This is a genomic window from Paenibacillus sp. FSL R7-0652 (genome assembly GCF_038595045.1).
In the GTDB taxonomy this organism is placed as follows: Bacteria; Bacillota; Bacilli; order Paenibacillales; family Paenibacillaceae; genus Paenibacillus.
This window is the reverse complement of the sequence record NZ_CP152001.1, coordinates 5,719,057-5,776,727: the sequence shown is the minus strand read 5'-3', so window position 1 is coordinate 5,776,727 and position 57,671 is coordinate 5,719,057. Positions and strand designations below refer to the sequence as shown.

Below are 57,671 nucleotides of genomic sequence, written 5' to 3'. Positions count from 1 at the left end.
TTGGACACACACGTTGGGCTACCCATGGTAAACCATCGGACGAGAATTCACATCCACATACGGATGGAAGCCAGAAGTTCTCCGTTGTGCATAACGGGATTATTGAGAACTATTTGGAGCTGAAGGATGAGCTGATCTCCCAAGGTCACACGTTTACTTCCGAGACAGATACCGAAGTCATTTCTCACCTGGTTGCACGTGAATACAATGGTGACATTGTTAAAACTGTGCAAAAAGTGATCACGCTGCTGCGCGGCGCATTCGCGCTGGGTGTATTGACAGAGCATGAGCCTGAGAAACTCGTTGCTGTGCGTCAAGCGAGCCCATTGATTATTGGTGTTGGTGAAGGTGAGAACTTCATTGGTTCTGATATCCCGGCAATTCTGGAACATACACGTAATGTGTACATTCTGAATGATGGTGAAATGGCTGTATTGACACATGATGCTGTCGAATTGATGACGATTGAGGGCAATTTTATTTCTCGGGAAATGATTCGTGTCGATTGGGATGCAGTAACCGCGGAAAAAGGCGGATTTGAGCACTTTATGCTGAAAGAGATTCATGAGCAGCCAAAAGCATATCGTGATACAATGCTGGGTCGTATCGACAATGAAGGCAAAAAAGTACAGCTTCCTGAGCTCAAAATGACGGAAGAGCAAATTAAAAATATTCGTAACATTCAGATTATTGCATGTGGTACGGCATACCATGCAGGTCTGGTTGGACGTACAGTGATTGAGCAATTGGTGCGTATTCCGGTAGAAACAGATGTGGCTTCCGAGTATCGATACCGCTCGCCAATCGTAAATAAGGATACACTTGTAATTGTAGTGAGCCAATCCGGTGAAACCGCAGATACACTGGCAGCGCTGCGTGAAGCTCAATCTAACGGTGCACATGTACTGGCGATTACAAATGTTGTGGGCAGCTCGATTGCTCGTGATGCAGACGATGTGATTGCTACATTGGCTGGTCCTGAGATCGCCGTGGCTTCCACTAAGGCATACACTTCCCAGTTGATCGCGTTCAACCTGCTTGGTCTGTACCTTGCACAAGTACGTGGTACGCAAACTCAGGAAGAGATTGCACACACATTGGCAGCGATGCAAGCCCTGCCTGAGCAGGTGGAATCGATGCTGAAGCAAGCAGATGCGATCAAAGGATATGCAGAGCAAATCTCTAAACATCAACATCTTTTCTTCATTGGTCGTGGTCTGGATTACGCGGTAGCCCAAGAAGGATCGTTAAAACTGAAAGAGATCTCTTATATTCACTCGGAGGCTTATGCTGCAGGTGAATTGAAACACGGTACACTAGCGTTGATCGAAGACGGTATTCCTGTTATTGCTCTGGCGACTCAGGAGAACGTTCTGGAGAAAACGGTAAGCAATATCAAAGAAGTGAAAGCTCGCGGCGCAGACGTACTGGCGATTACGTACGAAGAGCACGTAGCACCTTTGTTGAAGTCTGTAGACCAAGCGTTTGCTATTCCTAAGACGCTGCCGCTTCTGAGCCCAGCTCTATCTGTTGTTGCTTTGCAATTGCTGGCATATTACGCTTCCCTGGCTCTGGGTCATGATGTAGATAAACCACGTAACCTGGCGAAAAGTGTAACGGTTGAGTAAAGGCAGTTTAACGTTCTAGTAAACGTTTTGTGGAAACAGAATGGTGATCTCGGTATGAAAAAGCCGTAAAGCAGTCAATAAATATTGTAAACTTAATATAAGTGAATGATGATCAGCATCTAAAAAGGAGCCCGAGGGATTGACTCGCGGCTCCTTTTTGGTGAGGATACCATCATGTTGAGGACGCAGCCAGGCAAGAAAGTGGGGCGTCCTTTTTGTTGATTTAATGGGCTGATTCGCTTATAGATTGTACAGAAGCGTAAGATCAATATTATATGGGGTTTATTGTTAATTTTTTGTAAAGCGCAAGGATTTACAGCATGAACAGAGAATGTAAGTAAATAAATACCATATATGACAAAGGGAATTCTTATCTTCAACACCTCCGAATCCTTCGATTGTGACAAACCTTTCCCAATATAACTTCTCCTTTCGTTATAATAAGGCGAATTATTAACACTTTATGTTGAGTTGACCTAATTTAACCAAAAATTTACTATACATTCTTTGGAAATTTGATATAATTCTACCTAGGTCGACCTTCCAAATATGCTAAAAAATAGTATTGGTGGGTTTTTATACATACCCAAGCTGTGTGCGAGAGACCAGTCCACTGGCTGTCCAGCAAGCTGGCATGCAAGGACCGACAATGGTGAAAAATGACAGCTGAGAAGTTACTGCTCGATGACGTTAGAAGGTTAAGTAATTGAAGCTAACCTTATTCCAATTTCGATGGAGGATGAAGCGCGTGAGCATTTTTGAAAAGCTGGAATCCAACGTAAGATCTTACTGCAGAAGCTTTCCGGTAGTATTCGACCGGGCCAAGGAAGACCTGTTATTTTCTGAAGATGGAAGAGGATATATTGATTTTTTTGCAGGCGCAGGAGCGCTGAATTACGGTCACAACAACGATTATATCAAGGATCAGATTCTTGATTACTTAACTTCAGATCGGATTATGCATGGTCTGGACATGTATACAATGGCCAAGCGGGAATTCATCCAAAGCTTCTCGGAGCGGATCCTGGAGCCGCGAAAGCTGAATTACAAAATCCAATTCTGTGGTCCAACGGGAACGAACGCGGTTGAAGCAGCCCTAAAACTTGCACGCAAGGCGAAGAAGAGATCTGGGATATTCGCATTCATGGGTGGGTTCCACGGCATGTCACTAGGCAGCCTGTCAGCGACAAGCTCCAAGTCTATGAGGGAAGGGGCCGGACTGCCTCTGAATGGAGTTACGTTTATGCCGCATCCGAGTGGTGCTTTTGCAGAAATGGATACACTGGGTTATATCGAAAATATCCTGACTGATTCGCACTCGGGAATCGACAAACCGGCTGCCATTCTGCTTGAAACCATACAAGCGGAGGGCGGAATTCATGTCGCCGACGTGCAGTGGCTGCGCGGACTACAGCAGCTGTGCCGCGATCACGATATCCTGCTCATTACCGACGAGATTCAAGTTGGATGCGGCCGGGCTGGTGAATTCTTCTCCTTTGAACGTGCGGGGATCGAACCTGATCTCGTTACCCTGTCAAAGTCAATCAGCGGTTACGGTCTGCCGATGTCCATCCTGCTGCTGAAGCCGGAATTGGATCTCTGGACACCAGGGGAGCACAATGGTACCTTCCGTGGCAATCAGCTTGCCTTTGTTGCTGCCAAAGCTGCACTTGAGTTCAGAGACAAAGTCTCCCTGGAAACTCAGGTGAAGCAGAAAGAAGAATTTGTGCGTTCGTTTCTTGAAAAAGAAATTAAAACTCTGCATCCATCCATTGCGATCCGCGGAATTGGCCTGATCTGGGGGATCGACGTCTCTGGCTTCATAGATGAAGCTGGGGCGAAACGTATGTCTGAGATTTGCTTTGAGAATGGGCTCATTATTGAGAGAGCCGGCAGAGGAGACCTCGTTCTGAAGATCATGCCTCCTCTGACTGTCACGATGGAGCATCTGACCGCTGGCTGCAGTATTATCAAGTCCAGTATGCAGCAGGTAATCTCTGAGGAGGATCAAAGATTGCTGGTAACAACCTAAACCTGTTTAAAGCGGGGGCTGACCGTCCCGAAAATACACCTATGTACCTTCTGGGTGCCGTGCGGCTCCGTTGTTGAGATAACGCTTTCATATTGTAGTTTTTTCTATGCTGCTGTTTATCCGTCAAGCAGCAAGAAATTCAGCGCAAGTCCAAGGGCTGTCCCGTTCATACCATACGGAGCATTCTTTGAGCCTCATGCTTTATCATTGTCACATCTAAACGTCAGTAGAGCTCATACCCCGCAGCTGGTCTCTTACTTAATCACATCAAGGCTGCGGGGAAATACGAAAAATCGTACATAGAGTGATTAATGCCCCTGTAACTTTGGCTTTGAACCAAGGCAGCTTCGGTGCCGAATCCGGAGGTGTGGTCTAATTCCTGATGGATTACCGGAACTCTGCAGCAAGTCCTGCATCGATAGGAGGAACATGCCTTGTCCACCCCCATAATCCAATTCCAAACCAAATGTTGAATCCAAAGCTGTCTTTGTGAAGACCGTCTGCAGTAGAGCTTACTGAAAGAAGAAGAGCCGGAAGCTGCTGTATCTCTTGCTTGAAATGATATCTTTGTTTTGTTCTATGTATGAGAGCTGAAGGGGAAAGCCGTCAGGCAAAGTTATTGCTGTATATATTTAACCGGGTAAACACAGCGGTTAACTCGTAAAATCTACTGACACTGTTGTCCCATGTTTAGAAAGAGGCGAGCTTTGCTGCGGCATAATGCTCCGCCGGATGGATTTTACCGATGAAGAGAGGGGAACGATCCAGGTGGCTTTTAAAAAAGAAACGTTGTTTTGGAACGATAAATTTGATGGCGAAGAGTATACCTTGACACGGATGCCTTACAGCAAAACTCCAAATTCTTTGGCGCCCGTTATGACAACCGTCAGCGGTTCGCTTTCGGAGGAAGTGGCCCAGCGTATCTATCAAATGAGCAGGGGGACTCCGCTGGCTGCTTTCATGATTTTGCTTGCTGGTGTTCAAGTGCTTCTACATAAATATACGGGTGCTTCTGAAATTCTGGTCGGCATGCCTATTGTGCGGAAACAGGCGGAGACACGGCGCTCCGTTAATCATACAGTTATTTTGAAAAACTCGCTTTTGGAAGGTACGACATTTAAAACAGTTCTAAGCAAGCTGAGAACTTCTTTACCAGAAGCGATCCAGCATCAGCATATTCCATTCTTGAAAATGACGGAAAAGCTGGACCTGCAGTATGCAGATGGGATACCTGTTGTGCATACGCTGGTTTCCCTTAGGGAGCTGCATCTGGATGAGACCTTGCAAAATGTTGTCGCGGATTGTTCCTTTCAATTCAGCTTAGTGGAAGGGAAGATACAGCTATTCCTTTCATATAACGAGCTTTTATATGATTCCGAGTTGATGACTCGAGTTGTAGGCCATCTGAATCGTCTGCTGGCCGTGGGGCTTCGAGAGCTGGAGATGGACATCCTGCGGGTGGACATGCTGTCGGAGGACGAGAAATTTCAACTGCTGCAGAGATTTAACGATACAAAGAAGGACTATCCTCGTGATCAGACGATTCATCAACTAGTGGAGGAGCAGGCAGGACGGGTGCCCGAAGCGACGGCGGTTGTATTTGAGGGACAGCGGCTTTCGTACGCGGAGTTGAATGAAAGGGCAAACCGACTGGCACGCACGCTGCGATTCCTCGGTGTGCAGTCCAATCAACTGGTAGGTTTAATGGTCAGGAGATCGCTGGAAACCGTCGTCGGCATGCTGGCAGTACTGAAAGCCGGTGGTGCCTATGTGCCTATTGATCCGGAATACCCGGAAGAACGCATCCGCTATATTCTGGAGAACTCCAACGCGCAGCTGCTGCTGACTCAAAAAGAGCTGAAGCAGCGGGTGCCTTTTGAAGGAACGGTATTGGCGCTGGATGATGAGCAGGCGTACAGCGATGATGGGACTAATCTGGAGCCAGCCAGTGGTCCAAATGATTTGGCATACGTCATCTATACGTCAGGTACGACAGGCAATCCCAAAGGGGTCATGCTGGAGCATCGGGGTTTGGTCAGCTTGAAGCTGATGTTTGCGGAGAAGCTGGGCATCACGGAACATGATCGCATCGTTCAATTTGCCAGTTTATCGTTTGATGCGTCCTGCTGGGAAGTGTTCAAAGCTCTTTATTTTGGTGCAGCACTATATATCCCGACGGCAGAGACGATTCTAGACAACCGCCTGTTCGAGAATTATATGAACGAACATGCAATTACGGCAGCTATTTTGCCTCCGACGTACAGTGCTTATTTGAATCCGGACAGCCTCCCCAGCTTAACGAAGCTCATAACGGGCGGATCGGCAGTATCGGCCGAATTCGTACAGCAGTGGAAATCGAAGGTCCACTATTTTAATGCTTACGGACCCACCGAAGCTTCTATCGTCACAACGCTTTGGGATGCTGATGAGGAGCAGCCAGAGCGCAGGATCATTCCGATCGGCCGCCCGCTGGCCAATCACCAGATTTTTATTCTAGATACTCACCTCCAGCTTGTCCCTCGGGGAGTGGAAGGCGAGCTGTGTGTGGCAGGTGTTGGCCTTGCGAGAGGTTACCTGAACCTTCCGGAGCTGACAGCGGAAAAGTTCGTGGAACATCCGTTTGAGCCGGGAGAACGTCTTTACCGGACAGGAGACCTCGCACGCTGGCTGCCGGACGGAAATATTGAGTACATGGGCCGAATCGACCATCAAGTGAAAATCCGTGGATTTCGGATCGAAATTGGCGAGATTGAGGAGCAGCTTCTAAAGATTGACTCCGTGCAGGAAACAATCGTCATTGCGAGGGATGGTAAAAGCGGGCAAGAACTGTGCGCATACCTGGTCGCGGGCGACGCGCTTACGCTTGACGAGTTGAGAAGAACGTTGGCAAAAAAAATGCCGAATTATATGATTCCGGCACATTTTGTTCAGCTTCCGCAGATGCCGCTTACACCAAACGATAAAATTGATCGCAAGGCATTGCCCGATCCCGAAGGCATCGCGCTTACCGGCGGTGAGTACGCAGCTCCGCGCAATGAAGCTGAGCAGACGCTTGCTGATGTCTGGCAGGCGGTATTGAACACCGATCGTGTTGGAATAACGGATCATTTTTTCGAGCTGGGTGGAGACTCGATCAAGTCCATTCAGGTTTCCTCACGGCTTCATCAAGCCGGTTACAAGCTGGAAATCCGGGATTTGTTTAAATATCCGACGATCTCGCAGCTCAGCCTGCATGTGAAGCCGGTTGGGCGTACGATTGATCAAGGGGAAATAACGGGTGAAACGGTGCTGACGCCTATTCAGCATTGGTTTTTCGAGAGCGCCTTCGCGGATCAGCATCATTTCAACCAATCAGTGATGCTGTACCGGAAGGAAGGCTTCAGCGAAGAGACTGTGTGCCAAGTGCTGCAGAAGCTGGCCGAGCATCATGATGCCTTGCGGATGGTGTTCTGCAAGACCGAACAGGGATTTATCGTGCGGAACCGCGCAGTTCAGGAAGGCGAGCTGTTCACGCTGGACGTATTTGACTTACAGGATGCGGACAACACTTCGCAGGCTGTGGAAGAGAAAGCAGCAAATATTCAAGCTGGTATCGATTTAGAGAACGGCCCCCTCGTTAAGGCGGGATTGTTCCGATGCATGGACGGCGATCACTTGCTGCTTGCGGTTCATCATGCTGTGGTGGACGGCGTGTCCTGGCGTATTTTAATGGAGGATTTCGCTCTGGGTTACGAGCAGGCTGGGCAAAGTAAGGAAATTCGTTTCCCGGCGAAAACGGATGCATACCGTACGTGGTCCGAGCAGCTGGCGGCTTATGCAAACAGCCCGGAGATGACAAAGGAACGAACCTATTGGCAGGCCGTGGAACAAATTGAAGTTCCGACCGTGCCGAAGGATATGGAAGTGCACGTTACGACGCAGCAGGACAGCGAATCGCTGTTTGTGCATTTGACCCCAGAAGAAACTGAACTGCTGCTGAAGCGGGTTCACCGAGCCTATAACACCGAAATGAATGATATTTTGGTAACGGCGCTCGGCATCGCCATTCGAAAGTGGTCGGGACACGAACGGGTGCGAATTAATCTCGAGGGGCACGGACGTGAATCAATCGGAACAGATATCGACATCACACGCACCGTTGGCTGGTTTACAACGAAGTTTCCAGTCGTCCTGGAGACTGAACCCGACCGAGATACCGCCTATCAGATCAAACAGGTCAAGGAAAGCCTGCGCCGTATTCCGAATAAAGGGCTTGGATATGGTGTCTGCCGCTATCTCTCCAAATCGGAGGATCATTTTGTCTGGGGGGCAGAGCCGGAAATCAATTTTAACTATCTCGGCCAGTTCGACGATGATGTCAATCAGGACGAGATCAGCATATCTCCTTATTCCAGCGGCAGCCCGACCAGTGACCGTCAGGCCCGCAGCTTTGTGCTGGATATTAACGGTATGGTGCTGGACGGCGTTTTATCTCTCGATCTCAGCTACAGCCTGAAGCAGTATCGTAAAGAGACAATAGAGACTTTTGCTCAGTACTTTGAGCAGAGTCTTCGAGAGCTCATAGCCCACTGTGCAGGAAAAGAAAAGACCGAATTGACGCCAAGTGACTTGCAGTTCAAAGGTCTGACTATTGCAGAGCTGGAGCAGCTCACCCTGCATTCAGGACATCGAGGTGAAATAGAAAATATTTATTCACTTACGCCGATGCAGAAAGGCATGTGGTTCCACAGCTCGCTTGATCGGCAAAACGCCGCTTACTTCGAGCAGACTCGGTTCACGATGCGCGGGGCACTTGATGTCCAGCTTTTCGAGAGAAGTTGGATGGAGCTGGCAAAACGACATCGGGTACTGCGGGCGAATTTTGTCAAAGGACCAGCGGGAGAGCCGCTGCAAGTGATATACCGGAACAAGCCGGTCGGATTTCAATATGAAGAGCTTCTTGATCTGCGGCTGGATGAGAAACAAGCGTATTTGAATAAAAAAGCCGAGGATGACAAGCTCCGCGGGTTCGACATGGAACATGATCCACTTGTTCGCTTTACAATCCTGCGTACCGAAGATGAAAGTTATCATGTGCTGTGGAGCTTCCAGCATATTCTGATGGACGGCTGGTGTCTGGCACAGCTGACGCAGGAGCTTTTTGAGACGTACTCGAATCTAGCATCCGGCAAACCGTTAGCGGAAGATAACGGGGCGGATTATGACGCCTATATCGAATGGCTGGAGAAGCAGGACGAACAGGCCGCAGCCGCTTATTGGACGGAATTCCTGACAGGTTATGAAGGACAAACCGTACTGCCAGGACAAAAGGAAGCTGTGCTCAATGACAAATTTACGGCTGATCATGTTACGGCCGAGCTGGGCAGGGAGCTTAGCCGGCGGATGGATCGGGTGGCGAGAGGGCACCAGATTACGGTCAATACGCTGCTGCAGGCAGCATGGGGTGTACTGCTGCAAAAATATAACGGAACAAACGATGCCGTATTCGGCAGCGTGGTGGCAGGAAGACCGGCTGAAATTCCGGGTGTCGAGTCCATGATCGGTCTGTTCATCAATACAGTACCTGTCCGTGTCTCGAGCGAAGCGGACACCTTGTTCGCCGATTTGATGACGAAAATGCAAGAGCGAGCGCTGGAGTCCGGACGTTATGAGTATTACCCGCTGTACGAAATTCAAGCTCGCAGCGTGCAGAAACAGAATTTGATCAATCATATCATTGCCTTTGAGAACTATCCGGTGGACGAGCAGATGGAGAAGGCGGGAGACCAGCAACACGGCGACCTGACAATTGCTGACGTTCAGATGGAGGAGCAGACAAACTATAACTTCAATGTGACCGTGGCGCCGGGAGACGAGATCGAAATTCGGTTTGACTTTAATGCCGAAGTGTTTGATAAAGACAGCATTGAGCGGCTTAAGGGGCATCTCGTGCATCTGCTGGAGCAGGTGACGGCTAACCCGGAGATTACTGTGGGTGAGCTTGAACTTGTGACAGAGGCAGAAAAAGTTGATCTGCTTGAACGCTTTAACGACACAATGACGGAATTTCCGCGAGGAAAGACGCTCATTCAATTGTTCGAAGAACAGGCGGGGCGTATCCCGGATGCAGCGGCCATTTCCTTGAATGGGCAGGAGCTGACTTACCACGAGCTGAACGAACGAGTCAATCGTCTTGCCCGTACTCTGCGCTGCAGCGGAATATCCAAAGGCAGTCTTGTCGCTATTATGGCTGAACGTTCTATTGAAATGGTGGTAGGCATGCTGGCAGCACACAAAGCCGGAGCAGCATACGTACCGATTGACCCGGATTATCCTGAGGAGCGAATTCGTTTCTTGCTCGAGGATTCGGGGGCACAAGTTCTGCTGATTCAAAGCCGCCTGTGTAAGCGGCTGGCTGGCTCGGAGTCTGTGATTTTACTGGATGATGAGTCCTTCTATCACGAGGACGGCACAAATCTGATTCCGGGCACCGCAGCGACAGATCTGGCCTGCATCATCTATACGTCAGGTACGACAGGCAGGCCGAAAGGAAACCTGGTTTCACACCGCAGCATTGTGCGGATCGTGCGAAATACAAATTATATCGAAATCACGGAGCGGGATCATGTCCTCCAGCTGTCAAGCTACTCGTTTGACGGAGCAATTTTCGATATTTTCGGTGCTTTGACCAACGGGGCTCGGCTGGTACTGGTTCCCCGCGAGACTGTGCTGGAAATCGGGCAGCTGGCTGATCTCATCCAACACGAACAAATCTCGGTCATGCTGATTACGACAGCTTTTTTCAATGTTCTTGTCGATGTGAATGTCGACTGTCTGCGGGACGTCCGGGCCATTTTATTCGGAGGGGAACGTGTGTCGGTCGGTCATGTGCGTAAAGCACTCGCCCATATCGGACCAGGCAGGCTTAACCATTTATATGGACCATCGGAAAGCACCGTTTATACCACGTATCTTCCGGTTGACTTCGTGGATGAGTCAGCGGTTACGGTACCGATCGGACGGCCAATCAGTAATACAACGGTCTATATCGTCGACAGCCGGAATAAGCTTCTTCCGGTCGGCGTGGCTGGGGAGCTGTGCATCGGCGGGGAAGGTCTGGTACAGGGCTACAATAACCGACCGGAGCTGACGGCGGAGAAGTTTGTGGACAATCCGTTTGTATCTGGTGAGCGCATGTACCGGACGGGAGATTTGGCTAAATGGCTGTCTGATGGCACGATCGAATACGTAGGACGGACAGATGACCAAGTGAAAATCCGCGGTTTCCGGATTGAGCTGGGCGAGATCGAAGCGCAGCTTCAGAAAGTGGAGGGGATCCGGAAGGCGACAGTATTGGCGAGGGAAAACAACTCCGGTGAGAAGCAGCTCTGTGCTTATTACGAGGCAGACTTTGAGATTTCGACGTCCGAGTTGAAAAACATACTTTCCCAGGAACTTCCTGCCTATATGATCCCGGGATACTTGATCCAGTTGGAACGTCTGCCTCTCACAACGAACGGCAAGGTCGACCGCAGCTCCCTTCCGCTGCCGGAAGAGAGCCTGCAGCCGGGCGAAGAACATACGCCGCCCCGGACTCCGCTGGAAGCCAGCTTGGCAGGGATTTGGAAAAGTGTGCTTGGACTAGAACATATCGGTGTTTATGACGACTTTTTCGACCTAGGCGGACATTCCCTGCGAGCAACAACACTGGTGAGCAGGGTGCATCAGGAACTGAACGTTGAGCTGCCTCTGCGTGATGTATTCCGCTACTCGAGACTGGAAGAGATGGCCCTGGCTATCTCCCGAATTGAAGAGCGGGTGTTCTCATCTATTCCACTCGCAGAATCTAGAGCATATTATCCGCTTTCCTCAGCGCAGAAGCGGCTGTTTATCCTAAATCAGCTCGAAGGAGCCGATCAAAGCTACAACATGCCGGGGGTGCTGCTGCTGGAGGGATCAATGGACCGGAGTCTGCTGGAGAAAGCTTTCCGTGAATTGATCGCACGGCATGAAACGCTGCGAACCGGTTTTGAGGTCTTGCAGGGCGAAACCATACAGCGTATTTACGAAAATGTCGAATTTAATGTCCAGTACCGTCATGTGAGTGAGGAAAAAGCGCCAGAAATCATACAGGATTTCATCCGGCCTTTCGATTTGGCGAAGCCGCCACTGCTGCGGGCAGAGCTCGTAGAGCTGGCAGCCGAACGTTATTTGCTGATGTTTGACATGCATCATATCATCTCTGACGGGGTTTCGATGGACGTATTCGTCGGTGAACTCGTTCGTCTGTATGAAGGCGAGTCATTGGAGCCATTGCGCATTCAATACAAGGACTATGCGGTATGGCAGCAATCGGATGCGCAAAAAGTACAGTTGAAACGCGAAGAAGCATACTGGCTTGACCGTTACCAGGGAGAGCTGCCGGTTTTAGAAATGCCTACGGATTACCCGCGTCCTGCTGTGCAGAGCTTTGAAGGGCAAACATTGACGTCTTTTGTGGACGAGGAAACGAACGAAGGCTTGAAGCGGTTAGCCGCTCAAAGCGGAACGACGCTGTATATGGTGCTGCTTGCGGCCTATACCGTGCTTTTGCATAAATACACAGGTCAGGACGATCTGATTGTCGGAACATCGATTGCGGGCAGAACACATGGAGACACGCAGCCGTTAATAGGAATGTTCGTCAACACACTGGCGCTTCGCAATTATCCGGCTTCGGAGAAAACGTTCCTGTCCTATCTGGAAGAAGTGAAGGAAACAACCTTGGGTGCTTACGAGCACCAAAATTATCCGTTCGAAGAACTCGTCGATAAAGTGCAGGTCAGCCGGGATCTGAGCCGTAATCCGCTTTTTGACACGATGTTCTCGCTGCAGAACCTTGAGGATAAAGAAGTAGAGCTGGAAGGGCTGAAATTGTCGCCGTACCCTAGTGAATACGGCTCGGCCAAGTTCGATCTGAGTGTGGATGTTGCGGAAGAAAACGGCGGTTTGGAGTGCAGCTTTGAATTCGCAACGGCTCTCTATAAAGAGAGCACGATTCGGCGATTGTCGACGCACTTTGGACAATTACTTACGGCGGTTGTAAGCCGTCCAGATGCAAAGATTGCTGACATGGATTGGTTAACGAATGAGGAAAAGGACCAAATTCTGTGCACATTCAATCCCGCACAGCCGGAAGCGGCTCCTGCGGCTGCATTCCATCGGCTGTTCGAGGAACAGGCGAAGCGCACACCGGAAGCGACGGCTGTTGTGTATGAGAATGACCGAATGACCTATGCAGCGCTGAACGAGCGGGCAAACCGTTTGGCGAGTACGCTGCGTGCAGGCGGCATTGGCCGGGAGTCCATCGTTGGCATTCTTGCCGAGCGTTCGGTGGACCTGCTGGTGGCTGTGCTGGGGGTGTGGAAGGCAGGCGGGGCCTATGTGCCGCTTGACCCGGATTATCCGGCAGACCGCGTGCGGTTCATGCTCGAAGACAGCGGAGCGAAAGTGCTGCTGACACAAACGGCACTGCGAGAGCGTGCCGAAGCGTGGCTGGGCGAAGAGGAACTGGCCTTGGCAGCGGTGCTGTATCTCGACGACGAAGCATCGTACAGCGATGAACGGGCAGATGCACCGACCGACGTTGTCCAAGGTTCGAGCATGGGTTCCAGCTTGGACTCCGCTGTAGTCTCTGGCAAGCTGACGGGGGTTGTAAACGACGGTGAGGATAGGCATCATGCTGCAAATGCTGTTGACATAGGTGATTTCCATGAAGCCCGTCCCGAAGATCTGGCGTATGTGATCTACACGTCGGGAACGACGGGCAGGCCGAAAGGGGTCATGATCGAGCACCGCAGCCTGGTCAACACCGCGGCAGGCTACCGGCGGGAATACCGATTAGATCAATTCCCGGTGCGGCTGCTGCAGCTGGCCAGCTTCTCGTTTGACGTGTTCGTAGGCGATATCGCGCGCACGCTGTACAACGGAGGCACGATGGTGATTGTGCCGAAGGACGACCGCATCGATCCGTCTCGGCTGCATGGCTGGATCGAGCGGGAGAACATCACTATCTTTGAATCCACACCGGCGCTGATCGTACCGTTTATGGAATACGTGTACGAGCAGGGGCTGGATATCAGCGGAATGGAGCTGCTGATTACGAGCTCGGACAGCTGCAGTGTGGCGGATTACCGGACGCTGCAGGAACGCTTCGGCTCATCGCTTCGCATCATCAACGCCTACGGTGTGACGGAAGCGGCCATTGATTCGAGCTTCTACGATGAGCCGCTGACGAAGCTGCCGCAGACAGGCAGCGTTCCGATTGGCAGGGCGTGGCTGAACGCGAAGTTTTACATTGTGGATGCCCATCTGAATCCGGTGCCGGTCGGGGTGCTGGGCGAGTTAGTCATCGGCGGAGTTGGGGTCTCGCGTGGGTACTTGAATCGTCCGGAGCTGACGGAAGAGAAGTTTGTGGACAGCCCGTTTGTCCCGGGTGAACGGTTGTACCGCACGGGAGATTTGGCGCGGTGGATGGAAGACGGAAATGTGGACTTCATCGGCCGGATCGACAACCAGGCCAAAATCCGGGGGCACCGGATTGAAACGGGTGAGGTTGAATCGCAGCTGCTGCAGGTGAAGGGCGTACGCGAAGCGGTGGTGCTGGTTCGAAATGACGCGAACGGGCAGAAGGCGCTGTGTGCGTATTATGCACCGGATACCGGCGCAGCGCTGGCGGTGAATGAGCTGCGCAGCACGCTGGCACAGGAGCTGCCGGGCTATATGATTCCGTCCTACTTCGTGGAACTGGCGCAGCTGCCTTTGACACCGAACGGAAAGGTTGACCGGAAGGTGCTGCCAGCGCCGGAAGGAGAAGCGGGGAGCGGGACAGAGTACGCCGCACCGCGCAATGAACTGGAAACGAAGCTGGTGGTCATTTGGCAGGAGGTACTGGGGCTTACAAGGCCGATCGGCGTTCACGATAATTTCTTCGACATCGGCGGGCATTCTTTACGGGCGACAACGCTGGTTAGCAAAATTCATAAAGAGCTGAACGTCGATCTGCCGCTGCGCGATGTGTTCCGCTATTCCATGATCGAGAGCATGGCAGCTGCCATTTCCCGGTTGGATGAACAGACATTCACTGCGATTCCGGCTGCAGATGAGCGAGAGGTGTACCCGCAATCTTATGCTCAAAAGCGTCTCTTTATCCTTAATCAATTGGAAGGTACGGAACTTACCTACAACATGCCGGAAGCGATGGTGCTGGAGGGTGCTTTGGACCGGGCGAGGTTTGAAGAAGCTTTCCGCAAGCTCGTGGCAAGGCATGAAGTGCTGCGCACCGGATTCGAAATGGTGGATGGGGAAGCATCACAGCGGTTATATCAGGACGTTAATTTTGCCGTGGAGCTGTACCAAGCGAAAGAGCAGGATGCCGAAGAGGTGGTTCGACGTTTCGTCCGTCCGTTTGACTTGGCAAAGCCTCCGCTGCTGAGAGTCGGCCTTGTGGAACTTGCTCCGGAACGCCACATTCTAATGTACGATATGCATCACATTATTTCCGACGGCGTCTCGATGGAAATCTTTGTTGAAGAATTTATCCGCTTGTACGGCGGTGAGCAGTTGGAGCCACTGCGTATTCAGTACAAAGACTATGCGGTTTGGCAGCAGTCACAGGCACAGAAGGAGAAGCTGCAGCGTCAGGAGCTGTATTGGCTGGACATGTTCCAAGGGGAGCTTCCGGTGCTGGAAATGCCAACCGACTATCCACGTCCGGCCGTGCAGTGTTACGAAGGCCAAACGCTGGAATTTTTCCTCGACGCTCCAGAAACTGAGCGCCTGAAGCGGTTGGCCTCGGAAACGGGGACAACATTATTTATGGTGCTGCTTGCGGCGTATAACGTGCTTTTGCACAAATATTCGGGTCAGGAAGACGTGATCGTCGGTACACCGATTGCGGGAAGGAACCATGGCGATGTACAGCCGTTAATCGGTATTTTCTTAAATACACTGGCGATCCGCAGTTATCCGGCTGCGGACAAGACATTCCTGTCTTACCTTCAGGAAGTGAAAGAAACGACACTCCAAGCCTTCGAACATCAAAACTATCCGTTTGAAGCGTTGGTAGAGAGAGTGCAGGTTACCCGTGATTTGAGCCGCAATCCGCTCTTTGACACCCTGTTTACGATGCAGAATACGGAAAATGAGGAATTTGAGTTGGAAGGCCTGCGCCTGATTCCTTATCCGAGTCAGTTGGATACCGCGAAGTTTGATATCAGCCTGGATGTAGGGGAAGAGAACGGCGGCTTGGATTACAGCTTCGAATATGCGACAGCTCTCTACAAAAGGGAAACGGTCGAAAGGCTGGCTAAACATTACGAGCAGCTGCTCATAACAGTCGCAAGCCAACCTGATACAAAGATTGCCGAGCTGGATTGGTTAACGAATGAGGAAAAGGACCAAATTCTGGGCGGGTTTAACCCGTCCCAGCCGGAAGCGGCTCCTGCGGCTGCATTCCATCGGCTGTTCGAGGAACAGGCGAAGCGCACGCCGGAAGCGACGGCTGTTGTGTATGAGAATGACCGAATGACCTATGCAGCGCTGAACGAGCGGGCAAATCGTTTGGCGAGTACGCTGCGTGCAGGCGGCATTGGCCGGGAGTCCATCGTTGGCATTCTTGCCGAGCGTTCGGTGGACCTGCTGGTGGCTGTACTGGGGGTGTGGAAGGCAGGCGGGGCCTATGTGCCGCTTGACCCGGATTATCCGGCAGACCGCGTGCGGTTCATGCTCGAAGACAGCGGAGCGAAGCTGCTCCTGACACAAACGGCACTGCGAGAGCGTGCCGAAGCGTGGCTGGACGAAGAGGAACTGGCCTTGGCAGCGGTGCTGTATCTCGACGACGAAGCATCATACAGCGATGAACGAGCAAATGCACCGATCAGTGGTGTCCTAGGTTCGAGCATGGGTTCCAGCTTGGACTCGGCTGTGGTCTCTGGCAAGCTGACGTGGAGTGTAAACGACGGTGAGAATAGACGTCATCCGAATGCTGCTGACCCGGGTGATTTCCATGAAGCCCGTCCCGAGGATCTGGCGTATGTGATCTACACGTCAGGAACGACGGGCAGGCCGAAAGGGGTCATGATCGAGCACCGCAGTCTGGTCAACACCGCGGCAGGCTACCGGCGGGAATACCGGTTAGATCAATTCCCGGTGCGGCTGCTGCAGCTGGCGAGCTTCTCGTTTGACGTGTTCGTGGGCGATATCGCGCGCACGCTGTACAACGGAGGCACGATGGTGATTGTGCCGAAAGACGACCGCATCGATCCGTCTCGGCTGCATGACTGGATGGAGCGGGAGAGAATCACTATCTTTGAATCCACACCGGCGCTGATCGTACCGTTTATGGAATACGTGTACGAGCAGGGGCTGGATATCAGCGAAATGGAGCTGCTGATTACGAGCTCGGACAGCTGCAGTGTGGCGGATTACCGGACGCTGCAGGAACGCTTCGGCTCATCGCTTCGCATCATTAATGCCTACGGTGTGACGGAAGCCGCCATTGATTCGAGCTTCTACGATGAGCCGCTGACGAAGCTGCCGCAGACAGGCAGCGTTCCGATTGGCAGAGCGTGGCTGAACGCGAAGTTCTACATTGTGGATGCCCATCTGAATCCGGTGCCGGTCGGGGTGCTGGGCGAGTTAGTCATCGGCGGAGTTGGGGTCTCGCGCGGGTACTTGAATCGTCCGGAGCTGACGGAAGAGAAGTTTGTGGACAGCCCGTTTGTCCCGGGTGAACGGCTGTACCGCACGGGAGACTTGGCGCGGTGGATGGAAGACGGAAATGTGGACTTCATCGGCCGGATCGACAACCAGGCCAAAATCCGGGGGTACCGGATTGAAACGGGTGAGGTTGAATCGCAGCTGCTGCAGGTGGAGGGCGTACGCGAAGCGGTGGTACTGGTTCGAAATGATGCGAACGGGCAGAAGGCACTGTGTGCGTATTATGCACCGGATACCGGCGCAGCGCTGGCGGTGAATGAGCTGCGCAGCACGCTGGCACAGGAGCTGCCGGGCTATATGATTCCGTCTTACTTCGTGGAGCTGGCGCAGCTGCCTCTGACGCCAAACGGAAAGGTTGACCGGAAGGCGCTGCCAGCGCCGGAAGGAGAAGCGGGGAGCGGGACAGAGTACGCCGCACCGCGCAATGAACTGGAAACGAAGCTGGCGGTCATTTGGCAGGAGGTACTGGGGCTTACAAGGCCGATCGGCATTCACGATAATTTCTTCGACATCGGCGGGCATTCTTTGAGGGCGACGACGCTGGCAGGCAAGATATTTAAAAAGTTAAACATCAACTTGGCGCTGCGCGACGTATTCCGTCACTCCACAATCGCAGCAATGGCTGAGGCGATCGGCAGGATGGAACGGCAGGAGCATGAAACGATTCCTCCAGCGGAAGAAATGGAGTACTATCCTCTGTCCTCTGCGCAGAAAAGGCTGTTCATTCAGCATACGCTGGATGGAGCGGATCAGCTTTACAACATGCCGGAACTGGTGCAGCTGGAAGGCAAGCTTGATCTGGATCGGGTAGAAGCTGCCCTGCAGAAATTGATAGTACGGCATGAATCGCTGCGCACCGGTTTTGAACTCGTGAAGGGTGAGGCCGTTCAGCGGATTTACTCCCAGGTCGATTTTGCTGTTGAGCATCATCAAGCGAATAAAGATGATGCAGCTCAAATCGAGCAGATTGTTCGTACCTTCATCCGTCCGTTTGAACTAGGCAAGCCGCCTCTGCTGCGCGCCGGGGTCATCGAACTGGAGCAAGACCTGCATATTCTCCTTTTCGACATGCACCATATGGTGTCCGACGGCATGTCCATGGCCATTGTGATGGATGAGTTCTCACGTTTTTACGCCGGGGAAGAACTGCTGCCACTGCGCATTCAATACAAGGATTATGCAGTTTGGCAGCAGTCGAAGGCTCAACGGGAACGGATTGCGAAGCAGGAAGCCTACTGGCTGCAGACCTTCGAAGGCGAACTTCCGACGGGTGAACTGCCAATGGACTACGAACGGTCTGCGGTTCGCAGCTACGAAGGTGCGCATCTGGATTTCGATGTTGAAGCTTCACTCTCTGCGCGGCTGCGTGATTTGGCATCCGAACATGAATGCACGCTGTTTATGGTACTGCTTGCGGCTTATACGGTGCTGCTGTCCAAATACAGCGGGCAGGAAGATTTGATCGTGGGCACCCCGGTGGCAGGAAGAACAAACGCAGATTTGGAACCGATTGTTGGGATGTTTGTCAATACACTGGCCATTCGTAATTATCCGTCTGGTGAAAAAACGTTCTTGTCCTACCTGAAAGAAGTGAAAGAAATGGCTTTGGGGGCTTTCGAGAATCAGGATTACCCTTTCGAAGAGCTCGTGGAGCGTTTGAATGTGAAACGGGAGCCAGGCCGTTTTCCGCTGTTTGATGCCCTTTTCGATTTACAAAATATCGAAGAACGAGATGCAGAATTGGAAGGGGTCAGTCTGAAGAATTACGAGCTTGACCAAATAGAAGAGGCGAAGTTTGATCTCGCGCTGTTTATGTATGAAAACAACGGAGCGCTGAGTGGAGGTTTCTTCTACGCTGCCAAGCTGTTCAAAGAAGCGAGGGTCCGTGCCCTGAGCGAGGATTATTTGCGAGTACTGTCTCAAATTGCGGAGAATCCACAACTCGCGCTGAGCCGGATCGAATGTCATAAACCGTCAGCAGGCACAAAGAATGCCGTCGATAAGATTGAATTCGCATTCTAATTTTACAAGCGTACTGCTGCTGCCAACGTAAACGGTGCACATCGGAACGAAGACAATGAACACTATGCAGGCCCCTAGACGCGCAGGCCGAAAGTTATTTCGGACCTGTGCCGGGGCATGCGATCATTTCATTTTTAGAGGAGGTACGAATGAAATCATTGTTTGAAAAGGAAGAACAGTACTGGAGCTGCAAGTTTGATCCCGCTGACAGTTTGAGTTTTCTTCCCTACAGCCAATCCTCCAAGTTATCTGCCGATGGAGAAGCCGCGGCCGAGCCAGGTTCGCTTCGACGTACCCTGCCAAGCGAACTCTCAGAGAGACTTATTCGACTTGCCAACGGTTCGAATTTGGCTTTGTACATGATTGTTTTGGCAGGTGTAAAAAGCCTGCTGTTCAAATATACCGCGCAGGAACAAGTACTGGTGGGCATGCCCTCCTACAGCGCAGACCCGGGTGAGATTCCTCCGCCGCATGACGTCTTGGTGATCAAGACGTCTGTAAACTGCCAGACTACGTTGAAAATGCTGCTGACGGGCATCAAGACCTCTATCGGTGAGGCGCTGGAGCATCAGCATCTGCCTTTCCGGAAAATGGTAGAGCCGCTGCATCTGGCCTATACGCGAGACGGTCTCCCGGTCATTAACACCGCTGTATCCTTTGCCCCGATTCATTCGGAAGTGCTGGCTAAGCAGATAGCTTCCGATACGATTTTTCAGTTCGACTGCCGAGACAACTCCATCGAACTGGAGCTAAGTTTTAACAGGCATCGATACAATCCGGCATTTATGGAACAGGCTGCAGACCACTTTGTAAGCCTGCTATCCATACTTCTATTACAACCGGATTTGGAGCTTGGGCAGATCGATGTGCTCTCCTCGGAAGAGAGAGAAACGCTGCTGAAGCGTTTTAATGATACTGAAGCAGCGTTCGATCGTGAAAAAACGATTCACGGTTTGTTCGAAGAACAGGCAGAGCGTTACCCGGACAATGTGGCTGCGGTTATGAACGATCATCAGCTGACCTATCGCGAGTTGAACGTGCGCTCCAACCGCCTTGCCCGGAAACTGCGGGAGACGGGAGTAGAAGCAGACCAATTGGTGGCTATTTTGGCCGATCGTTCGCTTGATATGGTCGTTGGTATTCTGGCAATTCTTAAAGCGGGCGGAGCCTACGTGCCTGTCGATCCCGATTATCCGGAGGAGCGCATCCGCTTCATGATCGAAGATTCAGGCGCGGCATTACTGCTGGTTCAAAAGCAGCTGCACGAGAAGACGGATTATGCTGGAACTCGCCTCGAATTAGACGATTACGTATGGGTAGACGAAGGGACGCAGTCAGCCGATTCGCAGGATGGTTCAAACTTGGAGCCCATTTCCGGGCCGGACAGCCTGGCCTATGTCATCTACACCTCGGGAACGACCGGGAAACCGAAAGGAACGTTGATTGAGCATAAAAATGTTGTGCGCCTTCTGTTTAACGACAGAAATCTGTTCGATTTCGGCCCGTCCGATACGTGGACGCTGTTCCACTCGTTCTGCTTCGATTTCTCTGTGTGGGAAATGTACGGGGCGCTGCTGTACGGAGGCAAGCTGGTCATCGTGCCACCGCTCACGGCGAAAAACCCGGCTGCGTTCCTGGCGCTGCTGAGCCGCGAACAGGTTACGATATTGAACCAGACACCGACGTACTTCTATCAATTGACGCGTAAAATCTTAGCGGATCATGCATATGACCTTCGGATTCGCAGCGTCATCTTTGGGGGCGAAGCGCTGAGTCCGCTGCTGCTCAAGGGCTTCAAGACGAAGTACCCGAATACGAAGCTGATCAATATGTACGGCATTACCGAGACGACCGTTCACGTGACCTATAAGGAAATTACATGGGTTGAGATTGAGGCGGCGAAGAGCAATATCGGCAAACCGATCCCGACACTGAAAGTGTACGTGCTGGACGAAAACCGCCGTCCTGTGCCGATCGGCGCTGCGGGCGAAATGTACGTGGCGGGGGAAGGACTGGCGAGAGGATACTTGAATCGTCCGGATCTGACAGCGGAGAAGTTCGTTGATTCCCCATTTGCGGAGGGGGAGAAGCTGTACCGCTCAGGCGACCTGGCGGCTTGGCTGCCGGATGGCAGTATCGAATATCTGGGCCGGATCGACCATCAGGTCAAAATTCGGGGCTATCGGATCGAACTGGATGAAATCGAGACACAGCTTCTAAAGATCTCCGCCGTGCAGGAAGCCAAGGTACTTGATCGCGAAGATGCGAATGGCCACAAGCAGCTTGTCGCTTATTATGTTGCGGAAACGAGGCTGGCTGCGCATGAACTCAAGGAGAAACTGGCCAAGAAGCTTCCGGGATATATGATACCTTCGCACCTCGTGCAGCTTTCCCAGATGCCGCTGACCTCGAACGGGAAAATCGACCGCAAAGCGCTGCCTGCGCCAGAGGAAGCTTCAGCCGGGGAGGCGGAATATACTGCGCCGAGGACGCTGCTCGAAATGAAAATTGCCCGGGTCTGGCAGGATATTCTGGGCGCTCCGCAGGTTGGCGTCAAGGATAACTTTTTTGAACTCGGTGGTAATTCGTTAAGCCTGATGAGACTCGTTCAGGCCGTTTACGATGAAACGGGTATTGAGATACCGCTCAACCGGGAGTTTCATAATTTAACCGTTGAAGCTATGGCTTTCAGTGAAGGAGACCTGGGACTGGATCGAGGGGGAGACTCCTTCATTAAGCTGAATAAAGCAGGGGATGTGAATGTGTTCTGCTTCCCTCCGGGCAGCGGATTTGGCATCGGTTATCGGGAGCTCGCAAGCAGGCTTGATGGTCAGTTCTTGCTCTACGGTATTGATTTTATGGATGGTGCCGTCAATTACGAGACGATGCTGAACCGTTATGTGGACGAGATCGTCCGCATCCAGCCGAGAGGGCCTTACGTCCTCCTTGGTTACTGCTTCGGAGGCAACCTGACGTTTGAGGTAGCCAAAACGATGGAGAAAAGGGGATACTCCGTAACGGATGTGCTTATGGTGGACTCGTGGATTAAGGATACGCTTACGCCTTCCGAAACGTCGGAGAAAGAGCTTGAAGAGATGCTTGCCGATTTCGACGAAGAAGAGAAGGAATTAATGAGCAGTCCGCTCGTACGGGAGCGGGTTCATCGGAAGGTCAAAGCGACCTTGGCTTACGAAGCGCAGCTCATTAACTCCGGCACCATTCAGGCCCGGATCTACGAACTGATTGCGAAGGATAGTGAAGCATTCCGTCTGGAGCATCATTTGCCGTCCTGGAAGGAAGCAACGACAGGTAACTACGCTGATTATCGGCTGGAGGGCGCGCATGAAGAACTGCTGGAACTCGCGCGTGTGGACGAAACAGCTGCCGTCATCCGGGACATCTTGGGGCAGATCAAGCGGCAGATCGAAGTGGAGGTTGGGGTACTGCATGGAAGCTGACCGGGAGGCATCTGTTGAAAAAAAAGGTACAGCGGCATCTTCCGAGCGTCAAACCGTTTATACCACATGGAAAGCATTCTGCTGGCTGATGTCCTACGTAAGCCGTCACAAAGGTTGGATGATTGTGGGTACCTTGTCCGCAATTGCAGCTGCAGTTATTGAAATATGGACGGGGAGTTTGATCGAGCAGCTGACCACCCAGGCTGAGAAGGGAGCGGGGCCAGTCGTTCTGCAAATTGTGTACACGGTCTTTGTGGTCATTTTGATTGGGGTGCCGGCAAAGTATTTCATGAGCTTTGGCGTAGAGCGAAGCAGTGCCTCTGCAGTGGAGGATATCCGCAACCATGTTATGCGTCATATTGGCAAACTCCCGGTCTCCTATTTGGAAAAGCAGCACTCTGGCGACATGTTATCGCGGATCAACAACGACCTGCAGCTCATCCAGCAGTTTATGATTCGGGACCTGGCCCAGTGGTTCTATCATCCGCTATTATTCATTGGCTGTTTCTCTTATTTGATCTACCTTCAGTGGGAGATGATGCTGTACAGTCTTCTGTTGTTTCCCGCGGCGCTGCTGGTTTCCCAATGGATCGGCAAGCAGCTCGAACGCTTAACGGAGGAAGCCCAGGCGAACATGGGCCGAATGAATGTCAATCTCCAGGATACGCTTGGCGGGATGGCAGTTGTAAAAAGCTATCTGCTGTCCGGCATGTTATCTCGTTCCTACCAGGTACTGCTTCAATTGACGGCTCAAAAAAAGCTTGCTGTGAAAAAGCGAGAAGCTTGGGTTAATCCACTGCTCTCCACGCTGATGATCAGTCCGATCATATTCGCTGTCAGTTATGGAAGCTACTTGATCTACCAAGGACAGCTGGGTGCGGGAGAACTTGTTGCCTTTCTGTATTTACTGAATCTGTGTCTGGAGCCGCTGGAACATATTCCCGAACTTATCACGCGGACGTTTGAAATGGCGGGGGCCCTCAGAAGGGTTTCTGAAATCGTCGAGCAGCCGACCGAAACGGAACATGGCCATTCGCTTCCCAAAGCAAGTGCAGCTCCTATCGAGTTTAAGAATGTAACTTTCGGGTATGAGGAGCACTCCCCGATTCTGCAGAATCTTAGCTTCGTGGTACCTGAAGGCAGGACGATCGCTCTTGTCGGAGCCAGTGGGGGAGGCAAGAGTACGGTGTTTAAGCTGGTATGTGGATTTTATCCGATTCCGGAAAAGCAGGGCGAGATTCGTGTATTTGGCAGCCGGATCAACGGTGCCAATCCAGAGCAGCTCCGGTCGCATTTTTCCGTAGTCACTCAGGATTCATATTTGTTTAGCGGCACGATTGCCGAAAATATCGGCTGTGGGCGGGAGACAGCATCGATGGACGAGATTATGGCAGCCGCCAAAGCTGCCCAGGCACATTCCTTTATTATGCAGCTCGCGGATGGTTACCAGACGTATGTCGGAGAGCGTGGAGGCTTTTTGTCCGGAGGGCAGCGTCAGCGCATTGCAATGGCCAGGGCTTTTCTGAAAGATGCTCCCGTGCTGCTGCTGGACGAGCCTACGTCGGCTCTTGATTCGGAGTCGGAAAGCGCAGTTCAGAAAGCACTGGATGTATTGATGAAGCAGCGAACAACGGTGGTTATTGCCCATCGGTTATCTACAGTTCAAAGTGTCGACGAAATTTGGGTGATGGAACAAGGAAATATTGTTGAAAAGGGCACTCATGCACAATTGCTGGAGATGAAAGGACTGTACGCCCAGTCGTACTACCAGGAATTTACCGAGTCAGCTGAACGCAGGGAGGTGGCGTATACATGAAAAAGGGCGGAAGGCTATCGCAAGTAAAAGAACTCGGCTATTTACTGACGTTTATGAATCGTAAGCACAAAACCCAGTACGCCACCGGTCTTGCTGTAACGGCGCTCACCCAGACATTGTTCCTGATCGCCTTCAGTTTGGTCGTACATAATTTGGTTGATTTCGCCGTTTCCCGTGATACGTCCTTGATGGTGGATGCTTTTGTTATTTTAGGGGCCGCTCTGTTTTTGGAAAATTTGATATCTCCCTGGTTCATTTACTTATATCAGCGCAGTGTCGAGCTGACCGTACTGAAAATTCGGGAACGTCTTTATGACAAGCTGTGCCGGGTCCGGCCTAAATTTCTGGAGCAGACGCATCATGGAGATCTGCTGTCACGAGTGAACAACGATGTTACAACCGTTGAGTTTACATTTTCACAGGTTTACTTTGTTTTGCTGCTTCAAATTGTATTCTGCATCGGTTCCATTGTCTCCATGGTGCTGATTGATTGGCGGTTTGCCGGTGTATCCTTCGTCATCCTGCTGCTGTCTTCTGTGGTCAGCCTGAAATTTGCACGGGATATTCGGGTTCTGTCTGAACAAGGCTTGCAAACGCTGGGTAAAATGACTGAAAAATTCAAGGATTTTATGGGCGGTATTCAAATTGTAAAGCTGTTCCGCATTCGCACGATATACAGCCAGTACGAATCGTTGAACGAGCAGATGACTCAGACGCTTCGGCAAACTGCACATAAGAACGGTATGCAGGTTGCGGTGAATCATTTTATCAGCTACGTCACGTTCTGCGGCATCATTGTCATCGGCAGTCTGCTGTATGCCTACGGACTAATGGGGATGGGAAGCGTCGCGGCTTTGGCGGTTTTGCAGGTGAATCTGACACACGCCTTGCTGAACTTAGGGATGGTACTGTCGATGACCCAAAACTCACTCGCGGGTGCCTATCGAATTCAGGAGGTGCTGAATGAGGAAGAAGAACCGGAGCGACTGGGATCTCCTCATAGTGAGCTTGTGTCAGAGGCTGCAGTGGAGTTTCGTAACGTGGATTTTTCCTATCAAACAGATAAAAAGGTACTTGCAGGTATGTCCATGCAGGTATTTCCCGGTCAAGTCGCCGCGATTGTGGGAGCCAGCGGCAGCGGGAAAAGTACGCTGATCAAGCTGCTGCTTGGCTTTTATCCTGTGGACAGCGGGGAAATTTTGCTTTTAGGCAAACCGTTCGGCCAATACACGCTGGATGAAATCCGCAGACAGACTGCCTACGTTCCGCAGGAACCATTCTTGTTTACCGGCACGATTGAGGAGAATATCCGCTACGGCAGCCCGGATGCATCGGATGAGGAAGTGATCGAAGCAGCCAAGGCGGCATACGCTCATCACTTCATTCAGGAACTTCCTGGACAGTACAAGACACCAGTGGGAGAGCGAGGGACGTCCTTATCCGGCGGACAACGGCAGCGAATTTCGATCGCCCGGGCAATTCTCAAAAATGCCCCGATTCTGCTGCTGGATGAAGCAACTTCCGCGCTGGATAACGAATCCCAGCACTGGGTACAGCAGGCTCTGAACGTATTGATGAAGGGGCGTACGACCATTCTGATTGCCCATCGGCTCAGCACCGTGGAACATGCGGATGTGATTACCGTTATGAACGAAGGGAAGGTCGTTGAACGAGGACGCCATCAGGATCTGTTGACGCTTGGAGGATATTATGCCCGGCTGTACGGTTAGTCTGTCTACAAACAATCTCTAGAACGGGAGTGTGTCGATATGAGAGAGAATACCAACGAGCAGTATGGATTAACGCAAGCCCAGCGCCGCATATGGTTGATGGAAATTATGAATCCGGGGACATCGATCACGATGCTTTCCGCGACTTACCAGATTACTGGCGAGATCGATACACAGCTTCTAGAACAAGCGGCGGCAGAGATCGTCAAAACCTATGATGCTTTCCGTATTCGCATTGACGGGGATTTACAGAACCCAACGCAGTGGTTTGAAGAGCTGGAGAATGTTCAAGCGAGAATAAGCCATCTTCAAATAGATACAATCGAACAATTTAATACTTGGGTAAAAGAAATAAGCGAAAAGCCCGCCAGTGTGTTCGACGAACACCTTCATCAATTTACAATTATCCATTTTGCTAATGGTCGGGTATGGCTCAATTTGACGATAAATCATATTATTGCCGACGGTTTGTCCGTTACCGCACTGCTGCATGCAGTAATGGAAAAATATCTGGAACTGCGCAAAGGCATCCGCAGCAATTACGATGCCCCTTCCTATCTGGACTATATTTCCGCTGAGCGTGAATATGAACAGTCACAACGTTATCAAAAAGGGAAGGAATACTGGCTGACGAAATACAGTACGCTGCCTGAAACGACCGGTATTAAATCGGTTCCGCCATTCTCAATCGGCAGTGAATCCAATAAACTGTCCATCACTTTGGATGGTTCCCGGTATGAACGTATCCTGGCTTTCAGCGAGCAGTATCAAGTCAGCTTATATACGTTGTTTCTGTCTGCTATGTATGCCTTGTTATACAAGCTGACCGACAGTACCGATATTCCAGTCGGCACCGTTTTCGCCAATCGCACCAGCAGGAAAGAAAAAGAAACGATTGGTATGTTTGTCAGTACTGTGGCTACGCGGGTTCGTCTGAATCCAGACGAGCACATACTTTCCTTGATTCAAACCGTTTCAAAGGAAAATACAGCGGATCTGAGGTATCAAAAATACCCTTATAACCAATTAATTCAAGATTTACGCGAGCAGCATGAGCGCAGTGATCTTTCGGGACTTTTCCGCACTTCTTTGGAATATCTGCCTTTAAAAATCGTAGAGTACGAGGAAATCAAGGTGCGTCTGGAAGCTCATTTTGCCAGGCATGAAGTGGACGATCTGCTGCTGCGCTTTGATCATATGCTTAGTGAAGGCCATGTCATCCTCCACGCTTCGTATCGTACGGGTCTGTTCGAAACAGCCGAAATTGACCGGATTATGGAACAGTATGTAACCGTTCTGGACCAATTTCTTCAGACTCCTGAACTGTTGGTACGTGAGATTACGCTGCTGAGTGATGCGGAGAAACACCGCATTCTTCATACGTTTAACCCATCGGTGAAAGAACCGGGCAGGAGAGAAGCATTTCATTGGTATGTTGAAAAGTTTGCTTTGGAAATTCCGAATCATCCGGCAGTTGTCTATATGGATAAACAGCTGACTTACGGCGAATTGAACGAACGTGCCGATCGGCTGGCCTCTCTCCTTCGCGAACAGGGCGTAGGAAGGGAGACGATTACAGGAATCTGGGCGGAACGTTCGGTAGAACTGCTGATCGGGGTGCTCGCCGTTTGGAAAGCAGGCGGAGCCTATGTTCCGCTCGACCCTGATTATCCGGCGGAACGGATTGAATATATGCTCAGTGACAGCAGGGCATCGGTACTGCTTACGCAGCGTCATCTGTTAGAGCGTGCCGGAGAATGGTTGGTCGATGACCAGCTTAATCTTCAAACGGTTTATGCCATGGACGATGAACAGATTTATAACGGGAATACCCAAGCTTTAGAACTTGAATCTGCCCGAATCAATCCGGAAGATCTGGCTTATGTGATCTACACCTCGGGCACGACGGGACGCCCGAAAGGTGTCATGATTGAGCATGGCAGTCTCGTGAATACGGCGGATGCATACCGCAGAGCGTACCGGTTGGATCAGTTCCCTGTGCGGTTGCTGCAGCTGGCCAGTTTCTCGTTTGACGTATTCGTTGGAGATATCGCGCGGACGCTTTATAACGGAGGCACAATGGTAATTGTGCCGAAGGATGACCGCATCGATTCGAGCCGCCTGCACAGCTGGATTCGGGACCAAAACATTACAGTATTCGAATCCACGCCTGCGCTCATCCTGCCGTTCATGCAGGATGTATATGAAAACGGGCTTGACGTCAGCTCCTTACAGCTGCTGATCACCAGCTCGGATGCCTGCAGTGTCAACGATTACCGATTGCTGCAGGAAAGATTCGGCGGACATTTCCGCATTATCAACAGTTATGGCGTGACCGAAGCGGCCATCGACAGCAGCTTTTACGACGAGCCGCTGGACAAGCTGCCTTCATCGGGACATGTGCCGATTGGCAAAGCCTGGCTGAATGCCCGCTTTTACATTTTGGATGCCGCGTTAAAGCCGGTTCCTGTAGGGGTTTCTGGCGAGCTTGTCATCGGCGGTGCGGGGGTAGCACGCGGGTATTGGAACCGTCCGGACCTAACCGCCGAGAAGTTTGCGGACAGTCCGTTTGTTCCGGGCGAGCGTCTCTACCGGACAGGGGATATGGCCCGCTGGATGGAAGACGGTAACGTTGACTTCATTGGTCGGATCGACGATCAGGTGAAGATTCGCGGGTTCCGGATTGAAATGGGCGAAATTGAAACGGTCATGCTGCGTTTTCCAGGCGTCAAGCAGGCCGTAGTTATCGATCGTATGGATGAGCAGGGGCAGAAGTATCTATGCGGATACGTGACAGCGGATGCTTCTCTGCAGCTGAGCGATCTTCTGTTCCAATTGAAGCAGGAGCTGCCCGTTCACATGATCCCGGCCCGGCTGATGTCTCTGGATAAACTTCCGCTCACCCCGAACGGCAAAATTGATCGTAAGGCTTTGCCTGAACCGACAGGAGATGCAGCGGCAATCCGTGAGTATGCGGCCCCTCGAACCATGCTGGAAATAAGACTTGCGCTCATTTGGCAGCAGGTGCTGGGTATTGCTCGGGTTGGAGTCCATGACGATTTCTTTGAGCTGGGCGGTCATTCCTTACGCGCCTCCATGCTTGTCTCCAAGATTCGGAAAGAGCTGCAGGTTGAGGTCCCCCTGCGGGATGTTTTTCGCTGCACCACGATCGAACAGCTGGCTCAAAGAATCGGCGGCTTAAGGCAGCAGAAGGTGTATGAAATTACAAAAGCGGCCGAGGCCGAATATTATCCGGTTTCGTCAGAGCAAAAGCGTCTGTACGTCCTGCGTCAGCTGGATGGAAGCGAGCGCAGCTATAATATGTCGGCGGCGCTTCTTCTCAAAGGCAAGCTGGACCGCATGCGTGTACAGCACGCGTTCCAAGCGCTGATTCAGCGCCATGAAACACTGCGTACCGGGATCGAGCAGGTGCAGGGCGAGCTTGTACAGCGCATCTATGACCAAGTGGAGTTTAATGTAGATTATTTTCAGGCGAGCGAGCAGGAACTGAATCAAGTGGTGGAAGCTTATTATCGCCCGTTTGATCTGACCAAGCCCCCACTTCTCCGCATCGGTCTGATCGAAGTCGCCGAGGATCGCCACATACTGCTGTTCGATATGCACCATATCGTCTCGGACGGCATTTCAACAGCGCTCCTCTTCGATGAGTTCAGCCGCCTGTATCGGGGCGAGGAATTGCCCCAGCTGCACATTCAATACAAAGATTATGCTGTTTGGCAGCATTCTGAAGCATACGAGCAGCTGCTCCTGCCGCAGAAGGAATACTGGCTGGAACAGCTGTCGGACGAGCTGCCGGTTCTGGAGATGCCGACAGATTTCCCGCGCCCTGCAGTGCAAAGCTTTGACGGCCGGACCGTGACGTTTTATATCGGGAAAGAGCGAACGGAGAAGCTGAAAGAACTGGCGTCACGTACAGGTACAACCCTGTACATGGTACTGCTGTCAGCTTACTCCATCCTTATGCATAAATACTCGGGTCAGGAAGATTTGATCGTAGGAACGCCAATTGCCGGAAGAACACAGGAAGAAGTGCATCCGATCATAGGGATGTTTATCAACACGCTGGTCATTCGCAGCCGTCCAGAGCGTTCCAAACCGTACCTTTCGTATCTGGAAGAAATCAAAGAGATTACGCTCGGGGCCTTTGAACACCAAAATTATCTGTTTGAAGACTTGGTAGAAAGTCTCCAAATTCCGCGAACAGCCGGCCGGAATCCGCTATTTGATACGTTTTTCTCCCTGCAGAATACGGAGAATGAGCAGATTGTCATTGACGGATTGGAGCAGTCCTTTTATCCGCTGGAAAACCGCACATCCAAGTTTGAGCTGCTTCTGGATATTTCGGAGCTGGATGGTCAGCTCGAATGCCGATTGGAGTACGCTGCTGCTTTGTTTAAACAAGAAACTGCGGAAAGGTTCGCTGTTCATTATGACAAACTGCTCGAAACCATTGCAGCAGCACCAGAAGGAGATATTGCATCGCTTCAAATGCTGACGGAGGAGGAAATCCATGAGTTGATCTGCGGGTTCAACGATTCGGAGGCAGACTACCCGAGACAGCAGACAATTCACGGCTTGTTCGAAGAACAGGCGGAGCGTTACCCGAACAATGTGGCTGCGGTTATGAACGATCATCAGCTGACCTATCGCGAGTTGAACGAGCGCTCCAACCGCCTTGCCCGGAAACTGCGGGAGACGGGAGTAGAAGCAGACCAATTGGTAGCTATTTTGGCCGATCGTTCGCTTGATATGGTCGTTGGTATTCTGGCGATTCTCAAAGCGGGCGGAGCCTACGTGCCTGTCGATCCCGATTATCCGGCGGAGCGCATCCGCTTCATGATCGAAGATTCAGGCGCGGCATTACTGCTGGTTCAAAAGCAGCTGCACGAGAAGACGGATTATGCCGGAACTCGCCTCGAATTAGACGATTACGTATGGGGAGACGAAGGGATGCAACCAGCCGATTCGCAGGATGGTTCAAACTTGGAGCCCATTTCCGGGCCGGGCAGTCTGGCCTATGTCATCTACACTTCGGGAACAACCGGGAAACCGAAAGGAACGTTGATTGAGCATAAAAATGTCGTGCGCCTTCTGTTCAACGACAGAAATCTGTTCGATTTCGGCCCGTCCGATACGTGGACGCTGTTCCACTCGTTCTGCTTCGATTTCTCTGTGTGGGAAATGTACGGGGCGCTGCTGTACGGAGGCAAGCTGGTCATCGTGCCGCCGCTGACGGCGAAAAACCCGTCTGCGTTCCTGGCGCTGCTGGGCCGCGAACAGGTTACGATATTGAACCAGACACCGACGTACTTCTATCAACTGATGCGTGAGGCTTTAGCGGATCATGCATATGACCTTCGGATTCGCAGCGTCATCTTTGGGGGAGAAGCGCTGAGTCCCATGCTGCTCAAGGGCTTCAAGACGAAGTACCCGAATACGAAGCTGATCAATATGTACGGCATTACCGAGACGACCGTTCACGTGACCTATAAGGAAATTACATGGATTGAGATTGAGGCGGCGAAGAGCAATATCGGCAAACCGATCCCGACACTGAAGGTATACGTGCTGGACGAAAACCGCCGTCCTGTGCCGATCGGCGCTGCGGGCGAAATGTACGTGGCCGGGGAAGGACTGGCGAGAGGATACTTGAATCGTCCGGATCTGACAGCGGAGAAGTTCGTTGATTCTCCATTTGCGGAGGGGGAGAAGCTGTACCGCTCAGGCGACCTGGCGGCTTGGCTGCCGGATGGCAGTATCGAATATCTGGGCCGGATCGACCATCAGGTCAAAATTCGGGGCTATCGGATCGAACTGGATGAAATCGAGACACAGCTTCTGAACGTCAAGGACGTCGAAGAAGCCGTTGTGCTTGCCCGCCAGGACGGCGGAGGTGAGAAGCTGCTGGTCGCTTACTTTGTGGCGGGCCGTACGCTGACGGTCAGCGAGATGAGAACCGCATTGGCTCAGGGAATGCCGGGTTATATGATCCCGTCATACTTTGTCCAGCTGGAGCGTATGCCGCTGACATCCAACGGCAAAGTCGACCGCAAAGCGCTGCCTGAACCGCAGGGCGAATTGCAAACGGGTGTCGAATATATATCGCCGCGCAACCTGACAGAGTCCAGACTCGTGAAAATCTGGGAGGAAGTGCTGGGTTACTCCGGCATTGGAGTTCTGGACAATTTCTTCGAGCTTGGGGGCCACTCCTTGCGGGCAACAAACCTTGTCAGCAGGATTCGGAAGGAAATGAACGTCGAATTTCCGCTGCGCGATGTGTTCCGCTATATGACGGTAGAGTCGATGGCAGCGGCTATTGCCAGCCTGGAACAATTGCAGCACAGCTCGATTCCGAAGGCGGAAGAGAAGCCGTACTATCCGGTTTCTTCCGCACAAAAAAGACTATACGTCCTGCACCAGCTGGACAGCGCGGAGCTGAATTATAATCTTCCGAGTGCTCTGCTGTTGAAAGGGGCTGTAAATGAGGCAAAAGTGGAGAAGGCGCTAACTGCCTTGATTACCCGGCACGATATGCTGCGTACCGGTTTTGAAATCGTAGATGGGGAGCCAATGCAGCGTGTTTATCCATATGTACCTTTCAAGGTCGAGAAGTTTCAAGCAGATGAAGAACAGATAGCAAGCATTCTTGAAGGTTTCATTCAGCCTTTTGATTTGACTCGGCCGCCTCTGCTGCGTGCCCTGCTGCTCGGACTGGAAACAGATCAATTTCTGCTCGCACTGGATATTCATCATATTGCTTCGGATGGTCTTTCCATGGATGTGCTTCTGCGCGAGTTCGTCCGGCTTTACAATGGGGATGAATTACCGGAACTGCGGATTCAATACAAGGATTACGCCGTTTGGCAGCAATCCGAGGAGCAGCGTCAGCGCATTAAAAATCAGGAGGAGTACTGGCGCAAAGTATTTGGCGCGGAGCTTCCAGTTCTCGAACTGCCTCTCGATTTCTCCCGCCCGGCCGTACAGCAGTTTGACGGTCAAACACTCACATTCACGCTGGATGCGGAGAAAAGTGAAGCTCTCAAACGGCTTGCCGGGGATGCAGGGGCAACGCTGTATATGCTGCTGCTGGCTGCATACTCCGTACTGCTTCATAAATATACGGGACAGGAAGATATCGTAATCGGTACGCCGATTGCTGCACGTTCTCATGCCGATCTGCAGCCGATTATCGGTATGTTCGTGAATACGCTTGCTCTTCGCTTAGGCCCGGCAGCGGAGAAAACATTCCGGGATTACCTGCAGGAAGTAAAAGAAACGACGCTTGGAGCCTACGAGCACCAAGACTATCCATTTGAGGAACTGGTGGAGTCGCTTCAGGTGAGCCGGGATTTAAGTCGAAACCCGCTGTTTGACACTATGTTTTCTTTGCAAAAGCACGAAAGTCTGGATTTAACTTTGGAAGGCCTGAAGTGGTCGCTGTTTGACATTGAGGAAAAGACAGCAAAGTTTGATCTCAGCTTAGATATTGTGGAATGGGGTAACGAACTGGTTTGCAAAATGGAGTATGCGACCTCGTTATTTAGACATGAAACGATTGTACGGCTGGCAGGGCATTATGAGCAGCTTTTAACCTCGATTCTGACTCAACCAGGTGCGCAGATTTCAGATTTGGATATGCTGACGGACAGCGAAAATCATGATTTGCTGGTTGGGTTTGACGTGTCGTCCTCGAAGCCTGCAGTACAGTCCGCCGCAGAGGGGACAGCTTTGGAAACGGATGAATCGTGGAGAGAGAAAACGTTCCACGAGCTGTTCGAGGAACAGGCGGAACGCAATCCGGGAGCACTGGCGGTTGTCTACGAAGACAGCAAGCTGACGTATGCGGAGCTGAACGCCAAAGCGAATCATCTGGCATATGCACTGCGCTCCCGCGGCGTCAAACCCGAGCAGGTGGTTGGCATTTTGGCTGACCGTTCGGCAGAGCTGTTGATCGGGGTGCTCGCTGTATGGAAGGCCGGTGGTGCTTATGTGCCTCTCGACCCGGACTATCCAGCGGAACGAATCGAGTATATGCTCACGGACAGTGGGGCGTCAGTGCTTCTCACGCAGACTCATCTGCTGCAGCAGACGGAAGGTTGGTGCAGCGGCGGGGCTCCAGTGCTGCAAACGGTGCTTGCAATCGATGACACTACGACGTACAGCCTTGGAGCCAAAGAAACTGCTGCTGCCGTAGAAGCCGAGCAGGACAGATGGACGGTGGATCTCGCATTGAATCCGGCGAAGGTGAACAAGCCCGGCGATTTGGCGTATGTCATCTACACCTCCGGTACTACCGGACGACCTAAAGGTGTAGCCGTGGAACACGGCAGCTTGGTGAACACGGCAGCGGGCTACCAAAGGCATTATCGCCTCGATCAGTTCCCGGTCCGGCTGCTGCAGCTGGCCAGCTTCTCATTTGATGTGTTTGTTGGAGACATTGCGCGCACGCTGTACAACGGCGGTACCATGGTCATCGTGCCGAAGGATGATCGGATAGACCCAACTCGCCTCTACGGCTGGATTCACGAATATGCTGTGACCGTGTTCGAATCGACTCCGGCGCTGATCATTCCATTCATGGAGCATGTACATGCCGAAGGTATGGAACTCAGCTCCATGCAGCTGCTGATCACAAGCTCCGATGCCTGCAGCGTGACGGATTACCGTACGCTGCAGGAGCGTTTCGGTTCGAAGTTCCGTATTATTAACAGCTACGGTGTAACGGAAGCGGCAATCGACTCCAGCTTCTATGACGAGCCGCTGGAGAGACTGCCGAAGACAGGTAGTGTACCGATTGGAAAAGCATGGCTGAACGCCAAGTTTTATATCGTAGATGCAAATCTGAAGCCTGTTCCGATCGGGGTACTCGGTGAGCTGGTTATCGGCGGGGCGGGTGTGGCCCGCGGTTACTTGAATAGGCCGGATTTGACGGAGGAGAAATTCGTAGACAGTCCATTCGCCACCGGAGAGCGGCTGTACCGAACGGGCGACTTGGCACGCTGGATGCCGGACGGCAATGTTGATTTCATCGGCCGGATCGACAACCAGGTGAAAATTCGCGGTTATCGAATCGAGCTTGGTGAGATTGAAGCGGTCATGAAAAATGCTGATGGTGTACGTCAGACGCTTGTCATCGACCGTACAGACGAGCGGGGGCAGAAATATTTGTGCGGATATGTTGCAGCAGATTCCAGCTTTGATCTGGAAGGACTGGCGAACCATTTGGACACTGTGCTGCCTTCCCATATGGTACCTTCGCGCATCATGCGCCTGGATCAAATGCCGCTTACACCGAACGGAAAGATTGACCGTAAAGCGCTGCCTGTGCCCGAAGGAAATATTCGTACACAGACTGCATATACGGCACCGCGTACACCTGCCGAGCAGGCACTTGCGTCGGTCTGGCAGTCAGTGTTGGGTGTGGATCAGGTGAGCATAACAGACAATTTCTTCGCGCTCGGCGGCGATTCGATCAAGGCCCTGCAGGTATCGTCCCGTCTTTTGCAAGCGGGGTACAAGTTAGTCATGAAAGATTTGTTCCATTACCCGACAATCTCTGCCCTCGGTTTGCAGCTGCAAAAAGCGGACAGAACGGCAAGCCAGCTTGAAGTGATGGGAAAGGTTACTTTGACCCCGATTCAGCGCTGGTTCTTTGAACAAAACCCGGCCGATGCGCACCACAGCAATCAGGCGTTCATGCAGTTTTCCGTGCATGGTTTTGACGAAGAAGCCTTGTGCAAGGCGATGCATCAGCTGGTCGTGCATCACGATGCTCTTCGCATGGTTTACCGCCAAACCGAGAACGGTTATGCCGCCTGGAACCGGGCTGCCGGGGATAGCGAAGCATTGTTCGATCTGGAAGTCGTTGATCTCAAAGGAACCTCCGATGTGAAAGAAGCGGTAGAGGCCAAGGCAAATGACATTCAGGCAGGTATCGATCTGGAAAACGGTCCGCTGGTGAAGCTTGGTTTGTTCCACTGTGACGATGGCGATCACCTGCTCATCGTGATCCATCACTTGGTCGTAGACGGTGTATCCTGGCGTATTCTGCTCGAGGATTTTGCCACAGGTTATGAGCAGGCACTGCAGGGGCAGCCGATCCGTCTGCCGCTCAAAACGGATTCTTTCCAAACGTGGGCAAATCAGCTCGCTGATTATGCGAACGGTCCAGCAATGGAAAGCGAGAGAGAGTACTGGCAGCGTATCGAGCAGGCAATCTATGAGCCGCTTCCGAAAGATTTTGCACAATCCAAATCCAAGCTGAAGGACAGTGCGCTCGTGACGGTTCGCTGGACAGCGGAGGAAACCGAGCAGCTGCTGAAGAACGCACACCATGCTTATCGAACGGAAATGAACGATCTGCTGCTTACCGCGCTGGGTCTTGCAATCCAAACTTGGAGTGGTCTGAAACGCGTGCTGGTAAATCTCGAAGGTCACGGCCGGGAAGAACTTCTTCCGAATGTGGACATTACACGTACGGTAGGCTGGTTTACGAGCCAGTTCCCTGTTGTTCTGGAACCAGGTTCTGCCAAGGCGCTTGGTTATCAGGTGAAACAGGTGAAAGAAAACTTGCACCGCATTCCGAACAAAGGAATCGGTTACGGTCTGCTGCGTTATTTGGCGGAGGGGCGTGACGGCGAGAGCTATGCTCTGGAACCGGAGATCAGTTTTAACTACCTGGGTCAGTTTGACCAGGATTACGAAAGCAGCCGCTCGCAGCCGTCCCCATTCAGCCCGGGCTCCGATTCCAGCCCGAATGCAGTAATGGATTTTGCACTCGATATCAATGGTATGGTGTCGGAAGGAACTTTGGAACTAACGATTCGTTATGGAGAAACCCAGTATAAACGGGAAACGGTAGAACACTTGGGCAACCTGCTTCAATCGAGCCTGCGTGATGTGATCAATCACTGCATATCGAAAGAGCAGCCGGAGCTTACACCTAGCGACGTACTGCTTCAGGATGTGACGTTGGAAGAACTGGATCAGCTGACCAAACATACGGCAGCACTCGGTGAACTTGAAAATGTATACACCCTGACTCCGCTGCAAAAAGGAATGCTGTTCCACAGTTTGCTGGATGCCGATTCGGAAGCTTACTTCGAACAGGTGACCTTCGATCTGTATGGAAGCTTGAACATCGAAGCCTTCACCCAAGGGTTGGATACGCTGGTGCAGCGGAATGAAGCGCTGCGGACCAACTTTATTACCGGCTGGAGAGACGAGCCGATTCAAGTGGTATTCCGCGAGCGGAAGTGTGAAGTGTACTATGAAGATATTCGCTCCGTAAGTGATGAAAATCCGGAGGAGACCCTGGCGAATTTCGTTAACGCGGATAAAGCGAACAAGTTCGATTTGACCAAAGGATCTCTTATGCGTGTGACTGTTTTGCGCACGGGCGACGAGTCTTACCATGTGATCTGGAGTCACCATCACATTTTGATGGACGGCTGGTGCATGTCCTTCATGATCAAGGAAGTGTTCGACACCTACTTCGCGTTCCAGGAAAAGCGGATGCTGGAGCTTCCTCCGGTTACCCCGTACTCCCGGTATATTGAATGGCTGGAAGCTCAAGATGCCGCGAGTGCTTCGGATTACTGGTCCGGGTATTTAGCGGGTTACGAGCAGCAGACGAAGCTGCCTCAGGAGAGAACGCAGCTGAAACAGAGTGCTTTTGAAGCGGCTGAAATGAATGTGGAACTCGGTAAGGAACTGACCGGACAGATTGAACGGGTGGCACGTCAGCAGCAGGTGACACTTAATACATTCATGCAGACCGTATGGGGACTTGTTCTGCAGGTGTACAACAACAGCGAGGATGTCGTATTCGGCTCCGTTGTATCTGGGCGTCCGGCTGAAATTCCGGGCATCGAAAGCATGATCGGCCTGTTTATTAATACGATCCCGGTCCGTATTCAAGGCGGAGCGGACGAGACGGCAGCCGACATCTTGCGGAAAACTCAGGATCAAGCACTCGCATCGGGAGCTTACGAAACGTTCCCACTGTACGAAATTCAGTCGCTAAGTGAGCAGAAACGTGACTTGATCAACCATATCATGGTCTTTGAAAATTATCCGATGGAAGAACAGATTGAGCAGGTCGTAGGTGGAGAGAAGGAAGCGCTGAAAATTGCAAATATTCAGTCACCAGAGCAAACGAACTATGACTTGGACATTACCGTCATTCCGGAAGAGCATATTTTGCTCCGGTTTACGTACAATGCCTTGACGTACAGAGAGGAAGACATCCGGCAGATCTACGGTCATTTTGTCCGTGCACTGGAGCAGGTTGCGGCCAATCCGAATATCTGTGTGAAACAGTTGGAGCTTCTGACCGGGGCAGAGAAAGAACAAATTCTGGGCGGGTTTAACCCGTCTCAGCCGGAAGCGGCTCCTGCGGCTGCATTCCATCGGCTGTTTGAAGAACAGGCGAAGCGCACACCGGAAGCGACGGCTGTTGTGTATGAGAATGACCGAATGACCTATGCAGCGCTGAATGAACGGACGAACCGTTTGGCGAGTACGCTGCGTGCAGGCGGCATTGGCCGGGAGTCCATCGTTGGCATTCTTGCCGAGCGTTCGGTGGACCTGCTGGTGGCTGTGCTGGGGGTGTGGAAGGCAGGCGGGGCCTATGTGCCGCTTGACCCGGATTATCCGGCAGACCGCGTGCGGTTCATGCTCGAAGACAGCGGAGCGAAAGTGCTGCTGACACAAACGGCACTGCGAGAGCGTGCCGAAGCGTGGCTGGGCGAAGAGGAACTGGCCTTGGCAGCGGTGCTGTATCTCGACGACGAAGCATCGTACAGCGATGAACGGACAAATGCACCGATCGGCGGTGTCCAAGGTTCGAACATGGTTTCCAGCTTGGACTCCGCTGTGGTCTCTGGCAAGCTGACAGGAGCTGTGAACGACGGTGAGGATAGACGTCATCCGAATGCTGCTGACATGGGTGATTTCCATGAAGCCCGTCCCGAAGATCTGGCGTATGTGATTTACACGTCGGGAACGACGGGCAGGCCGAAAGGGGTCATGATCGAGCACCGCAGTCTGGTCAACACCGCAGCAGGCTACCGGCGGGAATACCGGTTAGATCAGTTCCCGGTGCGGCTGCTGCAGCTGGCCAGCTTCTCGTTTGACGTGTTCGTGGGCGATATCGCGCGCACGCTGTACAACGGAGGCACGATGGTGATTGTACCGAAGGACGACCGCATCGATCCGTCTCGGCTGCATGGCTGGATCGAGCGGGAGAGAATTACCATCTTTGAATCCACACCGGCGCTGATCGTACCGTTTATGGAATACGTGTACGAGCAGGGGCTGGATATCAGCGGAATGGAGCTGCTGATTACGAGCTCGGACAGCTGCAGTGTGGCGGATTACCGGACGCTGCAGGAACGCTTCGGCTCATCGCTTCGCATCATCAACGCCTACGGTGTGACGGAAGCGGCCATTGATTCGAGCTTCTACGATGAGCCGCTGACGAAGCTGCCGCAGACAGGCAGCGTTCCGATTGGCAGAGCGTGGCTGAACGCGAAGTTCTACATTGTGGATGCCCATCTGAATCCGGTGCCGATCGGGGTGCTGGGCGAGTTAGTCATCGGCGGAGTTGGGGTCTCGCGCGGGTACTTGAATCGTCCGGAACTGACGGAAGAAAAGTTTGTGGACAGCCCGTTTGCCGAGGGTGAACGGCTGTACCGCACGGGAGACTTGGCGCGGTGGATGGAAGACGGAAATGTGGACTTCATCGGCCGGATTGACCACCAGGCCAAAATCCGGGGATACCGGATTGAAACGGGTGAAGTCGAGGCGCAGCTGCTGCAGGTGGAGGGCGTACGCGAAGCGGTCGTCGTTATCCGGGAAGATCAAGTCGGTCAGAAAGCTTTGTGCGCTTATTACACAGCAGCAGAAGGCGTGAAGGAAGCGGATCTTAAGCGGGCGATGGCCAGTGAGCTGCCGGGGTACATGATCCCATCATATTTCGTGGAGCTGGAGCAGCTGCCTCTGACGCCAAACGGAAAGATTGACCGTAAGGCACTGCCAGCACCAGAGGCGGGAACAGGCGCAGGACGCGAATACGTGGCGCCGCGGACCGAACTAGAGGCGAAGCTGGCTGCCATTTGGCGGGATGTGCTTGTTCGGGAGCAGGCGGTAGGCGTAACGGACAACTTCTTCGACCTCGGCGGACACTCGCTGCGGGCGACGACGCTTGTCAGCAAAATGCATAAGGAATTGGGCGCAGCATTCCCGCTTCGCGACGTATTCCGATGCTCTACGGTTGAGGAAATGGCCGCTGCTGTAGAACGGCTGGAGACGGGCTTGTTCACCGCAATTCCTACGGCAGAGGTTAGCGAGTATTATCCACTCTCTTCCGCTCAGAAACGTCTTTATATTTTGAATCAATTGGAAGGAGGCGAGCTGAGCTACAACATACCAGGAGCTGTCATGCTTGAAGGAAAACTCGATCGCCAGAGATTTGAAAAAGCGTTCGGCAGTCTCACAGCTCGTCATGAAACGCTGCGTACCGGTTTTGAGATGGTAAACGGGGAAGTGGTGCAGCGGATTTACGAAGAAGCTATCTTTCAAGTGGAATATGTTGAAATCAACGAGGATCAGGCAGAAGAAACGGTGCGCCAATTCGTTCGTGCGTTTGATCTGGCAAAGCCTCCGCTGCTGCGAGTAGGTCTTGCCGAACTGGCGCCTGATCGGCACATTTTGATGTTTGATACGCATCATATCGTATCTGATGGTGTTTCAATCGATGTACTGATTGAAGAGTTTGTCCGCTTGTACAGCGGGGAAACTTTGGAACCGCTCCGCATTCAGTACAAAGATTATGCAGTATGGCAGCAATCGGACGAGCAGAAAATGCAGCTTGCCAAACAGGAAACCTACTGGCTCGACATGTTCCAAGGGGAGCTGCCGGTTTTGGAATTGCCGACGGACTATCCGCGCCCAGCGATGCAGAGCTACGAGGGCCGCACGCTGAAGCTGTTCATGAACAGAGAGAAAAGTGAAGGTCTGAAGCGGCTTGCAGCAGAGAACGGCGCAACCCTTTACATGGTTTTGCTTGCGGGTTATACCATATTACTGCATAAGTATACAGGTCAGGAAGATGTGGTGGTCGGAACGCCGATTGCAGGAAGGAATCACAGCGATCTTCAGCCGCTGATCGGCATGTTCGTTAATACTTTGGCGATCCGCAGTTATCCTGCTGCTGATAAGTCATTCCTTGACTACTTGAGGGAAATCAAGGAGACGACTCTGGGAGCTTTTGAACATCAGAATTACCCGTTTGAGGAATTGGTGGATAAAGTAAACACAGCTCGCGATTTACGCCGCAATCCGCTGTTTGATACGATGTTTGCTGTGCAGAATACAGAGAATTTGGAGATTCAGCTTCCCGGACTCCATCTGTCGACATATGACAGTGAAGAGATTGTTTCCAAATTCGATCTCAGCCTGGACGTCACGGAGATTGAGGAAGGCTTGGAATATCTGTTTGAGTATGCCACAGCTCTTTATAAAACGGAAACAGTGGCCAAATTGGCTGCGCATTACCTGCAGCTGCTTGACTCTATTCTTCTTAACCCGTCGGCAGCTATATCCGAACTGGGCCTTTTGACAACGATGGAAAAAGACCAAATTCTGTGCGCATTCAATCCGGCACAGCCGGAAGCGGCTCCTGCGGCTGCATTCCATCGGCTGTTCGAGGAACAGGCGAAGCGCACACCGGAAGCGACGGCTGTTGTGTATGAGAATGACCGAATGACATATGCAGTGCTGAACGAGCGGGCGAATCATTTGGCGAGTACGCTGCGTGCAGGCGGCATTGGCCGGGAGTCCATCGTTGGCATTCTTGCCGAGCGTTCGGTGGACCTGCTGGTGGCTGTGCTGGGGGTGTGGAAGGCAGGCGGGGCCTATGTGCCGCTTGACCCGGATTATCCGGCAGACCGCGTGCGGTTCATGCTCGAAGACAGCAGAGCGAAGCTGCTCCTAACACAAACGGCACTGCGAGAGCGTGCCGAAGCGTGGCTGGGCGAAGAGGAACTGGCCTTGGCAGCGGTGCTGTATCTCGACGACGAAGCATCGTACAGCGATGAACGGACAAATGCACCGATCGGCGGTGTCCAAGGTTCGAACATGGTTTCCAGCTTGGACTCCGCTGTGGTCTCTGGCAAGCTGACAGGAGCTGTGAACGACGGTGAGGATAGACGTCATCCGAATGCTGCTGACCCGGGTGATTTCCATGAAGCCCGTCCCGAGGATCTGGCGTATGTGATCTACACGTCGGGAACGACGGGCAGGCCGAAAGGGGTCATGATCGAGCACCGCAGCCTGGTCAACACCGCAGCAGGCTACCGGCGGGAATACCGGTTAGATCAATTCCCGGTGCGGCTGCTGCAGCTGGCCAGCTTCTCATTTGACGTGTTCGTGGGTGATATCGCGCGCACGCTGTACAACGGAGGCACGATGGTGATTGTGCCGAAGGACGACCGCATCGATCCGTCTCGGCTGCATGACTGGATGGAGCGGGAGAGAATTACTATCTTTGAATCCACACCGGCGCTGATCGTACCGTTTATGGAATACGTGTACGAGCAGGGGCTGGATATCAGCGGAATGGAGCTGCTCATCACAAGCTCGGACAGCTGCAGTGTGGCGGATTACCGAACGCTGCAGGAACGCTTCGGTTCATCGCTTCGCATCATCAACGCCTACGGTGTGACGGAAGCGGCCATTGATTCGAGCTTCTACGATGAGCCGCTGACGAAGCTGCCGCAGACAGGCAGCGTTCCGATTGGCAGAGCGTGGCTGAACGCGAAGTTCTACATTGTGGATGCCCATCTGAATCCGGTGCCGATCGGGGTGCTGGGCGAGTTAGTCATCGGCGGAGTTGGGGTCTCGCGCGGGTACTTGAATCGTCCGGAACTGACGGAAGAAAAGTTTGTGGACAGCCCGTTTGCCGAGGGTGAACGGCTGTACCGCACGGGAGACTTGGCGCGGTGGATGGAAGACGGAAATGTGGACTTCATCGGCCGGATTGACCACCAGGCCAAAATCCGGGGATACCGGATTGAAACGGGTGAAGTCGAGTCGCAGCTGCTGCAGGTGGAGGGCGTACGCGAAGCGGTGGTGCTGGTTCGAAATGATGCGAACGGGCAGAAGGCGCTGTGTGCGTATTATGCACCGGATACCGGAGCAGCGCTGGCGGTGAATGAGCTGCGCAGCACGCTGGCACAGGAGCTGCCGGGCTACATGATCCCGTCCTACTTCGTGGAGCTGGCGCAGCTGCCTCTGACGCCGAACGGCAAAATCGACCGGAAGGCACTGCCGGCACCAGAGGCCGGAGTAGGCATAGGCAGCGAATATACTGCACCGCGCAGCAGGCTGGAGGCGAAACTGGTTACCATTTGGCAGGACGTACTCGGGCCAGTCAAGATTGGCGTGACGGACAACTTCTTCGACCTTGGCGGGCACTCTCTGAAGGCAACGATGCTCGTCAGCAAAGTGCACAAAGAACTGAGCGTGGACCTGCCGCTCCGCGATGTGTTCAGACACTCGACCATAGAAACGATGGCTGAAGCGATCAGCCAATTAGAATATCAGGAATATCTCTCGATTCCAGTCCTGGATCAGAGGCATCATTATCCGCTTTCCTCCGTGCAGAAAAGGCTGTACATTCAGCAGCAGATGGAAGGTGCCGAGCTTAGTTACAACATGTCCGGCATGACCGTTCTTGTCGGACGCTTGGAACGGAATCAATTCGAGTTGGCGCTCAATGAATTAATCGCTCGACACGAAATTTTGCGAACAGGGTTCGAAATGGTCGACGGAGAACCGGTACAGCGGATTTATTCGGACTTGAAATTTGCTATCGAGTACACGAAAGCAGCGGAAAGCGAAACAAAGAGCATTGCAGACAGTTTTGTGCGTGTCTTTGATCTGGAACGGCCGCCGCTGCTGCGTGTCGGCTTAGTCGAGTGGGAAGCGGAACGGCATCTGCTCATGCTGGACATTCACCATATCATCACAGATGGCATGTCCATGGGCATCTTCGTTGAAGAACTGCTCCGCCTTTATAACGGCGAGACGTTGGAACCGCTCCGGATTCAATACAAGGAATTTGCTGCTTGGCAGCAGTCTGAACCTGTGAAAGAACAGCTGAAACGTCAGGAAGCTTACTGGCTGAACGTGCTGGAAGGTGAACTGCCAACACTTGAACTGCCTACGGATTTTGTCAGACCTGCTGTTCGCAGTTTTGAAGGAGATGTGCTGCCCTTCAACATTGACAAGCAAATGACCGACAGCCTGCAGTCCATTGCAGATGAGCACGGTGTCACCCTGTATATGGTGTTATCGGCTGCTTATTCGATCCTGCTCAGCAAATACTCGGGACAAGAAGACTTCATAATAGGAACGCCAGTGTCGGGCCGCACACATGCCGAACTGGAGCCGCTCATCGGGATGTTTGTCAACACGCTGGCGATCCGCCACTATCCGTCCGGAGAGAAAACGTTCATCACTTACTTGAATGAGGTCAAAGAAACCATGCTGGGGGCCTACGACAACCAGGACTATCCGTTCGAAGAGCTTGTGAAAAAGCTGCAGGTGCCGCGAGATCAAAGCCGTAACCCTGTATTTGATGTTATGTTTGCTGTGGAAACGAAGGAAGATAACGTGCAAAACTTCGGGGAGATCCAGATCGAGTCTTACCCTGAAACACATACGGTTTCCCAATTTGATCTTACTTTGGTTATTTCGATGCTGGATGAAGGAATGAATGGGCAGTTTGAATATGCCACCAAGCTGTTTACGCGTAATCTGATCGACAATTTCGCTCAGGATCTGCTCATGATTATCAACCAGATTTGCGAACAGCCTTCTGTGCTGTTGAAAGATATTTCCCTGAACGGGCAATCCGAACAGGAACAAGATGAGCTGGAAGCCATTGATATTATTTTCTAATCTCTTACCCGGTTTGGGTGTATGCCGTGCTTCTCGCGGTCGCATCCTGCCGGGTGTTTTTATGGTGATCTGTGGTGGAGTTGGACTTTTTATTGTTATTTTAATTAACTTTTTACAAAAAAATGATTACTATAAGAGAGAAGATAAAATTTAATGTTGTAATAAGGAGAAGATATGAGTAAAACACTGGATATAAAAAGTTACCGTAAACTTATTGATGTGTCTCTTGAATTAAGTCCAAACATCAATTTAATCTCTGGTACGAATGGAACTTGTAAAAGTTCTATTTTGTATTTGCTTTCTAATTCGTATCAACAAAAGGTTTCTACTAATGCTTACGGTAATATGAAAAATTGCATTAATACTATAAATAATATTAACAACATCATGAATCCAAAAATAGAAACATTGAGTCGTGGAGATAAAGTGTCAAATGATCCGACAAACGGAAGAAAAGGGACAATTTTAGAAGTTACATATTTTGACAATAAAAAACTTGAATTTAGAAAACATAATTCTCCGAAGAATTCAAGATATTCAATAAAACCTAAGTATAGACCTGGAAAAAACGAGTCACTTCCAGAAATGCCTGTTATTTATTTAGGTTTATCACGCCTAATGTCATTTGGTGAGTATCAAGAATTACAATTAGAAAAAATCAATGATAAATTAAGTAAAAGTTTGCAGCTGGATGTTCAAATACTCGCAAAAATAAAATCAATTTTAAAAAAAGAATTGAAAGATAGCTACATCACTCAGATTAAGAGCTCTCTTCCTGACGATTATATTGCTAAAATAAATAAACTATATTCATCATTCACAAATATAGAGGTAATCCATGAATCTTATAGCAATATTGGTTTGAAGAAAAGAGCGGAGTTTGTGACCAGTTTAAATGGTATTGATTCAAACACTATTTCCGCTGGAGAAGATAATCTATACATTATAATTACAGCACTTGTTTCTCTTAAATATTACTATGATGAACTCCAAAAAGAAGTAGGCATAGAAAACTACCAAAACATAAGTAGTATACTATTAATAGATGAAATTGATGCTACTTTACATCCTTCTTACCAATTGAAGTTGTATGACTTACTAAAACAATTCTCAGAGGATTATTCAATTCAGATAGTGTTTACAACACACAGTTTTTCGCTTATTGAACATGCAATTAATAAAAAAGCTAACGTTCTTTATCTTCTCAATGAACAGAATAAAGTCAGTATCTTTGAAGAGATAGATATGTTTACAATAAGAATGTATCTTGAACAAATAACATCTCTTGAATTACAACAAAATAGTAAAATTCCCGTATTTACAGAAGATGAAGAGGCTAGAGATCTTCTCGAAAATATTTTTATGCTCTTGGGGGATTGGGATCCCGAATTTAATAAAGTTAAAGGAAGGTTTCATTTTGTCAATTCAAATGTTGGTTCTAGTAATTTAGAAAGTATTTTCAAAGATAAAATACTAACTAATAATATTATAAAAGCTATATGTATATTAGATGGGGATGCTCGAAATCAATTAGAACATAATATTATTACTTTGCCAGGTAAAGTGAATCCTGAAAAACTAATTTTTGATTATTTGAGCCTACTTATAGATAATCAAGAATATAGCGAGTTTTGGAGTTTTAAAGAAGCACATGTAAGAGAAGGATACTCATATGATAAAGCTAGAGAAATAAGAGGAGAGATAATGAGTATAGAAGATCACTTAGAATCTCTTCCTTCGACAAAGGGAATACGCAGGGAAAAATATAAGAAATTATATCGTAAGTATAAATTCTTTTTTTCTATTGTATTCGTAAAGTGGTTAAAAGATAAAGAAAATCAAGCTGAAGTTCAGTGCTTTTATAATAACTTGTTTACTATGTTTAATAAGACCAGAGTCGCTTACAGCATTCCGTCTTCAGAGTGGAGAAAAAAAATAAACTTATTTGAGAGTGTTGAGCATGCCAATAACTGATAGTCCATTAAGATATCCCGGAGGAAAGTCACAATTAGCAGGATTTGTTAGAAATTTAATGTATTTGAATAATTTATCAAAAATCACTTATATTGAACCGTTTTCAGGAGGGTCGGGAATCTCAATAAATTTACTACTTAAGGAAGTTGTTGATCGAATTTTTATAAATGATTTTGATCCTTCGATTCATGCTTTTTGGTATTCAATTCTACACAAAAATGATGAATTCGTACAAAAAATAATTGATACGCCAATAACTATTGAGTGTTGGCTTGATCAGAAAAAGATTTATGAACAAAATAGAAATGATCCATATTCCTTGTCTAATGGATTTGCTACATTCTATCTTAACAGAACAAACAGAAGTGGAATTATATCAGGTGGTGTAATTGGTGGCCTAAAACAAGAAGGGAAGTATAAAATAGATTGTAGATTTAATAAACAATCATTGATTAACAAAGTGAGAAGAATTGGAGAAAAGAGGTCAAAAATAAATCTGTTTAATTTAGATGCTAAAGTTATGGTAACTGAAATCATTAGTAGTTTAGTACCTAAAAATTCTTTTATATTTTTTGATCCTCCATATTATGTTCAGGGGAAAAATTTGTACCAAAATTCATTTGAGCACGAAGATCACATCTCTCTAAGAGATTCTATTTTAAATTTAAAAGAATATTACTGGATAACAACTTATGATCATCAAGAACCTTTAATCAATCTATATTCTAGCGTTCCTAAATATCAATACTATTTAACCTACTCAGCACAAACTAAAAGAAGAGAGAAAGAGTTGTTATTCTGTAGTGAAAAAACTAAGATTGAATCTTTTGAGAGAGTACTAGTTGAACAATTGAATTAATAGTTAAGAAGGATTTAGGTATAAAATAATCCTACTATTTTTGCGCCTAAAGTCTATAGTAGGATTATTATAATACTCAGGTGGATCACTCATAAAAGCTTACGAGCTGAGTAAATCAGCACTAATGAAGTTTGGAGTAAACTGGCTCATAAAAAAGGATTGTATGATATTTTTACATAGGGGACGGGTATGCGGATGTAAGTGGAATTTACTAAATATGATCCAGCAAATTCATATAATACTGTCTCAGTGATTCCTTCAACGTGAGAGGCTCGATAATCTGAATGGACTTGCCGTAACCGGCGAGGTAGTTCACGATAAAATCCAGTTCATGAGGTTCGTAAGTTCCGACGAGCAGAGGGTCCCCATCCTGCTCTTCAAGCCGCATGGACGGGTAGTGATTTTGTTGAAACAGCTCTATACCGGCTTCATTTAACCTGCATCGAAACGAAACCGCAGCTTCAGATGCTTTCCATAAGGAATGTAAATGTCCACTTTGTAAGTGGGCAAGATGGCTGACAGGTGCCGTATCTGTTAGTGCAGCCGATGCCATTCGATCACAGCGAAATACACGGTAAGCTTTCTTTTCCAGATCATACGCATGACAATACCAATATCCTCTACTAGCGTACAGCTCAAGGGGCTGTATGATACGGGTGCTGATGTTTGTTCTGAACATGGGTCCAGCGCCCTCTTTTTGCAGCTCATCCTGCACAAAACTATTGATTTGGGGATGTTCTGCGTTCTCATGAGCAGCCTCTTTGTTCCCGAATGGAACGATGGCTCTGCTCGGCTTCGCGTTCGTGTTTTGGTCAGGATACGTAATCTGAATCACTTCCTGCTGCACCGCAGCTTTCAATAGAAGCTCCAGATGGGAACTGTCTTTGATCTGTTCGGTATGTTTAAAGGTGACAAGTCGCTGTATATTAACAATATTCTCCCGCTGCCGATCTGATAGTGCCGCCATGAATTTCTCATGGACAGAATGAAATGTCGTCTGAAAAGGCAGGCTGGAGAAGCTGCGCAGGGCCTGCATGGCAAAATACAAGGCATGAAGCTCATCCGTATTAAAAGAAATCGGAGGCAGCTGCATCTGCTGAAGCAGCCGATATCCGCCATAACGTCCATATTCCACATAGATGGGTGCTCCCATCTCTTCCAAAGAAGCGATATCCCGTAAAGCGGTTCGTTTGGATATATGAAACTCCTGCATCAGGTCCGTCAGGGTGAAGTGCTGTTTCTGATTAATGAAGCGAAGCATATGATGTAAACGTTCTGTTTTATTCAAGCGGGTTGACCTCATTTTTGTTCAATTATATTTAAGGTGCCATGTAATGGCACCTTTATTCGTTATAGTCATAAGTGTAAGGCAAACGAATGAAGGAGGCAAACGATATGAATGTTGAAGTAATTCCTTTTCTCTCAATGAATGGAGAAGCAGCGGAAGCTATTGCGTTTTACGAAAAGACTCTGGGGGCAAAGGTATTGTTCCGAAAAAGCTACAAAGAAATGAAGCAGATGAGCCCAAGCTTCACGTACCCTGCAGGACAGGATGATTACATTACACATTCCGTGCTGGAGATTGGAGCGAACAAAATCATGATTGCCGAGGAAGCGATGGATGCGGAAAGACCTTGGGAGCTGGGGAACAGCACTTCGCTGTGCATTCAATCTCAGGATCAAGAGCAGATGGATGGACTGTACGAAGCACTATCGCGGCATGCAGGAGTGAAGGTGCTGGTACCTTATGAACGGAATGAATTCAGTCCGGGGTATGGTATTGTGCGTGATCCATTTGGGGTTGTACTCCAGCTATGTGTAACGGTACATGATTTTTGATCATTGAGTTATTGAATTCCGTGTGAATGTCTGTATATAAGGTTGAAATTTTCTACGGAAGAGTAAGTCATGATGTTCATGATTTACTCTTTTTTCTTCTATTCTCCCACAGATCGTGAATTATGTTCCAGCAAGGAGCATGTAAATAGTGTAAGATCAAGCCCAAAGCCTATAGTGTCAGAAAATGAAAGCTTTATGTAATAAAAAAATATATATAATTATTTCTCTGTTATATGTGATTTTAGTGATCCAAAAGTCCCGAATTCGGGTATCAATACTAGAGTCAAGCGCAGGGGAACTGTTTAAAACGAATCCCTCTGCCCTTAGGCTTATCAAGCGTAAAACATATCGACTACCGGACGGATTGTGGGGGATTTAGATGTCTTTATTGGAGGCTGGACGGCAAGAACAGGTTACGGACGAACTGATGGTCAAAGCGATGGAGAAAAGCTTGTCAATTATTCGTTTCGACTTAAATCGCAGGGTTACATACGTGAACGATGTATTCGCTTCAACGATGGGGTACTCCAAGGAAGAAATGTACGGGATGCAGCATCGACAATTATGTTTTGGAAAATTTGCAGATAGTCCGGCGTACGAGGCGTTCTGGAGAAGTATTTTTAACGGGAAAAGTTTTCAGGATAAGGTGGAACGCAAGGATTCTAAAGGCCAATCGGTTTGGCTTGAAGCTACATATATGCCCGTGTTCGATGAGTCAGGTCGGAAAATATTGGGGGTCTGCAAGATGGCAACCAATATTACGGATCGTCAAAATAACATTACAACCGTTGTTCAGGAATTGAAGACATTGTCTCAAGAATTGAATGAGCAGGCTGGGGCGGGGATCGAACGAAGCCATGAATTGATGTCCAGCATTTCTTATATCTCGGAAGTGTCGGCAGCTAATCAGTTCACTTTAAGTCATCTGCAGGAACAAGCCGGTTCGATTCAGGGTGTGGTACGAACGATTCGAGAAATTTCTTCTCAAACCCAGCTCCTTGCGCTGAATGCTGCGATTGAGGCTGCACATGCGGGGGAGTTCGGACGTGGATTCGATATTGTGGCAAAGGAAGTACGCAAGTTGTCTGCCATGGTGGAAAATTCAATCAATGAGATTCGTGACAGTGTGGCGGGCATTACCAAAGAGATCACCAATATTACGAGTGGCACAAAAAAGGTTGAAGACTATCTGCAGCAGAGTCATGAGAGAATTGAGATTGCATTAAATGATTTTAAAACCATCTCGACCGCAGCTCATCAGCTTGATGATAAGGCACAGCATGTGACTCGGATTGTGTAAGTGAAAAGAATACGGCTCCGAATCTAGTGCGTGTCTTGAAACCCGCTGAAGTGCATCGTTTACCCCCTTTTCGCCCCCTGCTGCGTCACTTTCCCTTGACGTGCCACCGGCACGCCTGCGGTAAACTTCTTAGCATGGAACAAAAATTCGGCAAAATGGGCTTCCTTCAGCGTTTTCAGACACAACCTAGAACGATTCTGTAATGTATTGCAGGATCGTTTTTTTGTTGTGTCAAAAGATTACTCTCTCATCGGGATTTTCGCAATGCAGCTGGTAAGAAAGCGTTCCACTGCATAACCTGCCAAAATAACGGGAATTTTTACAGGCAAACAGGACACAATAATCCGGAATCCGGAAATACCTGTGGTTTGATTTTGCAGAGAAGGAGGACGGGAGTATGTGGTCAACCATTTTATCTTATATACCGAAGTGGACCATATGGGCACAGGCATTCATGGTATTTATTGTACCGGTTATCATGGTGGTGATTATAAACTGGGTTAATACCGCAATCAAGCGGGGCAGCTTCTCTCGCAAAAGAAAAATGGTTACCTCCCCGAAGGATATCTCACCGGCTGAAGCGGGCTTGGGCTTAGGAACGGAGACCGGGCATTATGCCAATATCAAGCTAACCGGAACATACACGACGGATGTAATTACGGTTCGAGAGACTTTTGGGAAAAATGCAGATGTACATATTCGGGAATTTAGGATCCGGGGAACCAATACGAGAGCGGCAATCATGTTTACAGAAGGGCTGACGGATACGGACCTGCTTGACAGCTATTTAATCAAACCTTTAATGATTGACGGGATACCTGAACTGAAGCAGGAAAGTTTTACGCACCCTGAACAAGCAGATTTCCTGTCCGCATATCTGAAAAATCAAATCCTTCCTGTCAGCGAGATTCAAGAGACAGAATCTCTTCAGGAGGTTGCTTTAGGTGTACTGTTGGGGAAAAATGCTCTATTAATCGACGGCATGCCGGGAGCAATGCTGATTGGAACCTCCAGATTAAAAACCCGCAGTGTTGGTGAACCGTTATCGGAAGGGCTGTTGCGCGGGCCGCGGATTAGTTTTACGGAGGAACTGAGTGACAATACGGGGATTTTACGCCGCTATGGCAGTGATCAGAGTCTGTTTATCGAAAAACTTGAAGTGGGCAGCCGCATCAAGAAGGACTTGGCTGTTGCTTATATTCAGGATATTGCTGATCCCAAACTCGTAGCCGAGGTTCTGAAACGTGTAAAGAGCATCGATATGGATATGATGCTGGAGTCAGGTTACGTAGAACAGCTGATTGAGGATGATACACTGAGTCCTTTCCAGCAAGTACTGAATACAGAAAGACCTGACCGGGTTATCGGTGCTCTGCTTGAAGGACGAGTGGCTATTTTGCTGGACGGAACACCGTTTGCACTCGTTGTACCGGTAACATTCAGCATGCTTCTCCAATCTCCGGAAGACTACTATGAACGCTGGATACCAAGCTCTTTCCTTCGTGTTCTGCGTTTTATGGCGGCCATGTTAGCTTTGCTTGCCCCGGCGCTCTATATCTCCTTCATTTCGTTCCATCCGGGTCTAATTCCGACGAAATTGGTACTGACGATTATTGAAACACGATCCGGGGTGCCTTTCCCTTCCTTAATCGAGGCTTTAATTATGGAGCTGTCAATTGAGATTTTAAGAGAAGCCGGCATTCGTCTGCCCAAACCGATCGCACCTGCGATGGGCATTGTGGGTGGTCTGATTATCGGTCAAGCTGCTGTGCAGGCAGGTATTATCAGTCAGTTTTTGGTTATTGTTGTAGCTGTCACAGCTATTTCATCCTTCACCATTCCCGTGTACAGCGCAGGGTTAACCCTGCGGCTGCTTCGCTTTGCTGCGATGTTTAGCGCTGCTGTACTGGGATTGTACGGTGTCGTCATGTTCTTCCTGCTGGTGTGTACACATCTAGCCCGACTATCCAGCTTCGGGGTGCCTTACATCGCGCCAGCTGTTCCATATCATTTAAGCGATTGGAAGGATTTTGTCATACGTGCCCCGCTTAACATGATGAGAAGACGTCCTGACATGATGAACCCAATTGATGAAGACCGGAAGGAATAGTTGTATTTGCGAAGGTTTGGTGTGCAGTGCAGTTCCCAGCGCTTTGATACAGTTTAAGTTCGATACAGTTCGCAGAAGGTCTGGAGGTGTTATTGCAGTGAATGACTCCCAAGTTAAAATCAGCACCACACAGGCGGTAGTTATTATCGTCAATTACATGCTTGGTGCAGGCATATTGACGCTGCCGCGAACAACCAGCAAAGCGGTTGGGACACCGGACGTCTGGATCTCCATCATTCTTTCGGGGCTTATTATTACGGGTGTTGGTATGATTTTGGTGACTTTATGCCGAAGATTTCCGGGAAAAACAGTGTTCCAATTCACTCGTGAAATCACGGGCCGCTGGATTGGTTACATCTTTGGCTGTGTCACCATTCTGTATTTTATGGTGATTGCAGCCTTCGAAATCCGGGTGATGGCTGATGTTACCGGAATGTATCTATTGGAACGTACACCTACCTGGGCCATTGTAATGGTGTTTATGTGGATTGGCATCTATCTGATCTCCGGAGGACTTGCGGTCATTGTGCGTGTGTTCGAGGTCATTTTGCCGATTACCTTGGTTATCTTTGTCATGGAAATTTTACTAAGCAATCAGCTGTTTGAAATCAGTAATCTGAGACCCATCCTTGGCGAAGGATTCATGCCTGTCATTAAAGGACTGAAACCTTCACTGCTTTCGTATACAGGTTACGAAGTGATGCTGGTCATTACGGCATACATGCAGAACCCGAAAAAAAGCAATAAGGCGATGACATGGGGGCTGGGGATATCTACAGCGATCTATCTAATCACGGTAGTTATGGTCGTCGGCAGTCTGTCCCTCGACGGGATTAAAACGAGAACTTGGCCGACACTGGATTTGGTTCGTAGTTTCGAGATTCAAGGGTTGATTTTTGAACGCTTTGAGTCGTTACTGCTGGTTATATGGATTTTGCAGATTTTCTCTACCTTTGCCATCACGCACTACTGTGCTTCGGTGGGAATTCGTGATCTGTTCAAAGCTAAAAAGATGCGCACCATTATGTACGTACTTCTGCCGTTCATCTATTTGGCAGCCATGATACCTAAAAATGTATATGAAACCTTTGCACTTGGTGACATGCTGGGCAATGTGTCTGTCGTGTTGTTTGCTATTATGCCCCTGGTACTGCTGCTGCTGAGCATTATTCGCAAAAAAGGAGGTAAACAAGCATGATCTCACTCCGTATGTGGCTGCGTATCATCTCGGCATTATTAATTCTCAGTCTGATCTCGGGATGCTGGAGCAGCCGGGAGATTGAAGAGTTGAGTCTGTATGTCGGTCTCGGAATTGATGTTGGAGAGGAAACCGAATTTGAGAAGATTATATCCGCTCAGGGAGGACGCTATCCCAAAGAAGACAATGTCACGGCAACCGTTCAGATTGCTCCAGGGAAATCCAGCGGTCAGCAGAGTGAACAGGGAGGTTCACCTTCAGCGGGGAAATCCTCTTACTCCAACGAACGACTTACGGGGGACTCCATGCTTCAGATTTTTCGTCAATTTTCCCTGCGTAGAGATCGTCCGCTTATTGGACATCATCTGAAAGTGATCGTCATCTCCAAGGATATCGCTAAAAAATTCGGGTTGAAACAGCTGCTTGATTTTGTGCTCCGGGATAACGATATTCGCCCAAACTGTCTTGTGCTGATCAGTCATCAACGAGCATTGGATGTACTCACATCGAGAGATCCTTCCCGGATTCCAGCCTTCTATCTCACGGGAATTATGAACAACTCCTATATATCCAATAAAATATTGGAGCCTGTTTCCCTTGCCAAACTGGATGCACAGATGCAGTCCGGGTCCAGCTTCCTGCTGCAAAATGTACTCAATGCAGAGGGAGAGGATAAGTTTTCCGGGGGCAGCATATTTGCAGCTAAAACAACGAAATTTGTGGGAGAGCTCAGCCAAACCGATCTTGAGGCTTTGTCATGGATTATTCCCGATCAACACGGAGGTCTCATAAAGACATACAGTAAAGAAGGCTTCACGATTCTTTATGAGATTAAGAAAAAAAAGATAAAAATCATTCCAAAGGTGGTCGGAGGCGACATATCGTTCCACGTCAAGGCAGAGTCCGAAGGCTGGTTAATGGAGGACTGGCGTGCTCCTGAAAAAGAAGAGAAGGGAGCTTATTTGAAGGAACTGGAAAAGGATTTTGCCAAGATCGTGGACCAACAGATTGACCAGATGCTTTACAAACTCCAGCATACCTATAAGGCTGACGTTGCCGGTTTTCGGGACAGCATCCGCATCCATTACCCCAAAACATGGAAGAAGGTTAAAGACAACTGGGATGAGGTGTTTGCGACAGTGCCCATTACGTATGAGATCAAAACGAGTGTGGTGAACCCGGGATCTTCTACAGAATAATTTGATGCATGTATGACTGTACGGAGATGCTGGTATTTAAATGTTGACACATCAGGCGTCAATCGATATAGTTATACAAAATCATTTTCTTATCCAGAGAGGTGGAGGGACTGGCCCTTAGAAACCTCAGCAGCAGATCTGAAGGATACTGTGCTAATTCCAGCGGGTGAAAGCCTGATAGATAGGAGCGTTTGTTTTTATTTGTCAGCAGCGGCGCACTCTTCGGAAAGAGTGGGTCTTTTTTGTTTGTTCTGGATGAAGAAGCAGGGAGCAGGTCATATGGAGAACAGCAGCGATAAAGGTCAATTTCAGCGAAAAATGAAAACAAGGCATGTGGTCATGCTCTCCCTTGGCGGCGTCATCGGAACTGGGCTGTTCCTCAGCTCGGGGTATACCATTCAACAGGCCGGACCCCTTGGAACGATTCTGTCTTATCTGATTGGCGCATTGGTGGTCTATCTGGTGATGCTCTGCCTTGGCGAACTGTCAGTTCATATGCCCGAGACAGGAGCATTCCACAGTTATGCAGCCAAATATATCGGACCAGCTACAGGGTATACTGTGGCATGGCTTTACTGGCTCACCTGGACCGTGGCGCTGGGTTCGGAATTCACAGCCGCCGGGCTGCTTATGCAGCGCTGGTTTCCGTCCGTGAACGTCTGGATCTGGAGTGCACTGTTTGCCTTGATGATATTCCTGTTTAATGCGTTCACGGTCAAACTTTTTGCAGAATCGGAATTCTGGTTCTCCCTGGTAAAGGTGATGACGATTATCATCTTTATTATTCTTGGCGGGGCCGCCATGTTTGGTATCATTCCCATGGCGGATGCTGCACCGGCTCCGTTCTTCTCTAACATTACCGCATCAGGGTGGTTTCCCCATGGCGCGACTGCAATTCTGATGACGATGCTGGCTGTCAATTTTGCCTTCTCGGGTACGGAACTGATTGGAATCGCCGCAGGTGAGACGGAAAATCCGGAAAAAACGATTCCGAAAGCCATCCATACCACGTTGTGGCGCCTGATCATTTTCTTTATCGGGACCATTGTCATACTGTCTGCATTACTGCCGATGTCGGATGCGAGTGTGCTGGAAAGTCCATTTGTGGCTGTCATGGAGCGGGTTGGTGTCCCGTATGCGGCGGACATTATGAATTTTGTCATTTTAACGGCAATTCTGTCAGCGGCCAACTCGGGACTGTATGCTTCCTCACGGATGCTCTGGTCACTGGCAGATAAAAAGACGATTTCTCCATGGTTTGCCCGCCTGACGAAAAGCGGAGTACCGTTCAATGCGCTTGTGCTCAGCATGGCTGGCGGCGCCTTGGCTTTACTGTCCAGCATCATTGCACCCGGGACGGTCTATATTACACTTGTCTCCATCTCGGGTCTTGCGGTAGTGGCGGTGTGGATGAGCATCAGCGCATCCCAGTACATGTTCCGCAGACAGTACCTTCGGGAAGGGCATGACGTGAAAAATCTCGTTTACCGCACGCCGCTGTATCCCATAGTACCTGTCGTTTCATTTTTGTTGTGTCTGGCTTCTTGTATAGGTATAGCTTTTGATCCGACGCAGCGGATTGCTCTGTACTGTGGTATCCCATTTATTATTTTATGTTATATCGTGTATTATTGGACGGATCGTACGAAGAAGAAAAGAGGGCTGACTTCATGAATCAATCACAATCACAACAACAAACGGATTCCATAAATGGCATACAGCAAATTCTGAACGAATATCCGGTCATGATTCTGGATGGTGCGCTGGCAACGGAGCTTGAAC

Annotated in this window: 17 protein-coding genes and 1 riboswitch (2 of these 18 only partly in view); of the genes, 16 read left to right on the top strand and 1 reads right to left on the bottom strand. The window is 50.1% G+C overall.

The genetic code is table 11. The features are described 5' to 3' along the window. The 9 genes from glmS to MKY97_RS25155 all read left to right on the top strand — a co-directional run. Positions 1-1,628 carry the 3' portion of a glutamine--fructose-6-phosphate transaminase (isomerizing) gene (glmS, locus tag MKY97_RS25195; RefSeq protein ID WP_342552943.1) on the top strand. Its footprint begins 205 nt before the window's first position, so 1,628 of the gene's 1,833 nt are visible here — the last part of the coding sequence; its start codon lies beyond the left edge, outside the window; it ends in the stop codon at positions 1,626-1,628. Between the two features lie 748 nt (positions 1,629-2,376). Beyond that, complete coding sequence (ectB, locus tag MKY97_RS25190; protein ID WP_342552942.1) at positions 2,377-3,660, top strand: diaminobutyrate--2-oxoglutarate transaminase; 1,284 nt, start codon at positions 2,377-2,379, stop codon at positions 3,658-3,660. A 720-nt stretch (positions 3,661-4,380) separates the two neighbouring features. Next, complete coding sequence (locus tag MKY97_RS25185; protein ID WP_342552941.1) at positions 4,381-19,419, top strand: amino acid adenylation domain-containing protein; 15,039 nt, start codon at positions 4,381-4,383, stop codon at positions 19,417-19,419. A gap of 149 nt (positions 19,420-19,568) precedes the next feature. Beyond that, a complete protein-coding gene (locus tag MKY97_RS25180) occupies positions 19,569-22,877 on the top strand; it encodes an amino acid adenylation domain-containing protein (RefSeq protein WP_342552940.1) in 3,309 nt (1,102 codons plus the stop codon). After that, positions 22,867-24,693, top strand: coding sequence for an ABC transporter ATP-binding protein (locus MKY97_RS25175; protein WP_342552939.1), 1,827 nt, complete (start codon positions 22,867-22,869; stop codon positions 24,691-24,693). Before MKY97_RS25180 ends, MKY97_RS25175 begins: the two co-directional genes overlap by 11 nt. Continuing rightward, positions 24,690-26,423 carry an ABC transporter ATP-binding protein gene (locus MKY97_RS25170; protein ID WP_342552938.1) on the top strand — a complete coding sequence of 578 codons (1,734 nt, stop codon included), beginning with the start codon at positions 24,690-24,692 and terminating at the stop codon, positions 26,421-26,423. Before MKY97_RS25175 ends, MKY97_RS25170 begins: the two co-directional genes overlap by 4 nt. Positions 26,424-26,462: 39 nt before the next feature. Next, a complete protein-coding gene (locus tag MKY97_RS25165; RefSeq protein WP_342552937.1) occupies positions 26,463-45,410 on the top strand; it encodes a non-ribosomal peptide synthase/polyketide synthase in 18,948 nt (6,315 codons plus the stop codon). A 174-nt stretch (positions 45,411-45,584) separates the two neighbouring features. Next, a complete protein-coding gene (locus tag MKY97_RS25160; RefSeq protein ID WP_342552936.1) occupies positions 45,585-47,384 on the top strand; it encodes an AAA family ATPase in 1,800 nt (599 codons plus the stop codon). Next, positions 47,371-48,243, top strand: a complete 873-nt coding sequence (locus tag MKY97_RS25155; protein WP_342552935.1) for a DNA adenine methylase — start codon at positions 47,371-47,373, stop codon at positions 48,241-48,243. The genes MKY97_RS25160 and MKY97_RS25155 overlap by 14 nt, the downstream gene beginning before the upstream one ends. A gap of 211 nt (positions 48,244-48,454) precedes the next feature. Here the strand turns inward: MKY97_RS25155 and MKY97_RS25150 are convergent, their stop codons facing one another. Further along, complete coding sequence (locus tag MKY97_RS25150; protein ID WP_342552934.1) at positions 48,455-49,531, bottom strand: YafY family protein; 1,077 nt, start codon at positions 49,529-49,531, stop codon at positions 48,455-48,457. Between the two features lie 107 nt (positions 49,532-49,638). On the opposite strand from MKY97_RS25150, the gene MKY97_RS25145 reads away from it, so the two are divergent. From MKY97_RS25145 to mmuM, 7 genes are all read left to right on the top strand, one after another. Beyond that, positions 49,639-50,082, top strand: coding sequence for a VOC family protein (locus MKY97_RS25145; protein ID WP_342552933.1), 444 nt, complete (start codon positions 49,639-49,641; stop codon positions 50,080-50,082). Positions 50,083-50,461: 379 nt separating this feature from the next. Then, on the top strand, positions 50,462-51,382 hold the full coding sequence (locus tag MKY97_RS25140) for a methyl-accepting chemotaxis protein (RefSeq protein WP_342552932.1): 921 nt from the start codon (positions 50,462-50,464) through the stop codon (positions 51,380-51,382). Positions 51,383-51,779: 397 nt separating this feature from the next. Further along, a complete protein-coding gene (locus MKY97_RS25135) occupies positions 51,780-53,492 on the top strand; it encodes a spore germination protein (RefSeq protein WP_342552931.1) in 1,713 nt (570 codons plus the stop codon). 97 nt (positions 53,493-53,589) lie between these two features. After that, positions 53,590-54,690, top strand: coding sequence for a spore germination protein (locus MKY97_RS25130; RefSeq protein ID WP_342552930.1), 1,101 nt, complete (start codon positions 53,590-53,592; stop codon positions 54,688-54,690). After that, on the top strand, positions 54,687-55,889 hold the full coding sequence (locus tag MKY97_RS25125; protein WP_342552929.1) for a Ger(x)C family spore germination protein: 1,203 nt from the start codon (positions 54,687-54,689) through the stop codon (positions 55,887-55,889). The genes MKY97_RS25130 and MKY97_RS25125 overlap by 4 nt, the downstream gene beginning before the upstream one ends. Positions 55,890-55,975: 86 nt before the next feature. Next, positions 55,976-56,077, top strand: a riboswitch (SAM riboswitch). Positions 56,078-56,168: 91 nt separating this feature from the next. Continuing rightward, the gene (mmuP, locus tag MKY97_RS25120) at positions 56,169-57,563 is read left to right on the top strand and encodes an S-methylmethionine permease (RefSeq protein WP_342552928.1); all 1,395 of its coding nucleotides are present in this window, start codon (positions 56,169-56,171) and stop codon (positions 57,561-57,563) included. Beyond that, positions 57,560-57,671: the beginning of a homocysteine S-methyltransferase gene (gene mmuM / locus MKY97_RS25115; protein WP_342552927.1), read on the top strand. The gene runs 875 nt beyond the window's last position; the window shows 112 of its 987 coding nt (coding positions 1-112); the start codon lies at positions 57,560-57,562; the stop codon falls past the right edge of the window. The genes mmuP and mmuM overlap by 4 nt, the downstream gene beginning before the upstream one ends.

Excerpts from the sequence above, each read along its gene's own strand:
- MKY97_RS25140 (WP_342552932.1), top strand. The coding sequence starts at position 50,462 with ATGTCTTTATTGGAGGCTGGACGGCAAGAACAGGTTACGGACGAACTG.
- MKY97_RS25145 (WP_342552933.1), top strand. The coding sequence starts at position 49,639 with ATGAATGTTGAAGTAATTCCTTTTCTCTCAATGAATGGAGAAGCAGCG.
- MKY97_RS25175 (WP_342552939.1), top strand. The coding sequence starts at position 22,867 with ATGGAAGCTGACCGGGAGGCATCTGTTGAAAAAAAAGGTACAGCGGCA.
- MKY97_RS25180 (WP_342552940.1), top strand. The coding sequence starts at position 19,569 with ATGAAATCATTGTTTGAAAAGGAAGAACAGTACTGGAGCTGCAAGTTT.
- MKY97_RS25170 (WP_342552938.1), top strand. The coding sequence starts at position 24,690 with ATGAAAAAGGGCGGAAGGCTATCGCAAGTAAAAGAACTCGGCTATTTA.
- mmuP (WP_342552928.1), top strand. The coding sequence starts at position 56,169 with ATGGAGAACAGCAGCGATAAAGGTCAATTTCAGCGAAAAATGAAAACA.
- MKY97_RS25135 (WP_342552931.1), top strand. The coding sequence starts at position 51,780 with ATGTGGTCAACCATTTTATCTTATATACCGAAGTGGACCATATGGGCA.
- MKY97_RS25165 (WP_342552937.1), top strand. The coding sequence starts at position 26,463 with ATGAGAGAGAATACCAACGAGCAGTATGGATTAACGCAAGCCCAGCGC.
- MKY97_RS25185 (WP_342552941.1), top strand. The coding sequence starts at position 4,381 with ATGCTCCGCCGGATGGATTTTACCGATGAAGAGAGGGGAACGATCCAG.
- MKY97_RS25160 (WP_342552936.1), top strand. The coding sequence starts at position 45,585 with ATGAGTAAAACACTGGATATAAAAAGTTACCGTAAACTTATTGATGTG.
- MKY97_RS25155 (WP_342552935.1), top strand. The coding sequence starts at position 47,371 with ATGCCAATAACTGATAGTCCATTAAGATATCCCGGAGGAAAGTCACAA.
- MKY97_RS25125 (WP_342552929.1), top strand. The coding sequence starts at position 54,687 with ATGATCTCACTCCGTATGTGGCTGCGTATCATCTCGGCATTATTAATT.